A 54,995-nucleotide genomic window follows, 5' to 3' on the forward strand; every position below is an offset into this window, starting at 1 on the left:
TGATGAACGTCAGCTACTGGGGCTTCAACCAGTACATCATCCAGCGCGCCCTCGGCGCCAAGGACCTGCCGGAAGCCCAGAAGGGCATCGCCTTCGCGGCCTATCTGAAGCTGCTGATGCCGGTCATCGTGGTCATCCCGGGCCTCGCCGCCCTGGTGCTGGCTCCCGGCCTGGCCAAGCCCGACCAGGCCTATCCGGAGATGATGAAGCTGCTTCCGCCCGGCCTGCTGGGTCTGGTGTTCGCCGCCCTGGTGGCCGCGATCGTCGCGTCGCTGGCGGCCAAGATCAACTCGATCGCCACCATCTTCACCCTCGACCTCTACGCCAAGACCCGCAAGGACTCGAGCGAGCGCCACCTGGTGCTGGTCGGCCGCATCACCGCCGTCGTGGCCGTGATCATCGGCATCCTGTCGGCCAAGCCCCTGCTGGGCGGCGCCGACCAGGTCTTCCAGCGCATCCAGGAGTACACCGGCTTCTTCACCCCGGGCATCGTGGTGATCTTCATGCTGGGCCTGTTCTGGAAGCGCGCCACCACCGCCAGCGCCCTGGTGGCCACGGCCGGCTCGGTGATCCTGTCGCTGGCCCTGAAGTTCGGCCTGCCCGACATGCCGTTCATGAACCGCGTCGGCCTGGTCTTCGTGCTGGCCCTGATCGCTGCCGTCGTCGTCTCGCTGGTCGCCCCGCAGAAGAAGGAGGTGAACGTCGTCAGCCTGGAGGGCGTCACCTACAAGACCACGAAGGGCTTCAACATCGCCGGCGTGGGCGTGATCCTGATCCTCATCGCCCTGTACGCCACGTGGTGGTGATCTCCAGCCAGACGCCGGCCGCGATCATCGCGGCCGGCGACGTGCTCGGCGAAGGGCCGGTGTGGGACATCCATGCCGGCCGCCTGCTGTGGACCGACATCCAGAGCCGCCGCCTGCGCGCCTTCGACCCCGCCAGCGGCGCGGTCGAAACCTTCGCCGCCCCCGAACGCATCGGCTCGATCGCCCTGCTTCCCGATGAGGCCGGCCGCGTCGTCGCCGCCTTCGAGACGGGCCTTGGCCTGTTCGACCTGGCCTCGGGCCAGGTCGAGTGGCTGCATCGCGTCGAGGCGCAGGCCAACGGCCGCCGCTTCAACGACGGCCGCGTCGATCGCTCGGGCCGCTTCTGGGCCGGGACCATGGTCGAGGACGAGGCCATCCGGCACCGCGCCGAAGCCAGCGTCTGGCGTCTGGACCACGCCGGCGACTTCACCGCCCACTTCGGCGGCGTGCAGATCGCCAACGGCCTGGCCTTCAGCCCCGACGGCAAGACCGCCTATTTTTCCGACAGCCCGCTGCAGACCATCTTCGCCTTCGACCTCGACGAGGACGGGACGTTGAGCAACCGCCGGGTCTTCGCCGAGGTGACCGAGGGCTATCCCGACGGGGCCACGGTCGACTCCGAAGGCTGCCTGTGGAGCGCCCGCTGGGCCGCCGGAACCGTTGTGCGCCATGCGCCCGACGGCCGCGTGCTGGAGACCCTGCACGTCCCCGCCAGCCAGCCCACCTGCGTGGCGTTCGGCGGCGAGGACCTTCGCACGCTGTATGTCACTTCGGCGCGCGACGAGCTCTCGGAAGACGAATTGGTCAGACAACCGCGCGCGGGCGATGTATTCGCTTATGACGTGACCGTTCCGGGTCTGCCCGAACCACGTTACACAGGGGCGATTCGTTTCGCGTCCGACGTATAGAAAAGAAGACTTTGGCGATGCGCACCCAGCCTGGACTGAGCCTCACCTACGGCCTCGTGGAATCTCTTGGTCAGGCCATCGTCACGGGCGAATACGCCGAGATCGGTTTTCCGACCGAAGGCGAACTGTCCAAGAAGTTCGGGGCCAGCCGCACGGTGACGCGCGAGGCGGTGAAGATGCTCACCGCCAAGGGCCTGCTCAGCGCCCGCCCCCGCCACGGCACGGTGGTCGAGCCGGAAGCCAACTGGAACCTGCTCGATCCCGACGTGCTGCGCTGGCTGCTGGAGCGCAAGTTCAGCCTGCGCCTGCTGTCGGACTTCACCGAGATGCGCCTGGGGATCGAGCCGGTGGCCGCGGCCCTGGCCGCCCGCAACGCCGACGAGGCGGGCCTGGAGGCCATCCGCAAGGGCCTGGCCCGGATGAAGGCCGCCGCCGAGGGCGAGGACGATCCGCTGACCGCCGACATCGCCTTCCACATCGCCATCCTCAGCGCGACCAAGAACCCGTTCTACAGCGAGCTGCACGAGCTGGTGAACACGGCGCTGCGGATCTCGATCCGCTTCACCAACCGCATCAAGGGCCGCACGGCCTCGATCCCCTCGCACGAGGACGTGGCCAACGCCATCATCGCCCGCGACGCCGTGGCCGCCCAGACCGCCATGCAGGCGATCATCGTCGACGTGCTGGAGCTGATCCGCGCGGCCTCGGCGACCGAGGCGCAGGGCGCGCGCAAGGAAGCCTGACCCCCTCCGCCTGCCCGCTGGACGCGCCTTACCCCGATTTAATTCGGCGAACCCGGTTTCTCGTCTAGAAGACCCAGCTGGGACTTCGGCGAAAAAGGGGCAGGTCGTGGGTTACGGGTTCAAGGGGTCTTTCGGGCGCACGACGGCGCTGGCCCTGGTTCTGACGGTTTGCGCCGTCGGCCTTTCCGCCTGCGGCAAGGAAAAGAAGGCCGAGGCCAAGGGCAAGAAGCCCGTCGCCGCCCAGACGGTCAGCGTCGCGCCGGTCGCCGTGCTGCCCCTGCCCCGCGTGGTCAACGCCTCCGGCACCATCTCGGCCTGGGAAGAGGTGCCGGTCGGCGCCGAGACCGGCGGCCTGACCGCCGTCGCCGTCAACGCCGAGGAAGGCCAGTTCGTCCGCCAGGGCCAGGTTCTGGTCGCCCTCAACGACACCCTGCTGCGCGCCCAGCTGCGCCAGCAGGAAGCCGCCGTCGCCAGCGCCCGCGCCACCCTGGCCGAGGCCGAAGCCTCTCTGCGCCGCTCGCGCGAGCTGCAGGCCAAGGGCTTCCTGTCGGCCTCCTCGCTCGACACCGCCACGGCCAAGCAAGCCACCGCCGCCGCCCAGCTGGCCTCGGCCCAGGCCGCCCAGGGCGAGACCGCCGCCCGCCTGGCCCAGGCCTCGATCCGCGCGCCCGTCTCGGGCCTGATCGTCCGCCGCAGCGTCACCAAGGGCCAGATCGTCAGCGCCGGCAGCGAGCTCTTCCGCATCGTCCGCGACGGCCGCCTGGAGCTGGACGCCGAGATCCCCGAGACCGACCTCGGCGTGGTCAAGGCCGGCATGCCCGCCCGCATCGCCTCCGAGCAGGTCGGCCAGGCCGAAGGCCGCGTGCGCCTCGTCACCTCCGAGGTCGACACCCAGACCCGCCTGGGCGTGGCCCGCATCGCCCTGTCGTCGATGGGCGCCTTCCGCCCGGGGATGTTCGCCCGCGCCCAGATCCAGGCCGGCGACCAGGCCTCGCCCGTCGTGCCTAGCGCCTCGATCCTCTATCGCCAGAACCAGGCGGGAGTGTTCCTGATCGACGCCCAGCACAAGGCCCAGTTCCGCAAGGTCGCCGTCCTCGCCCGCACGGGCGAGGTCACCGCCGTCGACGGCGTGCAGGCCGGCGAGCGCGTGATCGTGCAGGGCGCCGGCTTCCTGGGCGACGGCGACGCGGTGCGGGTGTCGGGCGTGCTGCCCGCGCCCACCCTTTCCGCCGCCAAACGCTAGGGCCGGCCGATGAACGCCAACAACATCTCGCGCTGGGCGATCAAGAATCCGATCCCCGTCCTGATGCTTTTCGTGATGCTGACGATCACCGGGATCTCCGGCTTCGCCAGCATGCGGATCAACAACAACCCGGACGTCGACCTGCCGCTGGTGGTGATCTCGGCCTCGCGACCGGGCGCCGCTCCCAGCGAACTGGAGACCCAGGTCACCCGCCTGATCGAGGACTCGGTCGCGGGCCTGGGCCAGGTGCGCCACATCACCTCGACCGTGGGCGACGGCTACTCGTCGACCATGATCGAGTTCGAGCTGGGGGTCGACCACGAGCGCGTCACCAACGACGTGCGCAACGCCATGTCCAACCTGCAGTCCGCCCTGCCGCAGGACATGCAGATCCCCAACGTCACCCGCATCGACATCTCCGGCGACCCGCTGATCACCTATGTGGTCAAGGGCCCGAACATGACGCCCGAGCAGCGCAGCTGGTTCGTCGACAACGACGTCGCCCGCACCCTGCTGGCCATCAAGGGCATCGGCGAAGTCAATCGTCTCGGGGGCGTCAGCCGCGAGATCCAGGTCGCCCTGGATCCCGACCGCCTGTCCGCGCGCGGCGTCACCGCCGCCGCCGTCAGCCAGGCCCTGGCCAGCACCAACGCCGACCTGCCCGGCGGCCGGGTGACCGTCTCGGGCTCCGAGCGCGCCATCCGCACCCTGGGCGCGGCCGGCTCGGTGGACCAGCTTCGCGAGACCCGCATTCCGCTGTCCTCGGGCGGCACCGTGCGCCTGGGCGACCTCGGCGAAGTCACCGATCGCTGGGCCGAGCCGCGCAACCGCGCCCGCGCCGACAACCAGGAAGTCGTGACCTTCAACATGGTCCGCTCGCGCGGCGCCAGCGAGGTCAAGGTCGCCGAGAAGGTCCGCAAGGCCATCGAGAAGCTCGACAAGGAGCATCCCGAGCTGACGATCACCGAGCTGACCTCCAACGTGAAGTACATCGAGGAAAGCTACTGGGCGTCGATGGAGGCCCTGGTCCTCGGCGCCGTCCTGGCGGTCATCGTCGTGTTCATCTTCCTGCGCGACTGGCGCGCCACCTTCCTGGCGGCCGTGGCCATTCCGCTGTCGCTGCTGCCGACCTTCGCGATCATGGCCCCGCTGGGCCAGTCGCTGAACGGCGTCACCCTGCTGGCCCTGTCGCTGACCGTGGGCATCCTGGTCGACGACGCCATCGTCGAGATCGAGAACATCGTCCGCCACATGCGCGGCGGCAAGTCGCCCTACAACGCGGCGATGGAGGCGGCCGACGAGATCGGCCTGGCCGTGGTGGCCACCACCTTCACCATCGTGGCGGTGTTCGCCCCGACCGGCTTCATGCCCGGGATCATCGGCCAGTTCTTCAAGGCCTTCGCCCTGGCCGCCTGCGTCTCGGTGCTGTTCTCGCTGCTGGTCGCCCGCATGCTGACGCCGCTGATGGGCGCCTACATGCTCAAGCCGCACCACAAGCCCGACACCGACCCGTTCTGGATGCCGGGCTACCTGCGCGCCCTCAACTGGTCGCTGCGCAACAAGTGGAAGGTGCTGATCATCGGCTTCGTCAGCTTCGTCGCGTCGCTGGCCCTGATCCCGCTGCTGCCCTTCGAGTTCCAGCCGGCGGCCGACCGCGGCCGCGCGCCGTTCTCGATCGAGCTGCCGCCCGGCTCCACCCTCGACGAGACCGACGCCATCGCCCAGCGCGTCGCCCGCGAGCTGAAGGCCCGTCCGGAAGTGAAGAGTGTCTACGCCTCGGTCGGCAACGACGGGGTCAACAAGGCGCGCGTCACCGCCGACCTGGTGCCCAAGGGCGAGCGGATGAACCAGCAGCTGTTCACGCGCCAGATGGTCGACCAGTTCAAGGCGATCCCCGGCGCCCGCATCGGCGCGGGCAGCAACAGCGGCGGCGGCCCCGGCGACGGCGGCAGCTACACCCTGCGGCTGGTCGGCGACGACGGTCCCGAGCTGGAAGCCGCCGCCCGCAAGGTCGAGGCCGAGATGCGCTCGGTCCCGGGCCTGGCAAACGTCGTCAACACCGCCTCGATCGCCCGTCCGGAGATCATCGTCACCCCGCGTCCCGACCAGGCCGCCCGCATGGGCGTCTCGGCCGGCGCGATCTCGCAGGCCGTGCGGGTGGCGACCATCGGCGACGTCGACCAGTCCCTGCCCAAGTACAATCTGGGCGACCGCCAGGTGCCGATCCGCCTGCGCCTGACGCAGAACGCGCTCGAGGACCTGTCGGTGCTGGAGACCCTGAAGGTGCCCTCGTCCAGCGGAGCCTCGGTCCCGCTGAACGCGGTGGCCGACATCCGCTTCGGCGCCGGTCCCTCTCAGATCAACCGCCAGGACCGCTCGCGCGTGGCCGAGATCACCGCCGAACTCGACGGCATCGTGGTCGGCGACGCTTCCAAGCGGGTGCACGCCCTGCCCTCGGTCAAGTCGTTGCCCAACGGCGTCAAGGAAGTGGCCGCCGGCGACGCCGAGTTCATCGCCGAGATGATCTCCGGCTTCGTCATGGCCCTCGTGACCGGCCTGCTGCTGATGTACGTCGTGCTGGTGCTGCTGTTCCGCAGCTTCGCCCACCCGGTGACCATCATGGCCGCCCTGCCGCTGGCCATCGGCGGCGCCTTCGCCCTGCTCAAGCTGGTCAACAGCAGCTTCTCGATGTCGAGCCTGATCGGCATCCTGATGCTGATGGGCATCGCCGCGAAGAACTCGATCCTGCTGGTCGAGTACGCGATCATGGCGATGAAGGACGGCAAGATGACCCGCCGCGAGGCCTTGATCGACGCGGCCCACAAGCGGGCCCGGCCGATCCTGATGACCACCGTGGCCATGGGCGCGGGCATGGTGCCGGTGGCCATCGGCTTCGGCGCCGATGTCGAGTTCCGGGCCCCGATGGCGATCACCGTCATCGGCGGCCTGATCACCTCGACCTTCCTGTCGCTGCTCTACATCCCGGTGGTGTTCGTGTTCATGGACCAGGTGAAGAACTGGTCGAACAAGCTGATGGGGCGGTTCTTCCATCACTCGCACCACGGGCCGGCGCCGACCGGCGAGGCGGCCCCCGCCGGTCACGGCCCGCAAGGACCGCTGGTCGACTGAGCCGGCCAAAGACGATCGAAGGGGCGGACTTCCGGGTCCGCCCCTTTTTCGTGCCCGAGATCCTAGGCCAGACGCCGCAGGGCTGAGGCCAGCACCGCCCGCTTGCCCGGCGCGCCCAGCGACAGCCGCGCGCCGTCCATGGCGGTTCCTGGGGCGGCGATCCCGGGCGCGGCGAACAGGGCGGCGGGCGCCAGCGACAGTCCCTCCGGCGCCAACGCCTCCACCCGATCCAGCCAGACGTGCAGGCAGCCGGCCGGGCCGATCGCGCGCGGCAGGATCTCGGCGGCCAGGGCGCGCCGGGCCAGCGCCTCGATCCGCACCCCGGCCAGGATCGCCTGCGCCGTCCCCTCGCGGATCCAGGCCGTCGCCACCGCCGCCATCAGCGGCGCGGGCATCTGGCACAGGGCGTGGCCGGCGGCGGCCAGGCGCTCGGCGGCCTCTGCATGGGGGGCGGCGACATAGGCGATGCGCAGGCCCGGCGTCAGGGCCTTGGCCAGGGTCGCCACATGCCACGTCCGTTCGGGCGCCAGGCGAGCCAGGGCCGCCGGCGCCGGATCGGGCAGCCGGCCATAGGCGTCGTCCTCGACGATGCGGACGCTGGCCCTGGCGCAGACCTCGACGATCGCCGCCCGCCGGGCTGGGCTCATGGTCGCCGTGGTCGGGTTCTGCCAGGTCGGGGTGACGACCACGAGCCGCGCGCCGCTCGTGGCCAGGCGCTCGGCCAGGGCCTCGGGGATGAGCCCCTCCCCGTCCATCGGACAGGCGACGGCGCGCACGCCGCGCGCAGCCAGGGCCGCAAGCAGGCCGGGATAGGTCAGGGCCTCGACCACCACGGCGTCGCCCGGCGCGGTCTCCACCGCCAGGATCGCGGAAAGGGCCGCCTGGGCGCCCGCGCAGACCACGACCCGCTCGGGATCCACCGCGCCCAGTCCCGGCGCCAGCCAGGCCGCGCCCGCCGCCCGCTGCGCCAGCGAACCGGGGCCGGCGTGATAGGCCATCAAGGTCGCAAGATCGGTGCGGGCCAGCACCGCCGCCGTCGTCTCGCGCAGCAGCGCGGCCAACGACAGGCCCTCGGGCTGGGGCGGCAGGTTCATGGAGAGGTCGACGCGCCCGGCCTCCTCTTCGCCCGCCCGCCGACGCACGAAGGTGCCCCGCCCGGCCGTTCCCTCCACCAGCCCCTGCTCGCGGGCCAGGGCGTAGGCGCGGGTGACGGTGGTGAAGTCGACGCCCAGCAGGCCCGCCACCGTCCGCTGCGGCGGCAACTGCTCGCCGGCCGACAGCTCGCCGTCGGCGATGGCGCTGCGCAGGGCCTCGAACAGCCGGCGGTAGATCGGCCCCTCGCCCGCGGCCACGCGCCGCAGCCAGGCCGCCCCCGCCGGAAGATCCCTTGCGTCGCCCATCATTGATCCATACATTTATCGCACAATGTATGGATCAATTTTCGGATTGTAGGTAGGGGTCATGACGCCCGCTGACGAGTTTTTCGATCCGCCGCCGCCGGTGATCAGCGGCCTGCGCCAGCGCTGCCCGCGCTGCGGCGAGGGCAAGCTGTTCAAAGGCTTTCTGGCCTTGGCTCCGTCGTGCGACCGCTGCGGCCTGGACTACGGCTTCGCCGAGCCGGCCGACGGCCCGGCCTTCTTCGTGATGAGCGGCGTCGGCATCCTGGTCACCTTCGTCTTCGCCTGGGTCGAGGTCGCCTACCACCCGCCGGTCTGGGTGCACTTCGTCACCACCTTCCCGGCCCTGATCATCGGGTGCCTGGCCACCCTGCGGCCGGTGAAGGCCTGGCTGGTGGCCGCCCAGTTCGTCAACAAGGCCGAGGAAGGCAAGTTCGAGAGCCTGGGCCGCCACGACCACGATCCCAGAAGACTCTGAAGCAGGCTCTGAAGCTGGCCCTGAACGAAGCCGGCCACGGCGGCGTTTGACTGGAAAGCGCCTGGAGCCCGCCGTGGACAAGTTCTTCGCCAAGTTCGCCAACGCCACCGCTCAGGTGACTGGCCGCCCCGTCACCTTCCTGGCCTGCCTGGGCTTGGTGATCCTGTGGGCGGTCTCCGGGCCGGTGTTCAAGTTCTCCGAGACCTGGCAGCTGGTGATCAACACCGGCACCACGATCATCACCTTCCTGATGGTGTTCCTGATCCAGAACACCCAGAACCGCGACAGCGAGGCGGTGCAGGCCAAGCTCGACGAACTGATCCTGACCTCGACCGCCGACAACGACTTCGTCGGCATCGAAAAGCTGTCGGAGAAGGAGCTCGACGCCTACCACGCCCAGTGCAAGGCGGCCGCCGAGCGAGCCCACGACCGGCTGGAGAAGGTCACCGCCCTGCGTGAGAAGAAGGGCAAGACGACGCCGGCGAAGGCTTCGCGCGCCAAGTCCGCCGCGCCCCGCAAGCGGGCGACCGCGAAGGGATAGAATTTCGTCCCCTCTTCCATAGGGAGAGGGAGGGGCCCGCCGCGAAGCGGTGGGAGGGTGAGGGGTTTCACCGCTTGCCGGCAAATCCACGCCTCACCGAAGCCGTACCTTGTCCGGAGAGAATGTAACCTCTCACCCTCCCACGCCTTCGGCGCGGGCCCCTCCCTCTCTCAAAGAGAGAGGGGTTAAAGCGTCGCCCCCTACTTCTTCTCTAGCAGCAGCGTGCCCTGCTTCTTCACCTGCCCCGTGATCTTGCCGGCGATCATCCCCAGGAACCCCGGCAGAACGACCTCGACCAGCACCACATTGGCCGCGACGTTGAGCTTGCCGGTGATGGTCTGGCCCATGATCACGGCCGAGAAATCCATCACGTCGTCGCGCCAGGCCTTGGTGACGTTGGCCAGGCCGCCGGGGATCTGGGCGCCCAGCTGCTCGAAGCCGCTCTCGATCCGCCGCTTGGCCTCGGCCACGCCGAGTTCGTGGGGGATGTTGATGGTGACCGGCTTCGACATGGGAACTCCAGAAGGACGTATTTCGCCCCAGACATAGGGACGACATGGCAGTTCGGCTATACGTCCAGTTCTGACGCACCCAAGGCGCAGGTTCGGCAGCGTCCACGGAGGAAGCCATGACCGACATCGCCATGACCCAGTACTTCGACGCCCCCGTCCGCACCGCCCGCCGCGTGCGCGCCGGCCGCCCGGGACGTCCGACCGGGGTCTGGGGGTCGATCTCCTACGCCGGCGTGCTGCTGGTCTGGGCCGGTCTGTTCGTGATCCGCCCGCGCCTGGCCCTGCAGGTGATGGCCCAGCGCCGCGCCGACTCGCCGATCCCGCGCTTCGACAAACGCTGAGCCTCTCGCCAAACACCTCGAACGGCGCCAAGCCAACGGCATGAGCCGTCTCGTCGCCGTCCGCCCCGTCAGCCACCCGCTCGCCGCCCCGTTCCGCATCTCGCGCGGGGTCAAGACCACCGCCGAGGTGGTGGTGGTCGAGATCGCCGAGGGCGGTCACATCGGTCGCGGCGAGAGCGTGCCCTACGCCCGCTACGGCGAGACGGTCGCGGGCGTCGAGGCGCAGCTGGCCCCCGCCGCCCGCCTGATCGCCATGGGCGCGGATCTTTCCGAAGCCCTGGCCCTGCTGCCGGCAGGCGCCGCGCGCAACGCCCTCGACTGCGCCATCTGGGACCTGCGGGCCAAGACCACGGGCGTGTCGGTCGCCACGAGCACCGGCCTTGCCGTCCCGCCCTCTCTGGTCACCGCCGTCACCGTCAGCCTGGATACGCCGGACGCCATGGCAGCCGCCGCCCGCAAGGTCGCCGACGCGCCGCTGATCAAGATCAAGCTGTCCGCCGAAGACCCCGCCGCCCGCCTGGCTGCGGTGGCCCAGGCCGCCCCCGACGCCGCCCTGATCGTCGATCCCAACGAGGGCTGGACCTTCGAGATCCTGCGCGGGCTGGAGGACCAGCTGTCGCGCCTGAATATCGCCCTGGTCGAGCAGCCCCTGCCCGCCGGTGAAGACGCCGCCCTGGAGGGCTACGCCCCGCCCTTCCCGATCTGCGCCGACGAGTCGGTGCACACCGCCGCCGACCTGCCGGCCCTGCGCGCGCGCTACCAGGCCGTAAACCTGAAGCTCGACAAATCCGGCGGCCTGACCGAGGCGCTGGCGATGCTGCGCGCGGCCAAGGACCTCGGCTTCACCCTGATGACCGGCTGCATGGTCGCCTCGTCCCTGGCCATCGCCCCGGCCCTGCACCTGGCCGCCGAATGCGCCTTCGCCGATCTCGACGGGCCGTGGTGGCTTAAGGACGATCACCCGGGCGGCCTGCGCGTCGAGGCCGGCCGGATCGTGCCGCCGGCCGCGGGGTTCTGGGGGGATGCGATCGACGCCGAGGGGCTTTGGCTGTAGTTTTTTCGCCCGTCCGTCATTGCCGGCCTTGTGTCGAAGGCCTTCACAGATACCGATAGCGCCAGAGGACGACGGCAGGGTGGCTCGCGCCTCCCGGCATGACGGGATGTCTCCATGCGCGTGACGAAAGACGGCGAATTCTATCGGGGCAGCCATATTACCGGCCCAACGCATAATTTCCTCAGAATGCGCGTTCACCTCGGACAGGCCGGCAGGCCGGTGGTGCGGGTTCTGCAAGCGAACGGCGGCTGCTCGCATGGCGCGGCGCTCGAGGCGGAAGAAGTGCTCGAATGGATCGGCATGGGTGTCGATCGCGCCAACAACGAACTTGAGGCGACCTATGGCGTCTTGGAAGCCGAGGTCGTCGCCAACGACAGCCGGAGACCTGAGGTCTATGCCGAGCTGGCGCGACGGATCATTTTGATGGCCCATAACGAAAAGTGCGGCTGACGTTTTGCTCGCCGCCTGTTCCGACGATCGGGTCGCTTTAGCGGGGGTCGATACCTGCTTTTGTGGCGGGCGTGACCAGCGAAGAGATCGGTTCGAGGACTTGACCCACTCCGCATAACGCCGTGCTCTGGCGGGCATGACCGACGCCCTCGCCGCCGCGCCGCCGCCCTCGCCCCGCAGGAACCCGCTGCAGGTCTGGTTCGGGATCTCGCTGTGGAAACGGATCCTGGCCGCCCTCGTGGTCGGGGCCGTGGTCGGCTATTTCTGGGGCGAAGGCGCCACCAGCCTCAAATGGATGGGCGAGATCTTCGTGCGGCTGATCCGCATGATGGTGGCCCCGCTGGTGTTCGTGATCATCGCCTCGGGCGTGGCCCAGCTGGGCGACGCCAAGCGGCTGGGCGGCATCGGCGTCAAGACCATCGCCATGTACGTGCTGACCACCCTGATCGCGGTGACCATCGGCCTGATCATCGCCAGCCTGCTGGGACCCGGCGTCGGCGCCGACCTGCACAACGCCGCCCCCCAGGCGGTGGCCACGCCCAAGTCGCCGGCCGAGCTGTTCATCGGCATCGTGCCGCTCAACCCGATCAAGGCCCTGGCCGAGGGCGAGACCCTGGCGATCATCTTCTTCGCCGTGCTGGTCGGGGCCGGAGTGATCGTGGCCGGGGAGGACGGCGCACCAGTCGCCAAGCTGCTGGCCAGCGCCAGCGAGGTGATGCTGCGCATCGTCGGCTTCGTGATGGAGGCCGCGCCGTTCGGGGTCTTCGCCCTGATCGCCGTGGTCATGGGCACGAACGGGCCCGAGACCTTCCTGCACGTGGCCAAGCTGGGGGTCTGCGTGATCATCGGCGCGGCCATCCAGACCTTCGTCACTCACGCCGCCGTCGTCCGGCTAGGGGCCTGGCTGCCGCTCGTGCCGTTCTATCGCGGCTGCATGGACGCCATCCTGGTCGGCTTCTCCACCTCGTCCAGCTCGGCGACCCTGCCGGTGGCGATCCGGGTGGCGGAAGACAATCTGGGCATCAAGCCGTCGATCTCGTCGACCGTCCTGCCGCTGGGCGCGACCATCGGCATGGACGGCACGGCCATGTACGTGGCCATGCTGACCCTGTTCGCCGCCCAGGCCTTCGGCGTGCCCCTGACGCTTGCCGACTACGCCCTGGTGGCGGTGACCACCACCATCGTCGCCATGGGCGTGGCCCCGGTGCCGTCGGGCTCGCTGTTCGTGCTGGCCGCGGTCCTGGCCACGATCGGCATCGGCCCCACCCAGACGGCGATCATCGTCGGCTTCATCCTGCCCTTCGACCGCATCCTGGACATGATCCGCACCGTGCCGAACGTGACCTGCGACCTGTCGATCGCCACGGCCGTGGCCCGGTGGGAGAAGGAGATCGATGTGGAGGAGTATCTGTCGAAGAAGGACGTATGATCAAACCCTCTCCCTGCAGGGAGAGGTGTCGCCGAAGGCGACGGAGAGGGAAGCGGCTGCGAAATCGGCCGTCGTCAGCGGCAGCTGAAAACGTCCCCCCCTCCGGCCCTCCGGGCCACCTCCCCCAGAGGGGGAGGATTACTTGTGCGACCTCAGATGCTCCCCCTCTGGGGGAGCTGTCGCGGAGCGACTGAGGGGGCCGGCCGTCAGGCCGGTCTGCCGATCCGCTTGATTTCCCAGTCCAGCTGGACGCCGGTCTTGGCCAGCACGTCGGCGCGGACTGTGTCGCCCAGGCCTTCCAGGTCGGCGGCCGTGGCCTCGCCGGTGTTGATCAGGAAGTTGCTGTGCAGGGGGCTGAACATCGCGCCGCCGAACAGCTTGCCGCGCCAGCCGGCCTCGTCGACCAGCTTCCACGACGAGTGGCCCGGCGGGTTCTTGAAGGTCGAGCCGCCGGTCTTTTCGCGGATCGGCTGGGTGGTCTCGCGACGGCTGGTGATCTCGGCCATGCGGGCCTTGATCGCCTCGGGCGCGTCCACGGTTCCCTCAAACACCGCACTCAGAACGATCAGGTCCGTGCCCTGGATCGCGCTATGCCGATAGGTGTGCTTCAGGTCGTCGTCTCCCATCAGGAAGACCTTGCCCTTGCGGTCCATCACCGTCGCGGTGGCGATGATGTTGGTGGTCTCCGAACCGTAGCAGCCGGCGTTCATGACCACCGCGCCGCCGACAGTGCCGGGAATGCCGGCGAAGAACTCCAGCCCGGCGATCCCGAACTCGGCCGCTTTACGCGCCACGACCGCGTCGGGCACGGCGGCCCCCGCATGAATGCTGACGTCGTCCAGCTTGCGGACGTCGTTGAAGCCCTTGCCCAGGCGGATGATCACGCCCTCGACGCCGCCGTCGCGGACCAGCAGGTTGGAGCCGACGCCGATGGCCATGACCGGCACGGCCGGATCCAGGGCCTTCAGGAAGTCGGCCAGGTCCTGCTCGTCGGCCGGCAGGAACACCACGTCGGCCGGCCCGCCGACGCGGAACCAGGTGAACGGGGCCAGCGCCTCGTCGATCAGCAGCTTGCCGCGGACGGTCGGGAGTTGGGTCTTCCAGGTCATCAGATTTACTTCGCCAGCGCTTCCAGCTGGCCCGGCAGGGCGTAGGCCCAGGACGTGATGTCCCCGGCCCCCAGCAGCACCACGAGGTCGCCGCTGGTCGCTTCGGCCGCGATCAGGGCCGGCAGGGCCGCCGGGCTTTCCAGCGGCAGGGCGCGGCGGTGGCCGAACTTCTTGAGACCCTCGACCAGATGGTCGCGATCGACGCCCTCGATCGGCTGCTCGCCGGCCGTGTAGACGTCGGCGACGACCACGGTGTCGGCGTCGTTGAAGCAGCTGCTGAACTCGGTCATCAGGTCGCGCAGGCGGGTGTAGCGGTGCGGCTGGACCACGGCGATCACCTTGCCCTGGCTGACCGCGCGGGCGGCCTTGAGCACGGCGGCGATCTCGACCGGGTGGTGGCCGTAGTCGTCGACCACGCGGATCCCGTTGGCGACGCCCGTGGTGGTGAACCGGCGCTTGACCCCGCCGAACCCAGCCAGGCCGGCGCGGATGCTGTCGGCGTCGACGCCCAGTTCGCGGGCCACGGCCACGGCGGCGGTGGCGTTGAGCACGTTGTGGTGCCCGGCCATCGGCATCTTCAGGCCCTCATAGCGGACCTGATCGCCCTCCAGCGGCGAGATCACGATGTCGAAGCTGGCGCCCTCGGGACCCATCTCGACGTTGGAGACGCGCACCTCGGCCTGCGGGTTGGTCCCGTAGGTCACCAGGCGGCGGTTCTCGATCCGCGAGGTCAGGGCCTGCACTTCCGGGTGATCGGTGCAGACGGCGGCGAAACCGTAGAACGGGATGTTCTCGATGAAGTCCTGGAAGCCGCGCTTGACCGCGTCGAAGTCGCCCCAGTGGTCCAGGTGCTCGGCGTCGATGTTGGTGACGATGGCCACCGTCGACTTCAGCTTCAGGAACGAGCCGTCGCTCTCGTCGGCCTCGACGACGATCCAGTCGCCCTCGCCGACCTTGGCGTTGGTGCCGTAGGCGTTGATGATGCCGCCGTTGACGACCGTCGGGTCCAGACCGCCGGCGTCGAGCAGGGCCGCCACCATCGAGGTGGTCGTGGTCTTGCCGTGCGTGCCGCCCACGGCGACCGAGAACTGGAGCCGCATCAGCTCGGCCAGCATCTCGGCGCGGCGGACCAGCGGCAGGCGCTTGTCGCGGCCGGCGACCATTTCCGGGTTATCGGCCTTCACCGCCGTCGAATAGACGATGGCCGAGGCGCCTTCGACATTGGCCGCGTCATGGCCGACGAAGATGCGCGCGCCGAGCTTCTCGAGCCGCTCGGTGTTGGCGCTGGCTTTCGCATCGCTGCCCTGCACGGTGTAGCCGATGCGGATCATGATCTCGGCGATGCCGGACATGCCGATGCCGCCGATGCCGATGAAGTGCACGGGGCCGAGTTCGAAGGGGACGGGTCGTCGACGCTGGATCATCGGGTCGGATTAGACGATTTGACGCCCGCCGTGAACGGGGTCGATGACGCAAACCCGTCACGGCCCCTCGCGAAGCGGATCAAATGTGATAGACGCACGCGCATGAGCTCTACGCCCCTGGATAAAATCCGCAATTTCTCGATCGTGGCCCACATCGACCACGGCAAGTCGACCCTGTCCGATCGCCTGATCCAGACCACGGGCGGCCTGACCGCGCGGGAGATGAGCGCCCAGGTTCTCGACAACATGGACATCGAGAAGGAGCGCGGCATCACCATCAAGGCGCAGACCGTGCGCCTGAACTACAAGGCCAATGACGGCGAGACCTATGTCCTCAACCTGATGGACACGCCCGGGCACGTCGACTTCGCCTACGAGGTGTCGCGCTCGCTGGCCGCCTGCGAAGGCTCGATCCTGGTCGTCGACGCCTCGCAGGGCGTGGAAGCCCAGACCCTGGCCAACGTCTACCAGGCCATCGACAACAACCACGAGATCGTTCCGGTCCTCAACAAGGTCGACCTGCCGGCCGCCGACGTCGAGCGGGTCAAGGCCCAGATCGAGGACGTCATCGGCCTGGACGCCTCGGACGCCGTCGAATGCTCGGCCAAGACCGGCATCGGCATCCCCGACGTGCTGGAAGCCATCGTCAAGCGCCTGCCCGCCCCCAAGGGCGACCGCAACGCGCCGCTGAAGGCCCTGCTGGTCGACGCCTGGTACGACGCCTATCTCGGCGTGGTCGTGCTGGTGCGGATCTTCGACGGCACGCTGAAGGCCGGCCAGCAGGTTCGCATGATGCAGACCGGCGCCACCCACCGCATCGACAAGGTCGGGGTGTTCACCCCCAAGGCCACCGACGTCGCGGAACTGGGTCCGGGCGAGGTCGGCTTCTTCACCGCCTCGATCAAGGAAGTGGCCGACGCCGCCGTCGGCGACACCATCACCGACGAGAAGAAGCAGACGGCCGAAGCCCTGAAGGGCTTCAAGGAAGTCGTGCCGGTGGTGTTCTGCGGCCTGTTCCCGGTCGACGCCGCCGACTTCGAGGACCTGCGCGCCGCCGTCGGCAAGCTGCGCCTCAACGACGCCAGCTTCACCTACGAGATGGAAAGCAGCGCGGCCCTGGGCTTCGGCTTCCGCTGCGGGTTCCTCGGCCTGCTGCACCTGGAGATCATCCAGGAGCGCCTGTCCCGCGAGTTCGACCTCGACCTGATCGCGACCGCCCCGTCGGTGGTCTACAAGATCAAGATGCGCAGCGGCGAAGAGATCGAGCTGCACAACCCGGCCGACCTGCCGGACGTCATGCAGATCGAAGAGATCGCCGAGCCCTGGATCAAGGCGACGATCTTCACCCCGGACGAGTTCCTGGGCGGCGTGATCAAGCTCTGCCAGGACCGTCGCGGCATGCAGCGCGAACTGTCCTACGTCGGCAGCCGCGCCATGGTCGTCTACGACCTGCCGCTGAACGAGGTGGTGTTCGACTTCTACGATCGCCTCAAATCGATCTCGAAGGGCTACGCCAGCTTCGACTACGCGCTGGAGGACTATCGCGCCGGCGACCTGGTGAAGATGTCGATCCTGGTCAACAGCGAACCGGTCGACGCCCTGTCGATGCTGGTCCACCGCAGCCGCGCCGAAAGCCGCGGCCGCGGCATGTGCGAGAAGATGAAGGACCTCATCCCGCAGCACATGTTCGTCATCCCGATCCAGGCGGCCATCGGCGGCCGGATCATCGCCCGCGAAACCGTCCGCGCCCTGCGCAAGGACGTGACCGCCAAGTGCTACGGCGGCGACGCCAGCCGGAAGCGCAAGCTTCTGGACAAGCAGAAGGAAGGCAAGAAGCGGATGCGCCAGTTCGGCAAGGTCGAGATCCCGCAGGAAGCCTTCATCGCCGCCCTGAAGATGGACGAGGATTGATCCGGCGGAGGGCCCCGCCCTCCTCTGCCTTGTGCGAAATTTCCTATTTCGTAAGCCGCGGCCGTTCGTAATGGATGAGCCGCGGCTTTCGTTTTGAAGGTCGCCCGTCCCAGCAGGAAGACGACCATGGCCTTCCCTACCAACGTCAACGATCAGATCACCGACTCGGTCAGCCAGGTGAACACCAAGGTGCTGGGCGACGCGCCCGCCATGGCCATGGGCAACCTGTTTGTGGCCGTGAGCCAGGCGCTTTCGAACGCCGCGCACAACGCGACGAACAACCAGCAGCAGTCCAACGTGACGATGCAGGCCTCGACGACGCAAGGCGTCAGCACGCTGCTGTCGGTCGACACCGCCAGCGCCGGCGAGGCGACCCGGAATATCCTTGGCGCCGCCCCGCCTGCACCGCCGAGCGCCCCTTCCGAGGCGGCGCTAGAACAGGCGCTCCAAGCCGCCCGGGCGGCGGAGGAAGCGGCGATGCACGCGGCGATGGAAAAGGTCGAGCAAGCCACCGCAGCCGCCGAGGCGGCTGCCCAAGCCGCCATGGAGGCTGCGGCAGCCGCGATCGCCTCCGCAGTGGGGACCGTTCCGGAAGACTAGGGCCCGCACCCAGGCTTAGGCAGGGAAAACCGTGGAGCCGTCACGAAGCTCTCGTCGGTCAGCGCACCCAGAAAGTCGACAAGCTCCGCCACCTCGTGATCCTCCAGCCGCATCGCCGCGCGATGCCGACGGATGGCCGCCTCCAGCGTCGGCGCGGAGCCGTCGTGCAGGTAGGGCGCGCTCAAGGCGACGTTGCGCAGGGATGGCGTGCGGAAGCGCCCCGTGTCGGCGGCCTTGCCGGTGACGTCGGCCAGGCCCTGGTCTCCGGCGAACGGGGCGTCAATGCGGTGGAAGCGGACCTTCTCGGCGTCTGTGAACAGAGGGCCCGCGTGGCAGCCGGCGCAGGTCGCCTTGAACAGCCGCTCCCCGCGCTGGGCTTGAGCCGACACGGCGACCGCCTCGCCCCGGCGGCGCTGGTCGTAAGGACTGTCGAACGAGACGAGCGTGCGCTCGAAGGCGGCCAGGGCCTTGGCGATAGTCGCCATGCTCACCGCCCCGCCCTCCTCTGGGAACGCATCGGCGAACATCCGACGATAGCAGGCCTGCCCGGAGAGGCGCGCGGTCAGCACCGCCTTCTGGCCAGCGAAACCCATCTCGACCGGCTTGGTCCCAGTGATGGGGATCAAGGCCTGATCCTCCAGCCGTTTCACGCTCCCATCACCCCAGGTCAGGGCGCCGAAATAGCCGACATTGGCCAGGGTCTGGATGTTGCGCCGACCAGGGTCGCCGTGGACGCCGGGATGGGTGGCGTTGCCGTCGGTGAAGCCGCGCCGCTGCTCGTGGCAGGTGGCGCACGACATGGTGCCGTCGATCGACAGGTCGGCGTCGTAGAACAGCTTGCGGCCCAGGGCGACCTTGGCGTCCGACATCGGGTTGTCGGCCGGGACCGGCGGCGGGGCGACGCCCGCCGGCAGTTTCCAGTCGAAGCCCGACAGGACGGGCGGCGCGAAGGCGGCGGTCAGCAGCAGGCCGGCCGCCAGGGCCAGCACCTTGCCGCAGAGGTCGAACCGCACGCCCCGCGCTCCTGATCAGGGCTTGCGCGAAACGAGGATCGGCAGGCTCGCCTCGGCGTTGGCCGAGATCTGCACCACGTAGTCGCCGGGCGTCAGGTCGAAGGTGACCATCTTGCGCACGGTCGAGCAGGCCGGACCGCGGCCATGAGCGATCGAGCGCTGGGCCTGACCGTCCTTCAGCACATCGATCCAGGCGCCGGCGCCCAGGGCGATGACGTAGGACCCCGCCGTCTCGACCTTCAGCGCGAAGAGGCCGCCCTTGCTGACCGTGCCGCCCGGCTTCTCCGGCTGGACGACATAGGTCACCTCCGGCGTCGGCGACAGGGCGGCGGCATAGGCCTGGCCGGGAACCAGCGCCGCCTTCTGCAGATCGGCGGCCGAGGTCGCCGCGGCCAACGGGGCCTTGGCCGGCCAGGCGGCCAGATCCGCCGGCAGGTCGGCGTCGCGGGCGGCGCAGGCCGGCTCGGCAGGCGTCTGGGCGAAGGCGGCGGGACCGGCCAGGGTCAGGCCGGCGGCCAGGAGAACGACAAATCGCATGGCTCTGCTCCTTAGAACCGGACGCGCAGGTCGGCGCGGAAGTTGCGGCCTTCCTCGGGGAAGCCGTCGACCAGCTGGTACTTCTGGTCCAGCAGGTTGCGGGCTCCGACCACCACGTCGATCTTCGGCGTCACCGCCACCTGGGCCGTCAGGTTGGCCAGGATGTAGTCGCCGGTGCGGTAGTAGCGGGCCGGGCTGACCAGCGAGCTGGAGGTCACCGTCCAGCGCTTGGACGCCGCCTCGACGCTGGGCGTCACGGTCAGGCGGTCGCTGACGCTCCAGTCCGCATAGACGAACAGCTTGTGGGTCGGCACGCCGGTCGGGCGGAAGGCGGCGTTGGTCGGGTCGGTCAGCTCGCGGTGCAGGTAGGTGTAGTTGCCGCCGAAGGTGAGCTTGTCGCCCGCCTTGAGCGTCGCCCCGCCCTCCAGGCCGTAATACTCGCCGTCGCCGGCGTTCTTGGTCTGGTTGACCGTGCCGTAGGGCGCGCCCAGGGCCACCGGGATCAGGATCAGGGCGTCGCGCACATCGCTGTAGAACACCGCCCCCTCGATCTTCAGCAGCGGGGTGAAGTCGACGGCCGCGCCCAGCTCGTAGTTCACGGCCCGCTCGGCCTTGATGTCCGGATTGGGCACCACCGTGCCGAAGCGCGAGCTGTAGCGCTCGAACAGGGTCGGGAAGCGGGCGCGCGACGAGACGCTGCCGTGTAGCTGGACGTCGGCGATCGGCCGCCAGACCAGGGCCGCCTGACCGTTCCAGGCCACGTCGTCGGTCAGCGGGTAGAAGACGAAGGCGCCCGAATTGTAGTCCTGGGCTTGCTTCAGGTCGCGGCGGTCGCGCGAGACGCCCACCACCAGATCGACCTTGTCGCCGAACCGCTGGGTGTCCTCCAGGGCGAGCGAGGTGGTGTCCTCGGTCACCGTCTGGCGTGGCTCGACCAGGGCCGGCGCGAAGGTCTGCTGCCACTCGACGTGCTTGTCGCGACGGTAGAAGGCGGCGGCCTTCAGGCTGTTGGACGCGGTGACGTCGATGTCCAGCTCCAGGTTCCCGCCATAGGCCAGGTCGTCATAGTAGGAGCGGAAGGCGCGCCCCAGGGTCTGGCTGTTCTGGCGAGCGTTGTCCCACGAGTAGAGGGCGTTCTCGAAGCTGTTGCGATAGAAGCGCGTCTTCAGCCAGGCATTGTCGGCGATCTTGGTCCGGGTCAGCAGGGCCAGGCTGTCGAGGTTCCAGTAGGGCCAGCTCCAGTAGCGCGTGCTGGCCGTGTCGGTGACGTGATAGGGCGCGTTCTTCTCACCCTCCTGGCGGGTATAGGTGATCGAGTATTCGTCCGTGGCGTTGGGCGTGAAGCCGGCCTTGAGATTGACGCGCCAGTCCTCGCTTTCCGAGTGATCGCGGTTGCCGCCGTTCTCCAGGCTGGTGGCCGTGTAGTCGTCCGGCAGCTTCCAGTGGGTGCGCTCGTTCCGAGCCCCGCTGATCTGGGCGTAGAAATGATCCGAGCGGCCGCCGACCCGGCCCGAGACGCTGTCGCCGTTCAGCGAGCCGTCGCCGTCGAGGCCCACGCCCACCCGCAACTCGCCCTCGAAGGGCGTCGAAGGCTTGCGGGTAACGAGGTTGATCGCCCCGCCCAGGCCGCCCGGCCCGTCGAGCACCGAGACATAGCCCTTGGAGACCTGAACCTCGGAGAGGTCGGCCGTCAGAAAGCGGGCGAAGTCGATGCGGTTGTCGGCCGGCAGGAACACCCGCACGCCATCGATCGACAGGGTGGTCTGGAAGCGGTCGAAGCCGCGGATGAACACCAGGCGCTCGTTGCGCGAGCCGCCGCCGTTTCCCGCCGCCGCGCCAGGGATCAGGTCCAGCGCCTGATCGACGCTGGCCTTGTCGAACTTGCGCAGGTCTTCGCCCGAGACCTTGGCCCCGCCGACCGTCTCGCCAGCCGCGTTGCGCGCGGTCACCTGCACCTCGCCCAGGGCGTAGACATCCGATCCCTGAGCGTGGGCGGCGCCGGCCAGCAGCGTGCCGGCGAGAAGCGCGGTTCGAAACAGCATTGAGACCCCCTCGTTATGTAGTTTGGCTACATAACGATTCCTGCCTGCCTTGGCCTTGCAGTTTTTCTCCACCGGACATGTTTGCTCCAGATGCTAGGTATCGCGGCGATCCAGGAGGCCCTCATGCTCAAGATCCTCGGCCGCACCTCGTCGCTGAACGTGCGCAAGGTGCTGTGGACCTGCGACGAGCTCGCCCTGCCCTACGACCGCGAGGACTGGGGAACGGGCTACGCCTCGACCCAGGACCCGGCCTTCCTGGCGCTCAATCCCAACGCGCTGGTGCCGGTGATCCTCGACGAGCACGGGCCGCTGTGGGAGTCGAACACCATCTGCCGCTACCTGGCCTCGCGCCACGACATCGGCCAGGCCCTGCTGCCGGCCGAGCCGCGCGCCCGGGCCGGGGTCGAGCAGTGGATGGACTGGCAGGCCACCGAGCTCAACACCGCCTGGCGCTACGCCTTCGCGGGCCTGGTGCGGCGCATGCCCGGCTTCGACGATCCCGAACAGATCGCCGCCAGCATCCGCGCCTGGAACACCGCCATGACCGTGCTGGAACGCCAGCTGGAGCGCACCGGCGCCTTCGCGGCCGGCGAGACCTTCACCCTGGCCGACATCGTGCTGGGCGTCTCCGTCCACCGCTGGGCCGCCTCGCCCATCGACCGCGACATGCTGCCGGCGGTCGCCGCCTACTACATCCGCCTGCGCGGCCGTCCCGCCTTCCAGCCCTGGGCGCTGGACGAGGTGCCGTAGGGCCTCGCCCCCTCCTCTGCCCGTTTCCTGCGCAGCCCGTTCGTCCGAACGCTGCGGAACGGTGATCCGTGAAAGCATCCGCCCGCCTGGCGAACAAAGTGGGCGGCGGGAGCGGCGACGCGCCTGCTTAGCTCGGTCCCGCGAGGCCGCCCGGTCGCGGGCGGCGGCGAAGGGGATAGGGCCGTACATATGCCAGAGGGCGTCCGCTTACCGACCAGACGACAACTGCTGACCGCCATCGCCCAGGTGGGCGGAACGGCGGCGCTTTACCAGGCGATGACCAGTCTCGGCCACGCGGCCGAGACCCAGTTCCACGGACCTCCGAACCTTGCCGGCGCCCGGCCGGGGGCGTCGGTGGTGGTGCTGGGCGCGGGTCTGGCCGGCATGCTGGCGGCCTACGAGCTGACCCGCGCCGGCTACAAGGTGCGGGTGCTCGAATACCAGAACCGCGCCGGCGGCCGGAACTGGAGCCTGCGGGGCGGCGACACCTATACCGAGCTGGGCGGCGCGACCCAGAAGATCGGCTTTTCGCCCGGCAACTACCTCAACCCCGGCCCCTGGCGAATCCCGCATCACCACCGCACCCTGCTGCACTACTGCAAGCAGTTCGGCGTGGCGCTGGAGCCGTTCATCCAGTTCAACCACAACACCTGGATCCATTCCTCGACGGCGTTCGGCGGCAAGCCCGTGCGCTTCAAGGCCGCGGCGGCCGATTTCGAGGGCAATGTCGCCGAGTTGCTGGCCAAGTCGATCAACACCAAGGCGCTGGACGAGACCGTCACGCTCGAGGACCGCGAGAAGCTGCTGGAGGCCCTGAAGGGCTGGGGCATGCTCGACAAGGATTACCGCTACGCCAAGAATCTGCGCAGCGCCTCCCATCGCGGCTACGACCGGCCGCCCGGCGGCGGCATCGACGGCGCCCCGATCCCGTCGGACCTCTACGCCCTGCACGACGTGCTCGACCCGCAGGTCTGGACCTCGATGGCCTTCTTCATGGGCCACGAGATGCAGACCACCATGTTCCAGCCGGTGGGCGGCATGGACATGATCGGCAAGGGCTTCGCCAAACAGGTCGAGGGGCTGATCACCTACAACGCCAAGGTCAGCAAGATCGCCCAGGACGACAAGGGCGTGGCCGTCACCTTCGCCGACACCGCCACGGGCAAGGTCGAGACGGCCAAGGCCGACTGGTGCGTCTGCACGATCCCGCTGTCGATCCTGGGCCAGATCGAAAGCGAGATCAGCGACGAGCTGGCCGCGGCCATCAAGGCCGTGCCCTACTCCGGCCAGGTGAAGATCGGCCTGGAGATGAAGCGGCGGTTCTGGGAGGAGGACGACTCCATCTACGGCGGCCACAGCTTCACCGACCAGGAGATCGCCCTGATCTCCTATCCCAACAACAACCTGTTCGGAAACGGTCCGGCGGTGCTGCTCGGCGCCTTCGCCCGCGAGATGGGGGCCTATCGCCTGGCCGGCATGACGCCGGAGCAGCGGATCGAGGTCGCCCTGCAGCAGGGCTCCGTCCTGCACCCCGGCAGCTACCGCAAGGAGTTCTCCAACGGCGCCTCGGTGGCCTGGAGCCGCGTGCCCTGGACCCTGGGCTGCTGCGCCCGCTGGACCGAGGAGACCCGCAAGGAACACTACCAGACCCTGGTGGCCATGGACCGCCGCGTCGTGCTGGCCGGCGAGCACGCCTCCTATGTCGGCTGCTGGATGGAGGGCGCCCTGCTCTCGTCGCTGGACGCCATCACCCGCCTGCACAAGCGCGCCCTGGAGGCCTGAGCATGACCCGCCTTACCCTCATCGCGGCGTCCGGCCTGGCCGCCGCCCTCGCCTGCGCCATCCCCGCCGTCGCCCAGGCCCCGGCTCAAACGTCCGGGGGCGGCGACACCGGCGGCGGCGTCGTTCGCGTGGCCAAGCCCGTCACCGGCCAGCAGGTCTATGAAGCCGTCTGCCAGGCCTGCCACATGGCCGACGCCAAGGGAGGAAGCGGCGCGGGCACCATCCCCGCCCTCGCCGCCAATCCGAAGATGGCCGCGGCCGCCTATCCGACCATGATCGTCGTGCGCGGCCAGGGCGGCATGCCCAGCTTCGCCGGAACCCTCGACGACGCCCAGATCGCCGGGGTCGTCACCTATGTCCGCACCCACTTCGGCAACGCCTACGCCAAGCCGGTGACGGCCGCCGACGTGGCGAAGATCCCCCATCCGGACCTTTCTGGCGGGCACTGATCAAGACGCGGGGCGTCGGACCGTGCTAAAGCGCGCCGATGACTGACGAGACCGACGCCCCGCCGCCGAACGAAACCCCGATGCAACGCGCCCTGCGCCTGAAGAAGGCCGCCCAGGGCCGCCATGGTCATGGGCCCAAGGCCTCCAGCGGCAAGGTCGATCGGGCCGACGCCGTCGCCCCGACCGGCAAGTCCCGGCCCTGGATGACGCGCTAGGACCAAAAAGGGAGATCAGGGCCCATGACCATCCGCCCCGAACGCCCGGAAGACATCGCCGCCATCCGCGCCGTGACCACGGCCGCCTTCGAGGGCCGGCCCTACAGCAGTCAGACCGAGGCCCTGATCGTCGACGCCCTGCGGGCGGCCGGCGCCCTTTCGCTGTCGCTGGTCGCACAGGCCGACGACGGCCAGGTAGTCGGCCACATCGCCTTCTCGCCGGTCGACATCGAGGTCTCGGACGGCGCCTGGTATGGCCTGGGCCCCGTCTCGGTGGCGCCCGACCGCCAGAAGGAAGGCCATGGCCAGGCCCTGATCCGCGAGGGGCTGGAACGCCTGAAGGCCATGGGCGCGACCGGCTGCGTGCTGCTGGGCTCGCCGCTCTACTACGCCCGCTTCGGCTTCGAGGCGGACGAGGCCCTGACCTATGGCGGCGAAGCTTCGCCCTACCTGCAGCGCCTGGTGTTCAAGGGCCGGTCGCCGCGCGGGGCGGTGACCTATCACATGGCGTTCGGGGCGTAAGAAGGCCCCTCTCCCATAGGGAGAGGGAGGGGCCCAGGCGATAGCCTGGGAGGGTGAGGGGTTTCACCGCCAACAGGCAAACCCCTGCCGCAGCCAACCCGCCAATATCGCAGTCCACGCTGAACCGTCGCGCTTCATTCGGCGAGTTTGTTACCTCTCACCCTCCCACGCCTCCGGCGCGGGCCCCTCCCTCTCTCACAGAGAGAGGGGTTCCCGAAAACCACGCCTTCAACCGCTCCACCTCGGCCGGCGTCAGGGGGATCACCGCCCCGTGCTTGGGGCTCTGGAAGTTGGTCGCCTTCATCGACGAGCCGGGGTCGTTGAAGCGGCCGAGGTTCCTGTAGTGGACGAAGTCGGTCGTCTCCGAGAAGCCCATGTTGTTCGGCTTGGCCCCGAACACGTCGTACATCAGCACGTAGGCGTCCGTTCCCGTCCGCCGCCACAGGGTCGGGGCCTCGGCGGCGACGGCTTCGGGATCGATCTTGCCGGGCTCGTAGACATAGCCGCCGGTCGGGCTCTTCGACGTCGCGTGGCGGATGCCCGCCGGCTTGTCGTAGCCCACCGCGAACAGATGGTAGGTGTCGCCCACCTTGGTGATGTCGCCGTCGATCAGGCTCTGGCTCGGGTCCGGATGGGCCAGCAGCGGCCTGGGCTCGGTGGTCAGGGTGGTGAAGGCGTCATCGGCGTAGGCGTAGACGAGGGAGTTACGGCCGGCGCCGACCCGGGTCGTGAAATAGACCATCATCGCCTTGCGGGCGGGGTCGTAGATCGTCTCCGGCGCCCAGGCGCAGCCGATGTCGCCCATCTGCGAGAAGAGCTTGTCGACCCTGGCGATCGCGTGGGTCCAGTGGACCAGGTCGTACGACTTCATCAGGATCAGGCCGCGGTTGTTGCCCCAGCCGTAGCCCTTCTCCGGCCGCTCCCATTTGTCTGAGCGAAGACCCTTCTCCTGGGCGAAGATGTGCAGGTCGGTCATCGCCAGATAGAAGGCCCCGTCGGGACCGCGGGCGATGTGCGGGTCGCGCAGGCCCTTCTGCTCGGCCACGTCCCGCCCCTCCAGCACCGGCGCGCCGTCGTTGACGTCGGTGAAGCTGTAGCCGTCGGGCGAGACGGCGAAGTGCAGGGAATGGGTCTCGTCCTTGAAATAGACGAGCAGATAGGCGGTCTGTTCCTTTACCGCCGGGGCCTTGCCGGGCTTCAGACGCTTGACGATCTCGACCTGCTTGGCCGGCGCGGCCCAGGCGGGCGCGGCGCCCAGCAGGCCGAGCGCCAGAAGCGATGCGCAGGCTCCAAGCGAGCGGCGGCGCCAGGCGTTGAAGCCCATATGAAGTCCTCCCGTCACGCGTGGACGTTCCCACGGCGACGGGTATTTGTCTGACTTATTCCGGCACGTGCAAGAGGGACCGCGACGCTCGCACGTTGTGGCCAGGCCCTCCGAGGACTAGCAAGGACGCAGCTTTTTGCAGGAGTCGGCTTTGCGCCTCACCCTTTGTCTCGCCCTGCTGCTCGTCACCACGGGCTGCACGACCATCACCTACAATTGCAACGTCCCGGGCGCCTGCCCGGGCGTCGAGAAGCCCGGCGTCTCGGTCTCGGTGATCAACAAGCCGGCCCGGCCGTAGCGCAGGCCTAGACCATCCCCACCGTCTTCAGACGGGCGCGGGGGTGGATCTCGTTCTGGCTCATCACCACGGTCTGGCCGCGGAAGCGCTCGATGATCGAGCGCACATAGGGGCGGATGGCCGGGCTGGTCAGCAGCACCGGCGACTCGCCCTGCAGGGCGGCCCGCTCGAAGGTGTCGCGCACGCCGCGGATGAAGTCCTGCAGGCGCGAGGGGGCCAGGGCCAGCTGCTTGTCGTCGCCGGGCCCGATCAGGGCGTCGGCGAAGGCCTGCTCCCAGTCGGCCGACAGGGTGATGATCGGCAGGGCGCCGTCGTCGCCGCGGTTGGCCCAGCACAGCTGGCGGGCCAGGCGCGCGCGAACCTGCTCGACCAGTTGGGTGACCGAGCTGGTGTGCGGGGCGGCCTCGCCGATGCCTTCCAGGATCTGCGGCAGGTCGCGGATCGAGACGCGCTCCTTGAGCAGGGCCTGCAGCACGCGCTGGATCGTGGCGGCGTTGACCACGCCGGGGATCAGGTCGTCGACCAGCTTCTTCTGGTTTTCCGGCAGCTCCTTCAGGAGCTTCTGCACCTCGGCGTAGGAGAGCAGGTCGGCCATGTTCTCCTTGAGAATCTCGGTCAGGTGCGTGGTCAGCACGGTGGCCGGATCGACGACGGTGTAGCCGCGGAACGTCGCCTCCTCGCGCAGGTCGTCGGCGACCCAGGTGGCCGGCAGGCCGAAGGCGGGCTCGCGCACGTGTTCGCCGGGCAGCTCCACCTGGCCGCCACGCGGGTCCATGGCCATCAGGTGACCCAGGCGCACTTCGCCCAGACCCGCCTCCATCTCCTTGATGCGGATGGCGTAGCCCTGGTTGGCCAGGCGCATGTTGTCGAGGATCCGCACCGGGGGCATGACGAAGCCGAACTCGGTGGCCAGGGTCTTGCGCAAAGCGCGGATCTGGTCGGTCAGGCGGCGGCCTTCCAGGTCGTTGATCAGGGTCAGCAGGCCGTAGCCCAGCTCGATCTTGACGTCGTCGATGGCCAGGGCCGCGCTGATCGGCTCCTCTTCCGGCTCGGCCGGCGCGTCGGCTGCGGCCTTGGCCGCCGCGGCCGCGGCCTCCCTGGCGGGGGCCAGCTTGGCCTGCTGGGCGCGGCGATAGGCCAGGAAACCCGCGCCGACCGCCAGGCCGGCGAACGGCAGCAGCGGCATGCCCGGGATCAGGGCGATGACGCCCGACGAGGCCGAGACCATGCCGAGCGCGACCGGGTTCATGGCCAGCTGGGTGGTCAGGGCCTTGTCGGCGCTGCCCTCGACGCCGGCCTTCGACACCACCAGACCGGCGGCGATCGAGATGATCAGGGCCGGGATCTGGCTGACCAGGCCGTCGCCGATGGTCATCAGGGTGTAGGTCGAGGCGGCCTCGCCGATCGGCACCTTGTGCTGAACGACGCCGATCAGGATGCCGCCGACGATGTTGATGCCGGTGATGATCAGGCCGGCGACGGCGTCGCCCTTCACGAACTTGCTGGCGCCGTCCATGGCGCCGAAGAAGGTGCTTTCCTGCTCCAGCTCCTTGCGGCGGATCTTGGCGGTGTCCTGGTCGATCAGGCCGGTCGACAGGTCGGCGTCGATGGCCATCTGCTTGCCGGGCATGGCGTCCAGGGTGAAGCGGGCCGCCACTTCCGCGATCCGGCCCGAACCCTTGGTGACGACCATGAAGTTCACCACCACCAGGATGATGAAGACGATGACGCCGATGACGAAGTTGCCCTGCATCATCAGGTTGCCGAAGGCCGCGATGACCGCGCCGGCCCCGTGGCCGCCCTCGTGACCATTGCCCAGGATCAGGCGGGTCGAGGCGATGTTGAGGCCCAGGCGATAGAGGGTCGCGACCAGCAGCACGGTCGGGAACGAGGTGAATTCCAGCGGCTTCTTGATCAGCACCGCCGTCATCAGGATCAGCACCGAGCCGGTCAGCGACACGGCCAGCAGCACGTCCAGCAGGAACGGCGGCACGGGCAGGATCAGCAGGACGATGATGCCGACGACGCCGACGGCCAGGCCCATCTCGCCGCGCAGGATCCCTTCCCACAGCGACTTGGCGCTGGGGATCGAGCTTGCGGCCTTGGGGGCGGCGGCGTCAGCCATGGAAAGCCTTGCTGCTGTGTCTAGGGTCGGACCGTCCCGCTTGGAGCGATTTGGAGCGGCCCGCCATCTCCTTAATCGAAATTAGCCATGTTCGGCGCCGGACCGATCGTCGCGGGCGCCGAACGGCGTTACGTACTCAAGGTTTAGGCCGCCGCGCCCACGCCGCCCTGCGGGGGCGGAACGCTGACGCCGGCGTCGCCGTATTCCTTGAGCTTGTTGCGCAGGGTGCGGATCGAGATGCCCAGGATGTTGGCCGCGTGGGTGCGGTTGCCCAGGCAGTGCTCGAGCGTGTCGATGATCAGGGTCTGCTCCATCTCGGCGACCGTCTGGCCGACGAAATTGCGGGTGGCCGCCGAAGCCACGGCCTCGGCCGCCGCCATCGAGGCGCCGCGGGCCACGGCCGCGTCGGGCGCCGGGGCCAGGGGCTGGCCGTCCGGCAGGCGGATGGCGAACTCCTCGATCTCCGGACCGGTCGACAGCAGCACCGCGCGGTGCATGGCGTTTTCCAGTTCGCGCACGTTGCCCGGCCAGCGGTGGGCGATAAGGCGGCGCTTGGCCTCGGCCGAGATCGGCTTCAGGTCGATGCCGTTGGCGGCCGAGTACTTCTTCACGAAGTGCTCGCACAGATTGATGATGTCGCCCGGGCGTTCGCGCAGCGGCGGCAGGGCCAGGTTCACGACGTTCAGGCGATAGAGCAGGTCTTCGCGGAACACGCCTTCCTTGACCGCCTCGGCCAGGTTGCGGTTCGACGTGGCGAGGATGCGGATGTCGACCTTCACCGGCTTGGTGCCGCCGACGCGGTCGATCTCGCGCTCCTGGATGGCGCGCAGCAGCTTGGCCTGCAGGCGCACGTCCATTTCCGAGATTTCGTCCAGCAGCAGGGTGCCGCCGTTGGCTTCCTCGAACTTGCCGATGCGGCGGGCCAGGGCGCCGGTGAAGGCCCCCTTCTCGTGGCCGAACAGCTCGCTTTCCAGCAGGTTCTCGGGGATGGCGGCGCAGTTGACGCTGATGAACGGCGCCTTGGCCCGACGCGACTTGGCGTGGACGTGGCGGGCCATCACTTCCTTACCCGAGCCGCTTTCGCCGGTGATCAGGATCGAGGCGTCCGACGGCGCGACCTGGTCGGCCAGCTTGATCACCTGCTCCATGTTCGGATCGCGGGCGATCATCGGACGGTTGTCATCGGTCACCGCGGCCAGGACGGCGGCGATCAGCTCGGCGTCCGGCGGCAGCGGGATGAATTCCTTGGCCCCGGCCTTGATGGCCCCGGCCGCACGCATCGGGTCGGCGTCGACGCCGCAGGCCACCACCGGCACCCGGATCCGCTCGCTCTCGTTGGCGGCGATCAGGCCGGCGATGTCGAGGCCGTAGTCGACCATCATCAGGTCGGCGCCCTGCCCGGCCCGCAGCGCGTTGGTCGCCTGCTCCGTCGTCTCGACGTGCGAAACCTTGGCCCCGGCGTTCATCGCCATCTTCACGGCGACCGAGAGCTGACCGTTCAGTTTACCAACGACCAAGAGGCGCATCGTATTCTCTCCGGGCGGCCCTTCCGGACCGATCTTCTACTGCTTCGCCCCTTTTTCGAAGGGGCGCGGACTACTGGGGACGTTCGAAACCGAAGGCTCAGCCCGCGGCGTCGCCGTCCTTGATGATTTCCGTCATGGTCACGCCCAGGCGCTCGTCGACGACGACGACCTCGCCCCGGGCGACCAGGCGGTTGTTGACGTAGATGTCGATCGCCTCGCCGACCTTGCGGTCGAGCTCGAGGATCGAGCCGGCCTGCAGCTGCAGCAGCTGGGCGACCGACATGTTGGAGCGGCCGAGCACCGCCGAGATGTTGACGGGAACGTCGAACACCGGCGCCAGGTCGGAGGCGATCTTGTCGCTCAGCTCGACCGGGATCTCCGAGGCGAGCATGCCGCCGTTGAAATCGTTGAGGGTCAGGTCGTCGGACATGGCTGTCAGCCTTCGCTAGGAAGCAGGGGTTCGGCGTGCAGCCCTTCGGCCGCGATGGCGGCGTCCAGGGCTTCGGCGACGCGTTGCGCCGCCTCGTCCGGATTGAATTCGGCCCGGCCGTCGCCCCAGTCGAGGACGAAGGCGGCGGGCGGTTGGTTGGGATCGGCGCGGGCGACGATCGCGCCCGGATAGCCGACGGCGTGGGCGGTCTGCTCCAGGGCGGCCTGGGTGCGCTCCACCAGGTGAGGGGCGACCCGGACGCTGAGTTTCGGCGAGGCCTCGACCTCGCGAGCCAGGGCGATCAGGGCCGCCGAGGCCGGGGCCTCGGGGAACTGGTCCAGGGCCGCGTCGGCGATCTTGTTGGCGCAGGCCAGGGCCAGGCGCGCCGAGCCCTCGCGGTGCTCGTGGGCGACGGCCGCCAGGGTCGACATCGCGCCGTGCACGGCGTGGGCGATGGCGTTCAGGGCCTGGGTCGCCTCCTGCTCGGCGCGGGCCACGGCCGAACGCTCCCCTTGCGCGAAGGCCTCGGCCTTGGCGGCCTCGACTTCCTCGGGGGTGAAGCTCTTCTTCACCTTGGGGGCCTCGTAGGCCACCCCGCCACGGTCGTCGAAGACCGTGTCGAAGGCGAAGCGCTGATAGGTTCCGTTGGTCATCCCGCGCGCCTCAGTAGATCAGTTCGTCGTCGCTGCCCGAACCGGCCAGCATGATCTCGCCCTTGGCGGCGAGATCCTTGGCGATCTGGACCATGGCGACCTGGGCCTGGTCGACGTCCTTCAGACGCACCGGACCCATGCTTTCCATGTCCTCGCGCATGATCTTCGAGGCGCGTTCGGACATGTTGGAGAAGAACATCTCGCGCAGCTTGTCCGAGGCGCCCTTCAGGGCCAGGGCCAGCTGTTCCTTGCCGGTGGCGCGCAGCAGGGTCTGCACGCCGCCCGGATCCAGCTTCGACAGGTCCTCGAACACGAACATCAGGGCCCGGATGCGTTCGGCCGCCTCGCGGTTGCGCTCTTCCAGGGCGGCGATGAAGCGCGCTTCGGTCTGGCGGTCGAAGTTGTTGAAGATCTCGGCCATCATCTCGTGGCTGTCGCGCTTGGAGGTGCGCGCCAGGTTCGACATGAACTCGATCCGCAGGGTCTGCTCGATCTTGTCGAGGATCTCGCGCTGCACCGGCTCCATGCGCAGCATGCGGGTGACGCATTCCAGCGCGAAGTCTTCCGGCAGGCAGGCCAGCACGCGGGCGGCGTGGTCGCTCTTCACCTTCGACAGCACGACGGCGACGGTCTGCGGGTATTCGTTCTTCAGGTAGTTGGCGAGCACGGCCTCGTTCACGTTGCCGAGCTTGTCCCACATGGTTCGACCCGCCGGACCGCGGATCTCTTCCATCAGGGCGTCGACCTTCTCGGGCGGCATGAACGACTGCAGCAGGCGCTGGGTCTGTTCGTACGAGCCCATGATCGCGCCGGTCGAGCTCATGCCCGAGACGAACTCGACCAGCAGCTCTTCCACGACGCTGGCCGAGACCGTGCCGAGGCTGGCCATGGCCTGCGAGACTTCCTTGATCTCCTCGTCGTCGAGAGCTTCCCAGATCTTGGTGTGCTCTTCGCCGAGGGCGAGCAGGACGATGGCGGCCTTTTCGGGCCCGGCCAGCTTGGAGATGTCGTTGACGGCGGCCTTCATTCCGTCACTCCGACTCGTGCAGCCAGTTGCGCAGGATCGCGACCGACTCTTCGGGGTGGCGCTCGACGAACTCCGAGACGCGCTTGATCGACGAGGCCTTCACCTGGCCTTCGATCTTGGCGATGTCGATGCGCTGATCGATGTCGCTGGTCGGGCCGGCGATGGCGATCGGCTCGCCCGACTGGTCGACGACGACCTGCTGGGTGGTGCCATCCGACAGGGTGACCAGGCGGGTCACGGCCGGCGAGCCGTCGTGGCCCAGGGCCATCTGGATCGGGTGACCGCCGGCCGGCTGGCTCAGGCTCTTCAGGAACGGACGCACCGCGAACAGCAGGATCAGCAGGGCGACGATGGCCAGGACGCCGATCTCGGCGATGCGCATCAGGTCGTTCTTGTCGAAGCCCGACATCAGGCCGCCTTCGGTCAGGCCCTGGTCCTCGGCCGTGGGGAAGCGGATGTTGGTGACCTTCACCTGGTCGCCGCGGGCGGCGTCGTAACCGATGGCGGTCTTCACCAGCTCTTCGATCTGGGCGATCTCCTCGGCGGTGCGCGGGGTGTAGGCGCCCGGCTTGCCGTCCTTGCCCGGGGCGGCGGTGACGCCGTCCACGGCCACGGCGACGGCCAGCTTCTTCATGGCGCCCGGCTCTACCACCTCGGTGCGGACCGACTCGGAGATCTCGTAGTTGGTGGTGGTTTCGTTGCCGCCCGAGGTCGAGCCGATCGGCTGCGCGCCGCCGGGCTGGCCGCCAGGGATGTTCTGGGTGGCGGTGACGCCGCTGTTGTCTTCGTTCTTGGTCTCGGAGGCGTTGTTGGCGCTGGTGCTTTCCGAGCGCACGACCTGACCGTCCGGATCGTACTTCTTTTCCTGGGTGGTGACGCGGTTCAGGTCGATGTCGGCGGTGACCGTGACGCGGGCCTTGCCCGGGCCGAGGACGCCGTCGAGCATTTCCTTGACGCTCTTGCCGATGCGGGCTTCGGCTTCCGACTTGCGGTCCTGGGCCAGCTTGCCGGCCAGGCTCTCGTCGCCGCCGGCCGACAGGGTCTTGCCGCGTTCGTCGATGACGTTGACGCGCTCGCCCTTCATGCCCGGGACGGAGCCGGCGATCAGGTTCTGGATGGCCGAGACCATGTCGGACGAGGCTTCGCGGCCGGCGGTGCCGATGGTGACGGCGGCCGACGGTTGCTCGGCGTCTTCCTCGAACAGCTGGCGCTTGGGCAGGACCAGGTGGACGCGAACGTCGCGCACGCCCTGCCAGCCGCGGATGGTGCGTTCCAGCTCGCCCTGCAGGGCGCGCTGGCGGTTCAGCTGCTGGACGAAGTCAGTCTGGCCCAGCGCCGTGGAATTGTCGAAGATCTCGTAGCCGATCGAGCCCGAGGTCACGAGGCCCTTGCCCGAAACCAGCAGGCGGGCGGAATTGACCTTGTCGCGGGCGACCATGATGGTCGAGCCGTCGCCCTTGGTCTCGTACTTGATGCCGGCCTGGTCCAGCGCCTGGGTGACCGACGAAGCTTCCTTGAGGTCGAGATTCGAATACAGCAGCTCGCTCGGCTGCTTGCCCAGCATCATGACGACCGCGGCCAGCACGGCGATGGAGCCGACGGCGACGCCCGCCAGGGCGGCCAGTCGACCGACGCCGAACCTTTGAATCGCGCTCAGGAATTTATCCACTGGGCCTGTCCCTCAAACTGCGTCCGAACGGGGCGCATGCGAGACAGACCGGAGCCCGCCGTCGCTAGGCAGGATTTACCCAGTCGATGGTTAACGCCGACTTTAGATTTGAGGCGGGATGAAGATGACGAAGGCGCCAAATGGTCGCGGCCGCGTCCTGGGGGACGCGGCCGCTGAACAGACCGTTCGGGCGCTTTGCGGAGCATAACCCCTCGCGCCCTATCAGTTTTTCCGCCGTTTAGCGGTACTGCTGAAGCCGGGTGGTCCGAAGACCCGCCAGGCCATGCCGGTCGATAGACTGCTGCCAGGCGAGGAATTCCTCGTTGGTCAGCTTGTAACGATCGCACGCCTCGTCGAGCGAGAGGAGACCACCGCGAACGGCGGCCACCACCTCGGCCTTACGCCGGATCACCCAACGCTGGGTTTCCGGAGGCGGCAGATCCGACAGGGTAAGAGGCGCACCGGTCGGACCGATGACGTACTTTTCACCCCGGCTGTTCGTGCGCTGCTGCTGCAACATGGCTTTACGCCTTTCCCACAACCATCACTGTTGATGAGGAATATAGGCGCCGGGAAATAACAGCGGCTTAATTCCAGTAGTAAAGAAAGACCTAAACATCGGACTTCCCCAGGCTATCAAAGTGTATCGATGTGACACACTCTGATTAAAAGCGGTTAATACCTATGATCAGCGCTTAATGCTCAGAAGTTCTTCCAGCATCTGATCAGCGGTGGTGATGATTTTCGACGACGCCGAGTAGGCGCGTTGCGTAGTGATGAGGCCCGTGAACTCAGTCGACAGGTCGACAGTCGAAGCTTCCAGCGTCGAAGGAGCCAGAGAACCGGCGCCGCCCGAGCCCGGGGTCTTCAGGCTGTAGGTGCCGCTTTCATTGGTGACGCGGTAGGCGTTGCCGTTGACGCCCTTCAGGCCGTTCGGATTCGAGAAGGTCGCGACCGCCACCTGGGCGATGCGGCGGGTGACGCCGTTGTCGAAGATCGCCGAGACGTAGCCGTCTTCATCGACTTCGATGTTGGTCAGGTTGCCGAACGCGGTGCCGTTGGTGTTCACCGACTGCACGACCGACTGGCTGTTGTACTGGGTCAGGCCGCCGGCGGCGTTGGCCAGGTCGATCTGCACCGACTGGCTGTCGATGCCCAGGCTGTCGGCCCAGCGCGGACCCGTGCCGGTGGCGGTGGGGTCCGAGGCGTCGATGGTGATCGAGGTCGGGTTGGTCGTGCCGAACAGCGTGCCGGTCGAAGACAGCTTGCCGTCGGTGGTGAAGGTGATCTTGCCCGAGCTGATCAGGCCGTTGGCGTTGTTGTCCAGGTCGCCCGGCTTGGCGCGCAGTTCGGCGTACCACTCGTTCGGGCCGGGGCCCTTGAGCAGCGACAGGGTGACGTTGCGCTGGCCGCCCTTGGAGTCCGAGATCGGAACCTGGATCTCGAAGTCCGGCTTCACGCCGGTGGTGCTGTCGAGCGCGTAGTCCGACATCGAGTTGCTGGCCGGGTCATAGACGCCGCCGGCCGCCACTTCGGTCTTGGTGTTGACGCCCAGCGAGGCGAACGAGACCGTCGTGCCGCCGCCGATGTCGATGGCCGCCGACGGCGTGGTGGTGCCAGCCGGGGTGTAGGTGGTCAGGGCGCCGGTGGTCGGGTCGTAGGCGGCCGTGCCGCTGGAGACCAGGTTGGTGCCTTCGTACAGCTTGACGTCATAGGTGTTGCCCGTGCCCGTCGGGGAATAGGCGACCGTGTAGTTGTGCGCGGCGCCGGCGCTGTCGGTCACGGACTTGACGCCCGTGGTGAAGCTGGCCGAGGCCGAGACCGGCTGTTCCGAACGCAGGTTGGCGTTGACGCCGACGCGGGTGGTCTTCTCGGCGGTGCCGCCGACGCTGCCGACGTTGATCGACGACAGCTGGGTCAGGTCCGACGGGTCGGGCGTGATCGCGCCGGTGACCGGGTCGGCCAGCCAGCCCTGCAGGTAGAGACCGGCGTCGTTCTTCAGGTAGCCGAGGTTGTCCAGCTGGAACGAACCGGCGCGGGTGAACGAGCGGGTGTCGGTGGCGGTCAGGCCTTCCGGCTTCTCGGTGGTGACGAAGAAGCCCGAACCCGAGATCGACAGGTCGAGGTTCGAGGTCGTCGACTGGGTCAGGCCCTGCTGGCTGATGAACTGGTGCGTCAGCGCCTTCACGCCGCCGGCGCTGTAGGTGCTGTTCTTGCTCTGCGAGGTGACCAGGGTCGAGAAGTTGGCCGACGAACGCTTGTAGCCGACGGTGTTGACGTTGGCGATGTTGTCCGAGATGGCGGCCAGGGCCGAGGAGTTGGCGACCAGACCGGAGACGCCGGCGAGCATGGCGCTGTTGATGGACATGACTGAATTCCTGCTCGTGAAGTTTGTGTCGAGGGGTTCAGCGCTGTTTGCGTTTGGGTCCGGATCGGCCGTCTGGCTCGGGGGGACCGCGTCGGCGTCTTTCTGACGCCCGGTTCATTCGGTAGAGGCCGGCGGGGCCTTAGCTGGTGGTGGTCGCCGGCGGGTTGGTGACGCCGATCACCGAACTGATCGGGACCTTGACCCCGTCGATGGTGACCATGTTCTGGCCGCTCTCGTTGGTCACCGCGGTCACGATGCCTTCGATCCGGCCCTTGGAGCTGGTGGTGATGTTCGCGCCATCGGCGTTGATGGCGGTGATCTTCAGGGTGTATTCGCCGCCCTCGGCCTGGGCCGTGCCCTCGTCGGACTTGCCGTCCCAGGTGAAGGTGTGGTCGCCCTTGGACATGTCGTCCGGGTACTTGGTGGCGATCGTCGCGCCGTACTTGTCGAGGACCTCGATCTTCACCGAGGTGCCGGCCTGGGCCTGGGTGTAGCTCCAGTCGGCCTTGCCGTTCTTGATGGTGGCCTTGGTGGTCTCGGCCGTGGCCAGCTTGTCCATCATGCCCAGGGCGTTGGTCAGGCCGCCGTCGTTCATGCCGACCAGGGCCGCCAGCAGGTCGTTGGTGACCAGCTGCTGCTCGACGCCCGTCATCTGCACGATCTGGCCGGTGAAGGCGTTGGAATCCATCGGCGACAACGGATCCTGGTTCTTCATCTGAGTGGTCAGCAGCTTCAGGAAGGTCTCTTCGCTGCTGGCGAGCGAGTTCCTGGAGTTGTTGATCTTGTCGAGCACCGAGGTGCTGCTGGACGTCGCGGTCGTGGTGGCCATGACGCTTGCTCCTAGATCTTGACGTCGACGCCGCTGGTTTCCGCACCGCGGTAACCAGGGATCAGCGACGAAGCCGAAACGGTGGGGATGTCCTCGACGGCGGCGCCCGCGAAGGCGCGGCCGGCGAAGGCGCGGCGGCCGTGGTCGCCGCCCTGGAAGTCGAAGAAGGCGTTCTGCTGCTGGCCCTGGCCGCTGTTGCCGCCCTGGCTCGACACGTCGAACTTCAGGGCGTTGTCGGCGACGTCGAAGCCGGCCTGGCTCAAGGCCTGGCGCAGCTCGCCGGCGCGGTGGCGCAGGTCGGCGGCCGCTTGCGGATTGTCGAAGGCCAGGGTCGCGGTCAGCTTGCCCTCGGCGCCGATGCGCACCTGCACGTCGACCTTGCCCAGGCCTTCCGGCGTCAGGACGATGTCGAAGCGGGTCGACTTGGCGTCGAGCTTCTTGCTGATCTCGGCCGACAGGGCCGCGACCGTCTCGGGCGAGCCGCGGACGATGGTCTCGGCCGGAGCCTGGGCCGTTTGCGCGGCCTGGGTCTGGACGGTCGGGGTGAAGGCCGCGTCGATCTTGGCGGCGGGCGCGTCGGTCGAGACGGTGTCGGTCGCCATCTTGGCGAAGGCGTCTGCGCCGCTCTTGTCGCCGTCGCTGTTGGTCGCGGCGTCCTGGGCGGCCTGGTCGGCGGCCACGGCCTGGGCGGTGACCACGGCCTCGCCCTTGGCGGCGACCTCGGTCTTGCCGGCCTGCGGCGCGACCGGAACGGTCTCGGCGGGCTTGGCGGCCTGGGTCAGGGCGGCCGACGCGGCGACTTCGGTGGTTTCGACGGCCTGGGCGTCGGTCGCGGCAGGGGCCACGTCCTCGGCGGCCGTCTGAACGGCGGTCAGGCTGGCGATCTCGTCGCCCAGCGAGACGGCGGCCGGCTTGGCGGCGTCGGTCGCGGACTTGGCGTCGGCGGCGACGGGCTTGTCGGCCGTCTTGGCGGTCTGGTTGGCCAGGGCGGCCTGCTCGGCCAGCTTGGCCAGGTCGGCGGAGGCCGGCCCCTGCTCGCTCGGCGACAGGGTCTGCAGCGCCGACAGGTCGACGGTCGCGACCGGAGAGGCCTCCCCTTCGGTCGTCGGCGCGGCGGCGACAGCGTCGGAGGTCAGGTCGGCGGCGGCGGCGACGGCCGTGGCCGCGGCGGCGACAGGAGCCGCGCCGGCCAGCTTGGCGACGCCGGCGACGGTCTCGGCCACGTCGCCGATCAGGTCGGCGGCCTTGGCCAGCAGGCCCTCCCCGGCATCCGCGCCCTGAGCAGCCGATTGGGCGGCCGATTGGGCGGCGGCCTCGGTGGAAGCAGCAGCGGCAGCGGCCGTAGCGTCATCGCCCTGGGCCGGCTTGGCCGGCTGTTGTTGAACGGTCATGGCGGCGACCACGGCCGCGCCCACCTGGGCGGCGGCGGCGTCCTGGCCCGCGGCGGCGTCGTCGCCGTCCTTGCGGTCAGCGGCGACCTTGGTCGCCGGCTTGGCCTGCGACTTGCCCGTCGGACGGGCTTCGGCCTGGTCGGACCCGCCTTCGTCGCCCGACGCGGCCAGCAGCGCGCCGAACACGTCGCCGGCGCTAGAAGCGTCGGAAACGCCGGCGGCGCCCGGGGCGGGCGTCGGAAGCGGAAGAGAGGCGGCGATCGCGGTCATGCGGGTCGGTACGCTCGGGCTGGATGACGGCTCGGATGGAGCACGCCTTGATCCGCCGTTCCCTGAGCAATCACCGGGCCAACCCGGAAATTTCTTACAAGTCTTTGATTTTAAAGATTTTAACTCCTGATTTACCCTTTTATTTCGACAGGTTGCGGCGCTTTTTGCCGGGCGGAAACGGAAAGAATGACCCCTCGCTTGCCGCGTCGGCGCGCTGCAGCCGGGCCAGGACCGGGGTTGGCGCCATCCTTGCGCTCACCTTTTCGTCGTCCGCACGGCGCATGGAACCCAACGCCTTGTATTTCAACGGTTTGCACATCTGTAACGAGACGCTCTCGACCCGGACCCGGCAAGTTTCGCCGGGCAAGGTCGCGTCGCGTGGTTCGTGCTTTGCCGGGCGGACAGGAGACCTCTGATGTCCCTCAACACCATCCTGAACACCGCGACTTCGGGGATGATGGCCGCCCAGACGGGCCTGCGCGTCGTCTCCGACAACATCGCCAACGTCAACACCGCCGGCTACGTCCGCAAGACCGTCAGCCAGTCGAACCTCGTGTCGAACGGCATGGGGGTGGGCGTCAATATCGACGCGATCAAGCGCGCGACCGACCGCTTCCTGCAGTCGGCCAGCCTGAACGCCGCGTCGGACTCGGGCCGGGCCTCGGCGCTGTCCAGCGCGCTCGACAACGCCCAGAAGCTGTTCGGCGACCCCAGCGCCAGCACCAACTTCTTCTCGATGCTCGACGACGTCTATTCGTCGTTCTCGCAAGCCGCCGACGAGCCCTCCTCGTCGCTGCTGCGCACCCAGGCCCTGACCAAGGTCGAGGACTTCCTCGGCGAGTCCAGCCGCATCACCGCCGGCCTGTCGAACCTGGGCAAGGACGCCGACACCAAGATCTCGGCCGATGTCGACCGGGTGAACGTCCTGCTCAAGCAGATCGACGAGCTGAACACCGACATCACCCGCGCCAAGACCACCGGCGTCGACTCGACCGGCTCGGAGAACATCCAGAGCGGCCTGATCGACGAACTGTCGGGCCTGATGAACGTGCAGGTCAGCCAGCGCGCCAACGGCGGCGTGCTGATCCGTTCGACCGAAGGCCTCAGCCTGGCCGGCGACGGCGCGGCCACCGTCAAGTACGAGCAGTCGCCCACCGCCAACGGCTACCTGACCGTCACCCTGCCCAACAGCGGCGGCCAGCCCAGCCCGCTGTACATCAGCAGCGGCGAGCTGAAGGGCCTGATGGAGCTGCGCAACACCGAGCTGCCGGCTCTGCAGGACCAGCTGGGCGAGTTCGTCAGCCGCGCCACCGAGGAGCTGAACCGCGCCTCCAACGCCAACTCGGCGGTCCCCGCCCCCACCAGCCTGACCGGCCGCAACACCGGCCTGGACGCCACGACCGCCTTCTCGGGCTTCACCGGCAAGACGACGATCGCCCTGACCGACTCCAGCGGCGTCATCCAGCGCCGCATCGACGTCGACTTCACCGCCGGCACCATGACCGTCGACGGCGCCGCCGGCCCGTCGTTCACGCCCGGCAACTTCCTGACCCAGCTGAACAGCGCCCTGGGAACCGACGGCCAGGCCACCTTCTCGGACGGCGCGCTCAGCCTGTCGGCCAACGGCGGCCTGGGCGTGGCGGTCGCCGACGACGCGACCACCCCGTCGACCAAGGCCGGCAAGGGCTTCAGCCACTATTTCGGCCTCAACGACATCGTCCGCTCGACCGGCTACTCGCCGTACGAGACGGGCATGACCACGGCCTCGCAGCACGGCTTCACCGCCGGCGACACCATCACCCTGCGCCTGACCGACGTCGAAGGCGGCCGCATCCGCGACGTGAAGGTCACCGTCCCGCCAGGCGGCACCATGCAGGACCTGCTGACCGCCATGAACTCGCGCAGCGACGGCGCGGGCCAGTACGGAACCTTCTCGCTCGACTCCAAGGGCGCGCTGAACTTCAGCTCCAACAGCGCCTCGCCGGTCACCCTGTCGGTGGTCGAGGACAACACCGAGCGCGGCACCGGCGGCCCGACGCTGAGCCAGCTGTTCGGCCTGGGCCCGTCCGAGCGCAGCACGCGCGCCTCGAGCTACGCGGTCGATGCGACCCTGGATTCCAACCCTAGCCGCCTGGCCTTCGCCAAGCTGGACCTGACCGCCGCGGCGGGGACCTCGTCCCTGGCCGTCGGCGACGCCCGCGGCGCCCTGGCCCTGGCCAAGGCCGGCGACAGCACGGTCAATTTCTCGGCCGCTGGCGGCGTCGGCGCAGCGACCAGCAGCGTCCTGCGCTACGCCGCCGACTTCTCCGGCTCGATCGCCCGCAAGGCGGCCGCCGCCGAGTCCCGGAAGGACGCCACCGCTTCGGTAAAGACCGAGGTCGACACCCAGCGCCAGTCGCAAGAGGGCGTCAATCTCGACGAAGAGCTCATCAATCTGACGACGTACCAGCAGGCGTTCAACGCCTCCGCCCGCCTGATCCAGGCGAGCAAGGACATGTACGACGTTCTGACCAACCTCATCTGAGGCCGCCCATGACCCGTGTCTCCACTTCCAGCAACTTCGGCGTGATGACCTCCAATCTCATGCTGGCGCAGGTGCGCCAGAACGAGATCGGCGAACAGGTCTCCAGCCAGAAGATCGCCAGCGACCTGAAGGGCTACGCCAAGAACGCCGAGATGCTGACGGCGATGAAGAGCGCCCAGGCCAAGATCGACGGCTTCCTCGACCAGACCAAGCTGGTCTCCAACCGCCTGGACATGCAGGACACCGGCATCGGCCAGGTCTCCGACGCGGCCGGCGACGCCCGCGAGGCGATCGCCAACGCCCTGGCGGCCGGCAACGCCACCACCCTGATGGAGCAGCTCCAGAACGCCTTCGGCGACGCGGTGCGCGGCCTCAACACCAAGTCCAACGGCTACTACGTGTTCTCGGGCGCCAAGACCGACACCCCCACGACCACGGCGACCAGCATGGCCGACCTGACGGCCGCGCCCAGCACGGCCTCGCTGTTCCAGAACGACCAGTACGTCACCACCAACCGCATCGACGAGTCGACGACGGTGAAGACCGGCGTGCTGGGCGACGCTTTGGGCACGGACCTCTTCGACGCCTTCAAGCAGATCCAGGCCTATGTCGACGCCAACGGCGCCTTCAGCGGCAACCTGACCGAGGCCCAGACCACCTTCCTGAAGGGCACGCTGTCGTCGTTCGACACCGCCCAGAAGGGCCTGACGACCGCCCAGGGCAAGAACGGCCTGAACCAGAGCCGCTTCGAGGACGCCCAGACCGCGCTGCAGAACCAGTCCGACAGCCTGACGGTGATGATCGGCGGCGTCGTCGACGTCGACATGGCCGAGGCCGTCACCCGCCTCCAGGCCGCCCAGCTGGCGGTCCAGGCCTCGGCCCAGGTGTTCTCGACGCTGCAGAGCTCGTCGCTGCTGAACGTGCTGAAGTAGGCGTCGTCTAGGCGTCGGGACCTGGGATGACCGCCGTGTGGAGGCGGCCCTCGAACCGCCAGCCGAGCGCCTCATAGAGCGCCCGCCCTTCGACCGTGGCGGCCAGGACGCCCTCCTCCGCCCCGCGGGCGACGGCTTCGGCGCCGAGGCGCGTCATCACGGCCCGGCCGAGACCTCGCCTCTGGTGGGCCGGATCCGTGACGATCTTGTCGAACACCGCGAACGGTCCGGTGAGCGCCGCGCGCCCGGAGGCCGCCAGCGTCCCGTCCGGGGCCGTCGCGGCGATGACCAGCACCGCGCCTTCGAGGGTCGTCGACAGGCGATAGGCGGGATCGGGCTCGACCACCGGGGCGCCGTCCAGGACCGTCGCCATCAGGTCGGCGCAGCTTTCCAGCCGCCAGCGCTCGTCGAGGGCCGCGATCAGCGCCTCGGGCGGGCAGAACGCCTTCAGGAACACGCCCGGCTGATCGATCCCCCGCCCCAGCCGGGCAAGAGCGACCGCGTCGAGCGCGGGAAAGACGTAGCGCGCCAGATGCCCCGGCGCGCCCACCGTCAGGTGAAAGCCGCCCGCGATCCGCTCAGGCCTCGTCACGCCGCGCGACAGCGCCCAGCCGTCGACCCAGGCCTCGACCAGTCTCGGGTCCGCCGCGTGATCGTCCGCCGTCATCGTCTCTCCCCTCGCCCGAACGCCCCGGATAACCCGCCCTGCCTCCGCCCTTTGTCAGCATGATTGCAAGCCGACGCGACCTGCGACGCTGCTCAGCCTCGCAAAACCGTCGCTCAGGGCCTAAATAGCCGCGATGGACGCCGACCTCGCCCGTTTCGACCCCGCCCACGCCCCCGTCGCCGAGGGCGACGCCCTGATCGCGCAGGCCGCCCAGGCGGTGAAGCAGGCCGTCGGTCTTCCCGAGGGAACCCGGATCGTCGCGGCCATGTCCGGCGGCGTGGACTCGACCGTCACCGCCGCCCTGCTGGCCCGCGCCGGCTACGACGTGGTGGGCGTGACCCTGCAGCTCTACGACCACGGCGCGGCGATCTCGAAGAAGGGCGCCTGCTGCGCCGGCCAGGACATCATGGACGCCCGCATGGCGGCCGAGCGGATCGGCATCCCGCACTACGTGCTGGACTACGAAAGCCGCTTCAAGGAACAGGTCATCGAGGAGTTCGCCGACGCCTATCTGCGCGGCGAAACGCCGATCCCCTGCGTGCGCTGCAACCAGACCGTCAAGTTCCGCGACCTGCTGGACGTGGCCCGCGACCTGGGCGCCGAGGCCATGGCGACCGGCCACTACGTTCAGCGCGGCTTCGTCGGCGGCGGCAACCGCCCGCAGCTGCGCCGCGCGGCCGACCCGGGCAAGGACCAATCCTACTTCCTGTTCGCCACCACGCGCGAGCAGCTCGACTTCCTGCGCTTCCCGCTGGGCGGCTTCGCCAAGCCGCAGGTCCGCGCCGTCGCGGCCGCCCTGGGCCTGTCGGTGGCCGACAAGCCCGACAGCCAGGACATCTGCTTCGTGCCCGAGGGCAAGTACACCACGGTGATCGACCGCATCCGCCCGCAGGGGGCCGAGGCCGGCGATATCGTGCACATGGACGGCAAGGTGCTGGGCCGCCACGAAGGCGTCACCCGCTACACCATCGGCCAGCGACGCGGCCTCAACGTCGGCGGCGGCACGGGTGAGCCGCTGTTCGTAGTGCGCATCGACGCCGGAAAGCGCCACGTCGTGGTCGGTCCGCGCGAGGCGCTGCTGACCAAGTCGCTGACCCTGAAGGAAGACAACTGGCTGGGCGGCGAGGACGACCTGATCGAGGCCGCCAAGGCCCAGGCGCCGGTCCTGGCCCGCGTGCGCTCGACCCGTGAGCCGGTCGCCGGCCGGCTGTCGCTGGAAGACGGCGGCGTGCGGCTGGTGTTCGACGGCCTGGAAGAAGGCGTCGCCCCCGGCCAGGCCTGCGTGCTCTACGACCCCGCCGATCCGGAGCGCGTGCTCGGCGGCGGGTTCATCGCCACGACCGTCAGGGCGATGGACTGACCACAAGGAACCTCCCCCTGTGGGGGAGGCGGCCGCAGGCCGGTGGGGGGCCGTTTTCAGCTTCCGAGGCGTCGGCCGATCTTGCACCAACTCCCCCCTCCGATCGCTACGCGATCGCCTCCCCCTCTGGGGGAGGTTCGCTGCAAACAGAAACGCCGCGAAAGCCGATCAGCTTTCGCGGCGTTTTGCGTCTGAGAGACCCCTCATCCGTCGGCTTCGCCGACACCTTCTCCCGCAAGGGGAGAAGGACCAGGGGGCTTAGTCCAGGGCGCCGATGTAGGGCAGGCCGCGGCTCTTGCCTTCGTCGTCGAGGCCGTAGCCGACCAGATAGCGGGCCGGGGCTTCCCAGGCCACGAAGTCGGGCTCCATGCCGCGCGAGGTCGGCCAGGGCTTGCGGGCGAAGACGGCGGTCAGCACTTCGCTGGCGCCGGCGTCCTTCACCAGGCGGGCGGCTTCCGACAGCGACAGGCCGGTGTCGAACACGTCGTCGACCACCAGGGCGCGACGGCCGACCAGCGGGCGCTGCAGGTCGGCGCGCACTTCGCAGCGGCCGGTGCTCTTGCGCTCGTCATGGTACGAGGCCAGCCACAGGGCGTCGAAGCGGACGTTGCGGCCGGCCTTCCACAGGGCGCGGGTCAGGTCGGCGGCGAACCACAGCCCGCCGGTCAGCAGGCAGACGGCGACGGTGTCGTCGTCGATGCGCGGCGCGATCTGACGGGCCAGGGCCTCGACCCGCTCGGCGATTTCTTGCTCTGAAATGAGCACTTCGGGGCGGGCGGGATCGGTCATGTCAGGGGATCTTGGTCAATGATGCTCGGCGGGAGCCGCTTCGGCCGCTCCGGTCTCATGACCAGGGGCGTCATGTCCAGCCCCTTCGGCCGCGGAATCCTCCGTATGCCCCTCGGCGGCGGCATGATCCTGCGTCGGCGTGTCCTGGGCGCCGCGCAGTTCCGGCTCGCCGTGGCCGCCCTCGGCCGCGTGCAGGCCGGTCTTCACCGCATGGCCCGCGCCCTTCTCGACCGCGAAGGCGATCTCCAGCACCTGGGCGCTGGACGGCGGGTTCAGCAGGACGACCGAGAAGTGGCGGGTCTGGCCCGGCGGGATGGTCGGGTCGGCGGCGGCGGCCAGCTGGCCGGCCACGCGCTTCTGGGCCTTGTTGAGCAGGGCGATGCGCAGCGGCGGCGCCTGCACCGGCTTTTCGGTGATGTTGCGGATCACGCCGGTGATGGTCAGGGCGGCGCGGCCGTCCTGCATCGTCGGCTCGGCCCGGATGCTGTTTTCCTCGACGATCAGGCCGATGGTGTTGATCGGCGCGCCGACCATGGCGTAGGCGCCGGCGGTGCTCGGCCAGAGCTTGCCGATGTTGAGGCGGAACACCCCGGCCCCGACCAGCACCACCACCATCACCGCGACCATGCCGCCCCAGACGATGCCGGTGGTCTTGGCTTCCTTCAGGCGGCGCTCTGCGTCGGCGCGGGCGCGGAACACCTTGGGCAGTTCCTCGCCCGGCAGGGCGCTGACCGGCGGCTCGGGTTCGGGCGTGTCGTCGAGGGCGTGCAGGGGATCCAGCGCCGCGGCCGCGGCGGCCCCGTCGTTGGCCGGCCCCGGGGGCGTCCCGGCGGCCGACGGCGCATCGAACAGCTCCTCGTCGGCGGCGTTTTCGTTACGCGCGGTCCAGCGCGCGCCGCACGAGGCGCAACGCACGACACGACCGGTCGCACCGACCTTGGCGTCGTCGACGAAATAGCGGCTGGCGCACTCCGGACAGGTCAGTATCATGGCCGCGAATCGGTCATCCCCGCTTTACAGCATTGGAGGTCGCCGATTTTAACCCTGATGTCCAGAAACCCCATCGACACACCCGTGCGGACCGGCGCAGATCAGGACCTCGACGCCGTTCCCGTGGTCCGTTTCGAAGGCGTGTCGATGCGCTACGGACGGGGTCCCGAAACCCTGCGCGACGTCGGCTTTTCCCTTGCCCCCGGGTCGTTTCACTTCCTCACCGGCGCCTCGGGCGCGGGCAAGAGCTCGCTGCTCAAGCTGATCTATCTGGCGCATCGTGCGTCACGGGGTCGCGTCGAGCTGTTCGGACGCGACATCAGCCTGGTCCACGCCGGCGACCTGCCCTTCCTGCGCCGCCGCATCGGCGTGGTGTTCCAGGAATTCCGCCTGCTCGAGCACCTGTCGGTGTTCGACAACGCAGCCCTCCCTCTGCGCATCGCCGGCCGCAAGCCGGCCACCTATCGCGACGACGTCGCCGAGCTGCTGCACTGGGTGGGCCTGGGCGAGCGCATGCACGCCCTGCCGGCCACCCTGTCGGGCGGCGAGAAGCAGCGCCTAGCCATCGCCCGCGCCGTGGTCGACCGGCCCGACGTGCTGCTGGCCGACGAACCCACCGGCAATGTCGATCCAGCCATGTCGCTGCGCCTGCTGCGCCTGTTCGTCGAGCTCAACCGCCTGGGCACCACGGTGCTGATCGCCACCCACGACGAGGAGCTGGTCGCCCGCGCCGCCCGCCCGGTGCTGCACCTGGAGCACGGCCGCCTGATCGAGCCGGGCGAGGCGTGATGAGCGGTCCCTTCGACATCAACCGCTGGAAGCCCGGCCCGCTGCTGCCGCCGCGCGACGCCCGCGACGGGGCGCTGGTCTTCGTCGTCGCCGTGCTGTGCTTCCTGGCCTGCCTGACCGCTCTGGCCGCCCTGGCCGCCAACCGCGCAGCCGAGGGCTGGAGCGCCCAGCTAACCGGCTCGGCCACCGTCGTCGTCCGCGCCAAGGCCGGCGAGACGCCCGACAGCGCCGCCGCCCGCGCCGCCGAGACCCTGGCCGGGGTCAAGGGCGTCACCCAGGCGCAAGCGCTTACGAAGGACAAGGCCGAGGCCCTGCTGGAGCCGTGGATCGGCCGCGACGCCCTGGTCGCCGACCTGCCGACCCCGCGCCTGGTCACCCTCGACCTCGATCCCAAGGCCCCCGCCTCCGCCGAGACCCTGACCAAGGCCCTGAAAGAAGCCGCCGTCGACGCCATCGTCGACGACCACAGCCGCTGGATCGCCGACATCGAGCGCGGCGCGGGCCTGGCCCGCTGGGCGGCGCTGGGCGTCTTCGCCCTGATCGCCGCCGCCGCCGCCGCCGTCATCACCTTCGCCACCCGGGCGGGCCTGGCCGCCCGTCACGAGGTGATCGAGGTGCTGCACCTTTCAGGGGCCGAGGCCGGCTTCATCGCCAGGCTGTTCCAGAACCGTTTCGCGGCCATGGCCGCCAGCGCGGGCTTGCTCGGCGGCGCGGCCGCGGTCATCGTCGGGGTGACGGCGCGGCTGGCGGGGGGCGGCACGGGCCTCACGCCGGTGTTGCCGCTGGCGTGGATCGACCTTCTGGCGCCCCTGCCCTGCCCGCTGATCGCCGCCCTGGTCGCGGGGCTGGCCGCGCGCGCCGCGGCCCTCCGCCTGCTGAAGGACATGCCGTGAAGAGCATCGCCGCCTTTCTGATCGTGGTGATGATCTGGACCCTGGGCCTGCTGGCCTTCACCTCGCGGGTGGAGCGCTCGACCCCGGCGGCCGATCCCCCCGTCTCCGACGGCGTCGTGGTGCTGACCGGCGCCTCGAACCTGCGCCTGGAGGCGGCCACCAAGCTGCTGGAGGCCGGCAAGGGCAAGCGCCTGCTGATCTCGGGCGTCAACCGCGAGGCCACCCGCGCTGACGTCCAGGACGTCACCAAGGCCGTCAAGCCGATCTACGACTGCTGCGTGGACCTGGGCTTCGCCGCCGCCGACACCGTCGGCAACGCCCGCGAGACCGCCGAATGGGCCAAGGCCCGCGGCTATGAGAGCCTGATCGTCGTCACCGCCGACTATCACATGCCGCGCTCGATGCTGGAGCTGCACGCCACCATGCCGGACGTCCAGTTGCACGCCTATCCGGTGGCCACCGAAAGCCTCAACGCCCGCCGCTGGTGGAAGCGCAGCCACACCGCCCGGCGGATGATCGTGGAATACTGCAAGTACCTGGCGATCCTGGGGCGCGAGGCGTTCCTGAACCTCGGTCCGAAAGACAAGCCCGCCGAGACGTCGGCGAAGGAAAAAGACACTTGATCTACCTGCGCTCGTTCCTGTTCCAGCTGTTCTTCTGGCTGTGGTCGGCCACCCTGGCCACGCTGATGCTGGTGACCCTGCTGATGCCGCGCGCGGCCAATCGCGCCGTGCTGCGCTTCTGGTCCCAGGGCGTGATCCTGGCCCTGCGCGTGCTGGCGGGGGTGAAGGTCGAGGTGCGCGGCAAGGAATACGTTCCCACCGGCCCGGCGCTGGTGGCCGCCAAGCACCAGTCGATGTTCGACGTCTTCAGCCAGTTCGCCATCCTGCCCGACGCCTGCTTCGTGATGAAGAAGGAGCTCTTGATGGTGCCGCTGTTCGGGTGGCACGGCCTGAAGGCCAAGATGATCGTCGTCGATCGCAAGGGCCACTCGACGGCCCTGAAGAAGCTGGTCCGCGACTCCATCGACCGCATGAAGGAGACCCGCCAGGTCGTGATCTTCCCCGAAGGCACCCGCGGCAAGGTCGGCGAGCCCGGCGACTACAAGCCCGGCATCGCCGCGCTCTATCGCGAACTGGAGCTGCCGGTGACCCCGCTGGCGCTGAACTGCGGCCAGCACTGGAAGCACAAGAGCCTGCTGGTCGAGCCCGGCGTCATCGTCTTCGAATACCTGCCGCCCATCCCCGCCGGCCTCAAGCGCGGCGAGTTCATGCGCGAACTGCAGACGCGGATCGACACCGCGACGAAGGCGCTGGAAGACGAACACATCTGACGCCTGCGGCGTCCCCCTCAGTCGCTCCGCGACAGCTCCCCCATAGGGGGAGCATCTTGGCGCCATAAATCCTCCCCCTCTGGGGGAGGTGGCCCAGAGGGCCGGAGGGGGCCGCCCGCCAGGGCGGCTCAGCCTTCCCTAGCCTCGACCATCTTCAGCAACGCCTCCATCGCGTGGTCCCGCACCCCGTCCTCACGCAGGTGCCCGACCAGATCCCGCAGATAGTCGATGTTCGGCCCCGACAGCCCGCGCGCCCCGGCGATCAGCTCGGCCTGCTGCTCCAGGCTCAGCGCCCCCGCCCACTGCCCGTGCTTGCGGTCGGACAGGAACACCAGGGCCGGGACCTCGCCGTTTCCGTCGATCTTCAGCTTCGACCAGGCCTCGAAATAGGTCTCGGTCGGCTGCTCGCGTTCGCGCAAGTAAGCGTAGACCTCGGACCAGGCGCTTTCCGCGACGCGATAGGCCACGCCGCGCACCGCCCCGCCCGGAGCCAGGCCCAGCACCAGGCCCGGCCGCTCGTACGTCCCCCGATGATGCACCGAATAGATGCAGAAGGCGCGCCTGCGCCCATGGAGGACCGCCGTTCTTCGGTCTATGAACGGGAACCCGGGCCGCCACATCAGCGATCCGTAACCGAACACCCAACGATCGCCGCCCCGCGGCTGCTCGCTCGACACGCCTGACACCCTCACCGACCGGAACAGCCCCTTCGCCCATGACCCATAGCGACCCGACGCCGTCCCGCAAGCCCCGCCGTCGCGGCCTGGTCCTGCCTTTCGTCCTCGCGGCCCTGGTCTGCATCGTCTGGAGCGTCGGCTGGTTCTGGCTGCGCAACGAGATGGTCACGCGGATGGACGCCACCGCCGCCCACCTGAAGGCCGAGGGCTACGACCTGTCCTGGACCCGGCGCGAGGTCACCGGCTTTCCCTTCCGCCTCGACGTGCGGCTGGAGAACGCCCGTGTCGCCGAGCCGTCGGGCTGGGCCGTCCGTGCGCCGCAGCTGAAGGGCGAGGCGATGATCTACGGCGTCGGCCACTGGATGATCGTGGCCCCGGCCGGCGTGGTGCTGACCCGTCCGGAAAAGGGCGACGTGGTCGTCACCGGCGAGGCCCTGCGCGCCAGCCTGGCCGGCTTCGACCAGTATCCGCCGCGCATCTCGATCGAGGGCGCCAAGCTGGTCTTCACCACGGCCGCCGATGTCGAGCCCTTCCCGATCAGCTCGACCGACGCCCTGCAGCTGCACCTGCGCGCCGGGCCAGACGACCAGGCCGCGATCCTGTTCAAGGCCGACGGCGCCAAGGTGGCCTTCACCGGCCTGCTGGGTCGCATCGCCCAGGACCGCACCGCCTCGCTCTATTGGGACTCGCGCCTGTCGAAGGCCTCGGCCCTGCGCGGCGACAACTGGACCGACGCGGTGCGCGACTGGACCGCCGCCGGCGGCGCCATCAGTGTCGAGAGCGGCAAGCTGACCGCCGGCGACGCCCTGATCGAGGCCAAATCCGGCGCCCTGACCGTCGATCCGAACGGCCGCCTGCGCGGCGCCCTCGACGTCACCGTGCGCGAAAAGCCCAGCCCCGCCGAGGCGATCACCGACGCGCGCTCGGCCGCCGCCGCGATCGCCGCGGCCGCCGGCCAGGACCCGACGCTCAGCGCCACCCTGGACTTCCAGAACGGCCGCACGCGCCTGGGCCCGTTCGACACGGGGCCTTCGCCGCAGGTGTACGTGCCGCGCTAGGGGAAACCCTCTCTCTTTGAGAGAGGGAGGGGCCCACCGCGAAGCGGTGGGAGGGTGAGAGGTTTCACCGTCTGCCGGTAAATCCTAAAGCGTACAGCGGTGGGTCAATTGGCTCTAAGAGAGGCTATCCAGGTGGCGACGCCGCGCCTTGTTCGGACAGTTTGTAACCTCTCACCCTCCCACGCCTTCGGCGCGGGCCCCTCCCTCTCTCTATGAGAGAGGGATCTTAGACCAACGCAATTTCCTTCCCCGGCGATGCGGCTATTGCGCCCTTCGCGGCAAAGTCTATGTTCCGGCCCTCATTTTCGGGGATAGACATGGGTCGCGACGCGGACGAGACGCCGCCCTCGCTGGACGAGGTCCGATGGCGCATCGACGCCATCGATAGCCAACTGCTCGCGCTGATCGACGAGCGGGCCGGCCTGTCGCGCGCCGTCGCCACGGCTAAGCGCGCCGCCGGCGACACCGGTTTTGGCCTGCGTCCCGGCCGCGAGGCCCTGATCGTCCGCAAGCTGCTGGCCGCGCCGCGCAACGACGCCTCCGACGCCCTGCTGATCCGCATCTGGCGCGAGCTGATGGCCGACAGCCTGTCGCGCCAGGGCCCGTTCCACCTCACCGTCTGGGGCGACGGCCGCACGGTCGAGCTGGCCCGCTCGCGCTTCGGCGCCGCCCCGCCGATGGCCGTGGTTGCGGCCGAGAAAGACGCCCTGGCCGCCGCCAAGACGCCGTGGGGCGTCGCCGTGCTGGGCCTGCAACCGGGCAGCGCCTGGTGGGGCCGCCTGCTGGCCGAGCCGACGCTCAACATCTTCGCCGCCCTGCCCTGCCTGACCCGCTGGGGTCCGCAGGCCGCCTTCGCGGTAGCCGAAGTCGAGGTCGAACCGACCGGCGGCGACCAGACCTTCTGGGTCACCGATAGCGCCAAGAGCGCGACCGCCATCGTCGAGGCCTTGGGCGCCGACGGCGTCGCCGCCGAGCCGGTGGCCGAGGCCGGCGGACTGAAGCTGTTCTCGCTGTCGGGCTTCTACCAGCGCGACGACGAGCGCCTGGCCCGCGCGCCGGGCCAGCTGTCGGGCGTGGTCGGGGCTGCCCCCGTTCCCTTCGACGTGTAAGTAGGGCCGCGCCTCTTCCAGGCGCCCGCCGAGACCCGTGATGACCGCTTCCGACCGCTCCGCCTCGCCCCGTCCGCTGCCCAAGCCGGGGATCCTCGACATCGCCGCCTATGTGGGCGGCAAGTCGAAGATCGAGGGGATCGCCCATCCGGTGAAGCTGTCGAGCAACGAGAACGTCCTGGGCTGCAGCGAGCAGGCGAAAGCCGCCTATCGCGACGCCGCCGACCGCCTGCACGTCTATCCGGACGGCAAGGCCGGGGCCTTGCGCGCCGCCGTCGCTGAACGTTACGGCCTGGAGCCCGAGCGCCTGACCTTCGGCGACGGCAGCGACGAGATCTTCGCCCTGCTGTGCCAAGCCTATCTCGAACCCGGCGACAACATCGTCCAGGGCGAGCACGGCTTCGCCGCCTATGCGATCGGGGCGCGCGCCTGCCAGGCGCAAGTCCGCTTCGCCGCCGAACCGAACCGCCGCATCGACCTCGAAGAGACGGTAAAGCAGGTCGACGCGCGCACCCGCATCGTCTTCGTCGCCAATCCGGCCAACCCCACGGGCACATGGCTGACGGGCGAAGAGATCCGCGACCTGCACGCGGCCCTGCCGCCGTCGGTGATCCTGGTGCTGGACGGCGCCTATGCCGAGTTCTGCACCGATCCGCGCTTCGAGGACGGCCTGGCCTTGGCGCGCGAGGCCCGGAACGTCGTCGTCACCCGCACCTTCTCGAAGATCCACGGCCTGGCGTCCCTGCGGGTCGGCTGGGGTTATGCGGACGCCGACATCATCGATCCGATCGAGCGCATCCGCCCGCCGTTCAACACCTCGATCCCGGCTCAGGAAGCGGCGATCGCCGCCCTGGCCGACCGCGCCTTCGAGGCCGCATCCGTGGCGCTGGTCGAGCAGTGGCGGCCGTGGCTGGCCCAGCAGCTGGGCGGCCTTGGCCTGAGCGTCACGCCGTCGGCCGCCAATTTCGTGCTGGTCGACTTCCCGACGACGCCGGGCAAGACCGCCCTCGACGCCGAGGCTTTCCTGGCCGGCAAGGGCTATCTGGTCCGCGCCGTCGCCAACTACGGCCTGCCCAATTCACTGCGCATCACCATCGGCCGCGAAGAGCACAATCGCGCGGTCGTGGATCTTCTGGCCGAGTTCGTGGGGCGGTAGGAAACCTCCCCTCCCCCTCGATGGGGGGGAAGGGTCGGGGATGGGGGTGACCCCCGCCGCTCCGCCGCACTACGATCGACCGCCGCATCACCCCCACCCAACCCTCCCCCATCGAGGGGGAGGGCTTATAAGAACAAAGCCATGTCACCCACCGGCCTGCTCTATCCCAAGATGACCGTCGTCGGCGCCGGCCTGATCGGCGGCTCGGTGATCCTGGCCGCGCGCGCCCACGGCGTGGTCGGCGAGGTCACCATCGTCGACGCCAGCGAGGCCCACCGCGCCCGCGCTGTCGAGATCGGCCTGGCCGACCACGTCACCGGCGACCTGGCGGAAGCGGTGAAGGACGCCGACCTGGTGGTCATCGCCACGCCGGTGCTGTCGATCGGCGACGTCGCCGCCGCCGTCGCTCCGCACCTCAAGGCCGGCGCCACCCTGACCGACGTCGGCTCGACCAAGGCCACCATCGCCGAGGCCTTCCGCGCCCCGGAACTGGCCAAGGTGTTCCCGATCCCCGGCCACCCGATCGCCGGCACCGAGCAATCGGGTCCCGACGCCGGCTTCGCCGAGCTGTTCGAAGGCCGTTGGACCATCCTGACCCCGCTGGCCGACCGCGACGACGAGGCCTACGCCGCCGCCGTGGCCAAGCTGTCGGCCTTCTGGCGCGCCTGCGGCGCCCAGGTCGAGCTGATGGAGGAAAAGCACCACGATCTGGTGCTGGCCGTCGTCTCCCACCTGCCCCACCTGATCGCCTACACCATCGTCGGCAGCGCGGCCGACCTGGAGAACGTCACCGAGAACGAGGTGATCAAGTACTCGGCCTCGGGCTTCCGCGACTTCACCCGCATCGCCGCCAGCGACCCGACCATGTGGCGCGACATCTTCGTGGCCAACAAGGACGCGGTGCTGGAGATGCTGGGCCGCTTCACCGAGGACCTGCAGGCCATGAGCCGCGCCATCCGCTGGGGCGACGCCGACACCCTGCACGCCCACTTCACCCGCACCCGGGCGATCCGTCGAGGCATCGTGGCGGCCGGCCAGGAAAGCGCCGAGCCGAACTTCGGGCGCGATCGCGGGAAGCACTAAGCTAGACCCCTCTCTCTTTGAGAGAGGGAGGGGCCCGCGCCGCAAGGCGTGGGAGGGTGAGAGGTTTCACTGCTGGCAGGTGGAACCTCCGGGCCCGCGCCTAAGCCCGACAGTTTGAAACCCCTCACCCTCCCACCGCTTCGCAGCGGGCCCCTCCCTCTCCCTATGGGAGAGGTTTCTCCGCGCCTCTGGACTATTTTACACTCGTATAGCAACCTCCCTCCCAGACGCCTCCTGGGGAGAGAGACGATGACCGACACCCGCGACGCCGTGATCATCGGCGGGGGCCATAACGGCCTCGTCTGCGCCTTCTATCTGGCCAGGGCCGGGATGAAGGTCA

The 54,995-nt window shown here is 69.0% G+C and carries 54 protein-coding genes (2 of these 54 running past the window's edge); 32 read left to right on the forward strand and 22 right to left on the reverse strand.

The window, feature by feature from the left end:
• The 5 genes from AC1RRS_RS10495 to AC1RRS_RS10515 all read left to right on the forward strand — a co-directional run.
• Nucleotides 1-806, forward strand: the 3' portion of a protein-coding gene (locus AC1RRS_RS10495; protein WP_492855116.1) for a sodium/sugar symporter. Its footprint begins 760 nt before the window's first position; the window shows 806 of its 1,566 coding nt (coding positions 761-1,566); the start codon falls outside the window, past its left edge; its stop codon occupies nt 804-806.
• Entirely contained in the window at nt 797-1,714 is a 918-nt protein-coding gene (locus tag AC1RRS_RS10500) for an SMP-30/gluconolactonase/LRE family protein (protein WP_492855117.1), read from the forward strand. The genes AC1RRS_RS10495 and AC1RRS_RS10500 overlap by 10 nt, the downstream gene beginning before the upstream one ends.
• A 17-nt stretch (nt 1,715-1,731) precedes the next feature.
• Entirely contained in the window at nt 1,732-2,457 is a 726-nt protein-coding gene (locus AC1RRS_RS10505; protein WP_110117987.1) for a FadR/GntR family transcriptional regulator, read from the forward strand.
• Between the two features lie 106 nt (nt 2,458-2,563).
• Nucleotides 2,564-3,700, forward strand: coding sequence for an efflux RND transporter periplasmic adaptor subunit (locus tag AC1RRS_RS10510; protein WP_492855118.1), 1,137 nt, complete (start codon nt 2,564-2,566; stop codon nt 3,698-3,700).
• A gap of 9 nt (nt 3,701-3,709) precedes the next feature.
• On the forward strand, nt 3,710-6,829 hold the full coding sequence (locus tag AC1RRS_RS10515; RefSeq protein WP_492855119.1) for an efflux RND transporter permease subunit: 3,120 nt from the start codon (nt 3,710-3,712) through the stop codon (nt 6,827-6,829).
• 62 nt (nt 6,830-6,891) lie between these two features.
• Here AC1RRS_RS10515 and AC1RRS_RS10520 read toward each other — a convergent pair whose 3' ends face one another.
• Entirely contained in the window at nt 6,892-8,229 is a 1,338-nt protein-coding gene (locus tag AC1RRS_RS10520) for an aminotransferase-like domain-containing protein (protein WP_492855120.1), read from the reverse strand.
• Nucleotides 8,230-8,290: 61 nt separating this feature from the next.
• Between AC1RRS_RS10520 and AC1RRS_RS10525 the strand changes: the two genes are divergently transcribed.
• A complete protein-coding gene (locus AC1RRS_RS10525) occupies nt 8,291-8,704 on the forward strand; it encodes a DUF983 domain-containing protein (RefSeq protein WP_492855121.1) in 414 nt (137 codons plus the stop codon).
• A 73-nt stretch (nt 8,705-8,777) separates the two neighbouring features.
• Nucleotides 8,778-9,245: a low affinity iron permease family protein gene (locus AC1RRS_RS10530; protein WP_492855122.1), complete on the forward strand. Its 468-nt coding sequence runs from the start codon at nt 8,778-8,780 to the stop codon at nt 9,243-9,245.
• A 200-nt stretch (nt 9,246-9,445) separates the two neighbouring features.
• On the opposite strand, the gene AC1RRS_RS10535 is transcribed toward AC1RRS_RS10530, so the two are convergent.
• The gene (locus AC1RRS_RS10535; protein ID WP_110117994.1) at nt 9,446-9,757 is read right to left on the reverse strand and encodes a polyhydroxyalkanoic acid system family protein; all 312 of its coding nucleotides are present in this window, start codon (nt 9,755-9,757) and stop codon (nt 9,446-9,448) included.
• Nucleotides 9,758-9,873: 116 nt separating this feature from the next.
• Here AC1RRS_RS10535 and didA point away from each other — a divergent pair, with 116 nt between their 5' ends.
• The 4 genes from didA to AC1RRS_RS10555 all read left to right on the forward strand — a co-directional run bounded on the left by didA (nt 9,874) and on the right by AC1RRS_RS10555 (nt 13,031).
• The gene (gene didA / locus AC1RRS_RS10540; RefSeq protein ID WP_110117995.1) at nt 9,874-10,098 is read left to right on the forward strand and encodes a DNA damage-induced SOS-independent cell division inhibitor A; all 225 of its coding nucleotides are present in this window, start codon (nt 9,874-9,876) and stop codon (nt 10,096-10,098) included.
• A 40-nt stretch (nt 10,099-10,138) separates the two neighbouring features.
• Complete coding sequence (dgcA, locus tag AC1RRS_RS10545) at nt 10,139-11,152, forward strand: N-acetyl-D-Glu racemase DgcA (protein ID WP_492855123.1); 1,014 nt, start codon at nt 10,139-10,141, stop codon at nt 11,150-11,152.
• A gap of 114 nt (nt 11,153-11,266) precedes the next feature.
• Nucleotides 11,267-11,602 carry a hypothetical protein gene (locus AC1RRS_RS10550; protein WP_492855124.1) on the forward strand — a complete coding sequence of 112 codons (336 nt, stop codon included), beginning with the start codon at nt 11,267-11,269 and terminating at the stop codon, nt 11,600-11,602.
• A 136-nt stretch (nt 11,603-11,738) separates the two neighbouring features.
• Complete coding sequence (locus tag AC1RRS_RS10555) at nt 11,739-13,031, forward strand: dicarboxylate/amino acid:cation symporter (RefSeq protein ID WP_492855125.1); 1,293 nt, start codon at nt 11,739-11,741, stop codon at nt 13,029-13,031.
• A 206-nt stretch (nt 13,032-13,237) separates the two neighbouring features.
• Here the strand turns inward: AC1RRS_RS10555 and murB are convergent, their stop codons facing one another.
• Both murB and murC read right to left on the reverse strand, forming a co-directional pair.
• The gene (gene murB / locus AC1RRS_RS10560) at nt 13,238-14,140 is read right to left on the reverse strand and encodes a UDP-N-acetylmuramate dehydrogenase (RefSeq protein ID WP_492855126.1); all 903 of its coding nucleotides are present in this window, start codon (nt 14,138-14,140) and stop codon (nt 13,238-13,240) included.
• A gap of 5 nt (nt 14,141-14,145) precedes the next feature.
• Entirely contained in the window at nt 14,146-15,564 is a 1,419-nt protein-coding gene (gene murC / locus AC1RRS_RS10565; RefSeq protein WP_487287751.1) for a UDP-N-acetylmuramate--L-alanine ligase, read from the reverse strand.
• A gap of 102 nt (nt 15,565-15,666) precedes the next feature.
• On the opposite strand from murC, the gene lepA reads away from it, so the two are divergent.
• Nucleotides 15,667-17,475, forward strand: a complete 1,809-nt coding sequence (gene lepA / locus AC1RRS_RS10570; protein WP_487287752.1) for a translation elongation factor 4 — start codon at nt 15,667-15,669, stop codon at nt 17,473-17,475.
• 126 nt (nt 17,476-17,601) lie between these two features.
• Nucleotides 17,602-18,075 carry a RebB family R body protein gene (locus AC1RRS_RS10575; protein WP_492855127.1) on the forward strand — a complete coding sequence of 158 codons (474 nt, stop codon included), beginning with the start codon at nt 17,602-17,604 and terminating at the stop codon, nt 18,073-18,075.
• Here AC1RRS_RS10575 and AC1RRS_RS10580 read toward each other — a convergent pair.
• From AC1RRS_RS10580 to AC1RRS_RS10590, 3 genes are read right to left on the reverse strand one after another with little or no spacing between them, the layout of a single operon-like run.
• Nucleotides 18,072-19,088 (reverse strand): cytochrome-c peroxidase, encoded by a 1,017-nt coding sequence (locus AC1RRS_RS10580; RefSeq protein ID WP_492855128.1) that lies wholly within the window; start codon nt 19,086-19,088, stop codon nt 18,072-18,074. The two genes, AC1RRS_RS10575 and AC1RRS_RS10580, sit on opposite strands and share 4 nt — an antisense overlap.
• A gap of 15 nt (nt 19,089-19,103) precedes the next feature.
• Nucleotides 19,104-19,625, reverse strand: coding sequence for a homogentisate 1,2-dioxygenase (locus AC1RRS_RS10585; protein WP_492855129.1), 522 nt, complete (start codon nt 19,623-19,625; stop codon nt 19,104-19,106).
• Nucleotides 19,626-19,636: 11 nt separating this feature from the next.
• The gene (locus AC1RRS_RS10590) at nt 19,637-21,667 is read right to left on the reverse strand and encodes a TonB-dependent receptor plug domain-containing protein (protein ID WP_492855130.1); all 2,031 of its coding nucleotides are present in this window, start codon (nt 21,665-21,667) and stop codon (nt 19,637-19,639) included.
• A 123-nt stretch (nt 21,668-21,790) separates the two neighbouring features.
• Between AC1RRS_RS10590 and AC1RRS_RS10595 the strand changes: the two genes are divergently transcribed.
• From AC1RRS_RS10595 to AC1RRS_RS10615, 5 genes are all read left to right on the forward strand, one after another.
• Nucleotides 21,791-22,417 (forward strand): glutathione S-transferase family protein, encoded by a 627-nt coding sequence (locus AC1RRS_RS10595; protein WP_492855131.1) that lies wholly within the window; start codon nt 21,791-21,793, stop codon nt 22,415-22,417.
• 189 nt (nt 22,418-22,606) lie between these two features.
• Entirely contained in the window at nt 22,607-24,199 is a 1,593-nt protein-coding gene (locus AC1RRS_RS10600) for a flavin monoamine oxidase family protein (protein ID WP_492855132.1), read from the forward strand.
• A 2-nt stretch (nt 24,200-24,201) separates the two neighbouring features.
• The gene (locus AC1RRS_RS10605; RefSeq protein ID WP_492855133.1) at nt 24,202-24,648 is read left to right on the forward strand and encodes a c-type cytochrome; all 447 of its coding nucleotides are present in this window, start codon (nt 24,202-24,204) and stop codon (nt 24,646-24,648) included.
• Between the two features lie 38 nt (nt 24,649-24,686).
• Nucleotides 24,687-24,863, forward strand: a complete 177-nt coding sequence (locus tag AC1RRS_RS10610; protein WP_487287760.1) for a hypothetical protein — start codon at nt 24,687-24,689, stop codon at nt 24,861-24,863.
• A gap of 24 nt (nt 24,864-24,887) precedes the next feature.
• Nucleotides 24,888-25,385 (forward strand): GNAT family N-acetyltransferase, encoded by a 498-nt coding sequence (locus AC1RRS_RS10615; protein WP_492855134.1) that lies wholly within the window; start codon nt 24,888-24,890, stop codon nt 25,383-25,385.
• A gap of 157 nt (nt 25,386-25,542) precedes the next feature.
• Here AC1RRS_RS10615 and AC1RRS_RS10620 read toward each other — a convergent pair whose 3' ends face one another.
• Nucleotides 25,543-26,709 carry a glycoside hydrolase family 43 protein gene (locus tag AC1RRS_RS10620; protein ID WP_492855135.1) on the reverse strand — a complete coding sequence of 389 codons (1,167 nt, stop codon included), beginning with the start codon at nt 26,707-26,709 and terminating at the stop codon, nt 25,543-25,545.
• A gap of 151 nt (nt 26,710-26,860) precedes the next feature.
• On the opposite strand from AC1RRS_RS10620, the gene AC1RRS_RS10625 reads away from it, so the two are divergent.
• The gene (locus tag AC1RRS_RS10625) at nt 26,861-27,007 is read left to right on the forward strand and encodes a hypothetical protein (protein WP_158285962.1); all 147 of its coding nucleotides are present in this window, start codon (nt 26,861-26,863) and stop codon (nt 27,005-27,007) included.
• A gap of 7 nt (nt 27,008-27,014) precedes the next feature.
• Here AC1RRS_RS10625 and flhA read toward each other — a convergent pair whose 3' ends face one another.
• The 10 genes from flhA to AC1RRS_RS10675 all read right to left on the reverse strand — a co-directional run bounded on the left by flhA (nt 27,015) and on the right by AC1RRS_RS10675 (nt 39,295).
• On the reverse strand, nt 27,015-29,132 hold the full coding sequence (gene flhA, locus AC1RRS_RS10630) for a flagellar biosynthesis protein FlhA (protein ID WP_110118010.1): 2,118 nt from the start codon (nt 29,130-29,132) through the stop codon (nt 27,015-27,017).
• 143 nt (nt 29,133-29,275) lie between these two features.
• Nucleotides 29,276-30,658 (reverse strand): sigma-54-dependent transcriptional regulator FlbD, encoded by a 1,383-nt coding sequence (gene flbD, locus AC1RRS_RS10635; protein WP_110133308.1) that lies wholly within the window; start codon nt 30,656-30,658, stop codon nt 29,276-29,278.
• Between the two features lie 97 nt (nt 30,659-30,755).
• Nucleotides 30,756-31,088, reverse strand: coding sequence for a flagellar motor switch protein FliN (gene fliN, locus AC1RRS_RS10640; RefSeq protein WP_058346608.1), 333 nt, complete (start codon nt 31,086-31,088; stop codon nt 30,756-30,758).
• A gap of 5 nt (nt 31,089-31,093) precedes the next feature.
• Complete coding sequence (locus AC1RRS_RS10645) at nt 31,094-31,741, reverse strand: FliH/SctL family protein (protein WP_492855136.1); 648 nt, start codon at nt 31,739-31,741, stop codon at nt 31,094-31,096.
• A gap of 10 nt (nt 31,742-31,751) precedes the next feature.
• Nucleotides 31,752-32,768 (reverse strand): flagellar motor switch protein FliG, encoded by a 1,017-nt coding sequence (gene fliG / locus AC1RRS_RS10650; RefSeq protein ID WP_487287764.1) that lies wholly within the window; start codon nt 32,766-32,768, stop codon nt 31,752-31,754.
• A gap of 4 nt (nt 32,769-32,772) precedes the next feature.
• Nucleotides 32,773-34,437 carry a flagellar basal-body MS-ring/collar protein FliF gene (gene fliF, locus AC1RRS_RS10655; protein ID WP_487287765.1) on the reverse strand — a complete coding sequence of 555 codons (1,665 nt, stop codon included), beginning with the start codon at nt 34,435-34,437 and terminating at the stop codon, nt 32,773-32,775.
• Nucleotides 34,438-34,675: 238 nt separating this feature from the next.
• On the reverse strand, nt 34,676-34,957 hold the full coding sequence (gene sciP / locus AC1RRS_RS10660) for a CtrA inhibitor SciP (protein WP_007675208.1): 282 nt from the start codon (nt 34,955-34,957) through the stop codon (nt 34,676-34,678).
• Nucleotides 34,958-35,125: 168 nt separating this feature from the next.
• Nucleotides 35,126-36,805 (reverse strand): flagellar hook protein FlgE, encoded by a 1,680-nt coding sequence (gene flgE, locus AC1RRS_RS10665; RefSeq protein WP_487287766.1) that lies wholly within the window; start codon nt 36,803-36,805, stop codon nt 35,126-35,128.
• Between the two features lie 139 nt (nt 36,806-36,944).
• Nucleotides 36,945-37,634, reverse strand: a complete 690-nt coding sequence (locus tag AC1RRS_RS10670) for a flagellar hook assembly protein FlgD (protein WP_492855137.1) — start codon at nt 37,632-37,634, stop codon at nt 36,945-36,947.
• 11 nt (nt 37,635-37,645) lie between these two features.
• Complete coding sequence (locus tag AC1RRS_RS10675) at nt 37,646-39,295, reverse strand: flagellar hook-length control protein FliK (RefSeq protein WP_492855138.1); 1,650 nt, start codon at nt 39,293-39,295, stop codon at nt 37,646-37,648.
• A gap of 47 nt (nt 39,296-39,342) precedes the next feature.
• Here AC1RRS_RS10675 and AC1RRS_RS10680 point away from each other — a divergent pair, with 47 nt between their 5' ends.
• Genes AC1RRS_RS10680 through AC1RRS_RS10690 form a run of 3 tightly spaced genes read left to right on the forward strand, consistent with a single transcriptional unit; the run spans nt 39,343 to nt 42,751 of the window.
• Nucleotides 39,343-39,711, forward strand: coding sequence for a hypothetical protein (locus AC1RRS_RS10680; protein ID WP_492855139.1), 369 nt, complete (start codon nt 39,343-39,345; stop codon nt 39,709-39,711).
• A complete protein-coding gene (gene flgK / locus AC1RRS_RS10685; protein ID WP_487287770.1) occupies nt 39,711-41,819 on the forward strand; it encodes a flagellar hook-associated protein FlgK in 2,109 nt (702 codons plus the stop codon). The genes AC1RRS_RS10680 and flgK overlap by 1 nt, the downstream gene beginning before the upstream one ends.
• An 8-nt stretch (nt 41,820-41,827) precedes the next feature.
• Entirely contained in the window at nt 41,828-42,751 is a 924-nt protein-coding gene (locus AC1RRS_RS10690) for a flagellin (protein WP_110118021.1), read from the forward strand.
• Nucleotides 42,752-42,758: 7 nt separating this feature from the next.
• Here the strand turns inward: AC1RRS_RS10690 and AC1RRS_RS10695 are convergent, their stop codons facing one another.
• On the reverse strand, nt 42,759-43,418 hold the full coding sequence (locus tag AC1RRS_RS10695; RefSeq protein ID WP_492855140.1) for a GNAT family N-acetyltransferase: 660 nt from the start codon (nt 43,416-43,418) through the stop codon (nt 42,759-42,761).
• Between the two features lie 133 nt (nt 43,419-43,551).
• Between AC1RRS_RS10695 and mnmA the strand changes: the two genes are divergently transcribed.
• Nucleotides 43,552-44,778 carry a tRNA 2-thiouridine(34) synthase MnmA gene (gene mnmA, locus AC1RRS_RS10700; protein WP_492855141.1) on the forward strand — a complete coding sequence of 409 codons (1,227 nt, stop codon included), beginning with the start codon at nt 43,552-43,554 and terminating at the stop codon, nt 44,776-44,778.
• Between the two features lie 258 nt (nt 44,779-45,036).
• On the opposite strand, the gene AC1RRS_RS10705 is transcribed toward mnmA, so the two are convergent.
• Entirely contained in the window at nt 45,037-45,567 is a 531-nt protein-coding gene (locus AC1RRS_RS10705; RefSeq protein ID WP_110118024.1) for a phosphoribosyltransferase, read from the reverse strand.
• 15 nt (nt 45,568-45,582) lie between these two features.
• Nucleotides 45,583-46,557: an MJ0042-type zinc finger domain-containing protein gene (locus tag AC1RRS_RS10710; protein ID WP_492855142.1), complete on the reverse strand. Its 975-nt coding sequence runs from the start codon at nt 46,555-46,557 to the stop codon at nt 45,583-45,585.
• A gap of 57 nt (nt 46,558-46,614) precedes the next feature.
• Between AC1RRS_RS10710 and ftsE the strand changes: the two genes are divergently transcribed.
• The 4 genes from ftsE to AC1RRS_RS10730 are packed head-to-tail and all read left to right on the forward strand — an operon-like array spanning nt 46,615 to nt 49,572.
• Entirely contained in the window at nt 46,615-47,346 is a 732-nt protein-coding gene (gene ftsE / locus AC1RRS_RS10715; protein ID WP_487287775.1) for a cell division ATP-binding protein FtsE, read from the forward strand.
• Nucleotides 47,346-48,239, forward strand: a complete 894-nt coding sequence (locus AC1RRS_RS10720; protein WP_492855143.1) for a cell division protein FtsX — start codon at nt 47,346-47,348, stop codon at nt 48,237-48,239. Before ftsE ends, AC1RRS_RS10720 begins: the two co-directional genes overlap by 1 nt.
• Nucleotides 48,236-48,862: a YdcF family protein gene (locus AC1RRS_RS10725; RefSeq protein WP_492855144.1), complete on the forward strand. Its 627-nt coding sequence runs from the start codon at nt 48,236-48,238 to the stop codon at nt 48,860-48,862. Before AC1RRS_RS10720 ends, AC1RRS_RS10725 begins: the two co-directional genes overlap by 4 nt.
• Nucleotides 48,859-49,572, forward strand: a complete 714-nt coding sequence (locus tag AC1RRS_RS10730) for a lysophospholipid acyltransferase family protein (RefSeq protein ID WP_487287778.1) — start codon at nt 48,859-48,861, stop codon at nt 49,570-49,572. Before AC1RRS_RS10725 ends, AC1RRS_RS10730 begins: the two co-directional genes overlap by 4 nt.
• Before the next feature lie 128 nt (nt 49,573-49,700).
• On the opposite strand, the gene AC1RRS_RS10735 is transcribed toward AC1RRS_RS10730, so the two are convergent.
• Nucleotides 49,701-50,249, reverse strand: a complete 549-nt coding sequence (locus AC1RRS_RS10735; RefSeq protein ID WP_492855145.1) for a gamma-glutamylcyclotransferase — start codon at nt 50,247-50,249, stop codon at nt 49,701-49,703.
• 38 nt (nt 50,250-50,287) lie between these two features.
• Here AC1RRS_RS10735 and AC1RRS_RS10740 point away from each other — a divergent pair, with 38 nt between their 5' ends.
• The 5 genes from AC1RRS_RS10740 to AC1RRS_RS10760 all read left to right on the forward strand — a co-directional run.
• A complete protein-coding gene (locus AC1RRS_RS10740) occupies nt 50,288-51,307 on the forward strand; it encodes a DUF2125 domain-containing protein (RefSeq protein ID WP_492855146.1) in 1,020 nt (339 codons plus the stop codon).
• Between the two features lie 317 nt (nt 51,308-51,624).
• Nucleotides 51,625-52,416 carry a chorismate mutase gene (locus tag AC1RRS_RS10745; protein WP_492855147.1) on the forward strand — a complete coding sequence of 264 codons (792 nt, stop codon included), beginning with the start codon at nt 51,625-51,627 and terminating at the stop codon, nt 52,414-52,416.
• 40 nt (nt 52,417-52,456) lie between these two features.
• Entirely contained in the window at nt 52,457-53,572 is a 1,116-nt protein-coding gene (gene hisC / locus AC1RRS_RS10750; RefSeq protein ID WP_492855148.1) for a histidinol-phosphate transaminase, read from the forward strand.
• 141 nt (nt 53,573-53,713) lie between these two features.
• Nucleotides 53,714-54,655, forward strand: a complete 942-nt coding sequence (locus AC1RRS_RS10755; protein WP_492855149.1) for a prephenate/arogenate dehydrogenase family protein — start codon at nt 53,714-53,716, stop codon at nt 54,653-54,655.
• Between the two features lie 249 nt (nt 54,656-54,904).
• A protein-coding gene (locus AC1RRS_RS10760) for a phytoene desaturase family protein (protein WP_492855150.1) crosses the window boundary here: on the forward strand, nt 54,905-54,995 show its 5' portion. 1,547 nt of this gene lie beyond the right edge of the window; the window shows 91 of its 1,638 coding nt (coding positions 1-91); the start codon lies at nt 54,905-54,907; its stop codon lies off the right edge, out of view.

It is taken from the genome of Caulobacter sp. GW821-FHT12A07, assembly GCF_058807655.1.

What these genes read in the sequence shown, in the direction of transcription:
- lepA (WP_487287752.1), top strand. Translation starts at nt 15,667, where the DNA reads ATGAGCTCTACGCCCCTGGATAAAATCCGCAATTTCTCGATCGTGGCC.
- AC1RRS_RS10555 (WP_492855125.1), top strand. Translation starts at nt 11,739, where the DNA reads ATGACCGACGCCCTCGCCGCCGCGCCGCCGCCCTCGCCCCGCAGGAAC.
- AC1RRS_RS10585 (WP_492855129.1), bottom strand. Translation starts at nt 19,625, where the DNA reads ATGCGATTTGTCGTTCTCCTGGCCGCCGGCCTGACCCTGGCCGGTCCC.
- ftsE (WP_487287775.1), top strand. Translation starts at nt 46,615, where the DNA reads ATGTCCAGAAACCCCATCGACACACCCGTGCGGACCGGCGCAGATCAG.
- AC1RRS_RS10620 (WP_492855135.1), bottom strand. Translation starts at nt 26,709, where the DNA reads ATGGGCTTCAACGCCTGGCGCCGCCGCTCGCTTGGAGCCTGCGCATCG.
- fliG (WP_487287764.1), bottom strand. Translation starts at nt 32,768, where the DNA reads ATGAAGGCCGCCGTCAACGACATCTCCAAGCTGGCCGGGCCCGAAAAG.
- murB (WP_492855126.1), bottom strand. Translation starts at nt 14,140, where the DNA reads ATGACCTGGAAGACCCAACTCCCGACCGTCCGCGGCAAGCTGCTGATC.
- AC1RRS_RS10720 (WP_492855143.1), top strand. Translation starts at nt 47,346, where the DNA reads ATGAGCGGTCCCTTCGACATCAACCGCTGGAAGCCCGGCCCGCTGCTG.
- AC1RRS_RS10535 (WP_110117994.1), bottom strand. Translation starts at nt 9,757, where the DNA reads ATGTCGAAGCCGGTCACCATCAACATCCCCCACGAACTCGGCGTGGCC.
- AC1RRS_RS10705 (WP_110118024.1), bottom strand. Translation starts at nt 45,567, where the DNA reads ATGACCGATCCCGCCCGCCCCGAAGTGCTCATTTCAGAGCAAGAAATC.
- AC1RRS_RS10755 (WP_492855149.1), top strand. Translation starts at nt 53,714, where the DNA reads ATGTCACCCACCGGCCTGCTCTATCCCAAGATGACCGTCGTCGGCGCC.
- AC1RRS_RS10710 (WP_492855142.1), bottom strand. Translation starts at nt 46,557, where the DNA reads ATGATACTGACCTGTCCGGAGTGCGCCAGCCGCTATTTCGTCGACGAC.
- AC1RRS_RS10550 (WP_492855124.1), top strand. Translation starts at nt 11,267, where the DNA reads ATGCGCGTGACGAAAGACGGCGAATTCTATCGGGGCAGCCATATTACC.
- AC1RRS_RS10745 (WP_492855147.1), top strand. Translation starts at nt 51,625, where the DNA reads ATGGGTCGCGACGCGGACGAGACGCCGCCCTCGCTGGACGAGGTCCGA.
- flbD (WP_110133308.1), bottom strand. Translation starts at nt 30,658, where the DNA reads ATGCGCCTCTTGGTCGTTGGTAAACTGAACGGTCAGCTCTCGGTCGCC.
- dgcA (WP_492855123.1), top strand. Translation starts at nt 10,139, where the DNA reads ATGAGCCGTCTCGTCGCCGTCCGCCCCGTCAGCCACCCGCTCGCCGCC.
- AC1RRS_RS10590 (WP_492855130.1), bottom strand. Translation starts at nt 21,667, where the DNA reads ATGCTGTTTCGAACCGCGCTTCTCGCCGGCACGCTGCTGGCCGGCGCC.
- AC1RRS_RS10520 (WP_492855120.1), bottom strand. Translation starts at nt 8,229, where the DNA reads ATGGGCGACGCAAGGGATCTTCCGGCGGGGGCGGCCTGGCTGCGGCGC.
- AC1RRS_RS10690 (WP_110118021.1), top strand. Translation starts at nt 41,828, where the DNA reads ATGACCCGTGTCTCCACTTCCAGCAACTTCGGCGTGATGACCTCCAAT.
- sciP (WP_007675208.1), bottom strand. Translation starts at nt 34,957, where the DNA reads ATGTTGCAGCAGCAGCGCACGAACAGCCGGGGTGAAAAGTACGTCATC.
- AC1RRS_RS10740 (WP_492855146.1), top strand. Translation starts at nt 50,288, where the DNA reads ATGACCCATAGCGACCCGACGCCGTCCCGCAAGCCCCGCCGTCGCGGC.
- didA (WP_110117995.1), top strand. Translation starts at nt 9,874, where the DNA reads ATGACCGACATCGCCATGACCCAGTACTTCGACGCCCCCGTCCGCACC.
- AC1RRS_RS10615 (WP_492855134.1), top strand. Translation starts at nt 24,888, where the DNA reads ATGACCATCCGCCCCGAACGCCCGGAAGACATCGCCGCCATCCGCGCC.
- AC1RRS_RS10675 (WP_492855138.1), bottom strand. Translation starts at nt 39,295, where the DNA reads ATGACCGCGATCGCCGCCTCTCTTCCGCTTCCGACGCCCGCCCCGGGC.
- AC1RRS_RS10515 (WP_492855119.1), top strand. Translation starts at nt 3,710, where the DNA reads ATGAACGCCAACAACATCTCGCGCTGGGCGATCAAGAATCCGATCCCC.
- flgE (WP_487287766.1), bottom strand. Translation starts at nt 36,805, where the DNA reads ATGTCCATCAACAGCGCCATGCTCGCCGGCGTCTCCGGTCTGGTCGCC.
- flgK (WP_487287770.1), top strand. Translation starts at nt 39,711, where the DNA reads ATGTCCCTCAACACCATCCTGAACACCGCGACTTCGGGGATGATGGCC.
- flhA (WP_110118010.1), bottom strand. Translation starts at nt 29,132, where the DNA reads ATGGCTGACGCCGCCGCCCCCAAGGCCGCAAGCTCGATCCCCAGCGCC.
- AC1RRS_RS10670 (WP_492855137.1), bottom strand. Translation starts at nt 37,634, where the DNA reads ATGGCCACCACGACCGCGACGTCCAGCAGCACCTCGGTGCTCGACAAG.
- AC1RRS_RS10595 (WP_492855131.1), top strand. Translation starts at nt 21,791, where the DNA reads ATGCTCAAGATCCTCGGCCGCACCTCGTCGCTGAACGTGCGCAAGGTG.
- AC1RRS_RS10505 (WP_110117987.1), top strand. Translation starts at nt 1,732, where the DNA reads ATGCGCACCCAGCCTGGACTGAGCCTCACCTACGGCCTCGTGGAATCT.
- murC (WP_487287751.1), bottom strand. Translation starts at nt 15,564, where the DNA reads ATGATCCAGCGTCGACGACCCGTCCCCTTCGAACTCGGCCCCGTGCAC.
- AC1RRS_RS10575 (WP_492855127.1), top strand. Translation starts at nt 17,602, where the DNA reads ATGGCCTTCCCTACCAACGTCAACGATCAGATCACCGACTCGGTCAGC.
- AC1RRS_RS10525 (WP_492855121.1), top strand. Translation starts at nt 8,291, where the DNA reads ATGACGCCCGCTGACGAGTTTTTCGATCCGCCGCCGCCGGTGATCAGC.
- AC1RRS_RS10600 (WP_492855132.1), top strand. Translation starts at nt 22,607, where the DNA reads ATGCCAGAGGGCGTCCGCTTACCGACCAGACGACAACTGCTGACCGCC.
- AC1RRS_RS10695 (WP_492855140.1), bottom strand. Translation starts at nt 43,418, where the DNA reads ATGACGGCGGACGATCACGCGGCGGACCCGAGACTGGTCGAGGCCTGG.
- mnmA (WP_492855141.1), top strand. Translation starts at nt 43,552, where the DNA reads ATGGACGCCGACCTCGCCCGTTTCGACCCCGCCCACGCCCCCGTCGCC.
- hisC (WP_492855148.1), top strand. Translation starts at nt 52,457, where the DNA reads ATGACCGCTTCCGACCGCTCCGCCTCGCCCCGTCCGCTGCCCAAGCCG.
- AC1RRS_RS10605 (WP_492855133.1), top strand. Translation starts at nt 24,202, where the DNA reads ATGACCCGCCTTACCCTCATCGCGGCGTCCGGCCTGGCCGCCGCCCTC.
- AC1RRS_RS10610 (WP_487287760.1), top strand. Translation starts at nt 24,687, where the DNA reads ATGACTGACGAGACCGACGCCCCGCCGCCGAACGAAACCCCGATGCAA.
- AC1RRS_RS10645 (WP_492855136.1), bottom strand. Translation starts at nt 31,741, where the DNA reads ATGACCAACGGAACCTATCAGCGCTTCGCCTTCGACACGGTCTTCGAC.
- fliN (WP_058346608.1), bottom strand. Translation starts at nt 31,088, where the DNA reads ATGTCCGACGACCTGACCCTCAACGATTTCAACGGCGGCATGCTCGCC.